Source organism: uncultured Dysosmobacter sp. (genome assembly GCF_947631165.1).
Classification (GTDB): Bacteria; Bacillota; Clostridia; order Oscillospirales; family Oscillospiraceae; genus Oscillibacter.
In genome coordinates this window covers 1-57,671 of sequence record NZ_CANRKH010000003.1, presented here as the reverse complement: position 1 = coordinate 57,671, position 57,671 = coordinate 1, and the positions used below count along the sequence as shown (strand labels likewise).

Here is a 57,671-nt window from a genome sequence, read left to right as displayed (position 1 = left end):
TGGTCTACAACGAGGGGGCCAAATTCTGGGTCAGCAATGTGGACGACTATGACTACAAGATCGAGTATCTGAAATTTGAGGAGGGCACGCCTTTCCCCGAGGAGATCCACCGAAACCCCCATGTGGCCTACAAGGTGGATGATCTGGAGAAGTACATCGCCGACGCTGACAGCGTGATCTGCGGCCCTATGGCCGCCAATGATAAGGGAGACCGGCTGGCTTTCGTCTGGAAGGACGGTGCGATCCTGGAGCTGTATCAGGAAGCATGATAGAAGGGAGTCCGTTTTTTGAGTTTTCAAAAAAACGGACTCCCTTGTTATGTTTCATCTCAGGACCGATTGGTGCAGGGTGGACAGCGGTTGTAAGGAACTTGCGTTGTGCGCTGCATGCCATAAAATATATTAAAATTATGTCCTACCATATCTTTCCCTGATTATCCTGTGATATAATATAAAAAATTATATATTACAGTGAAAGATATTATATGTTATTGCTGCGCACTCAGGGAAGGAGCTTATATGAAAGAGAAAACAAATAGCGGATGGATGAGCTGGCTGGCTGACCTCCCCAAGGTCACAGATACCGATAGCCGCCATGGCAGTTAACAAAGCGCTGCGGGCGGCGCTCAGCGCTCTGTCTTATCCGGACATCGACGTAAAAAAGACCTATCCCTTGGAACGAGAACTGAAAAGAATTGCCTCGTGGAGAATCAAAAAGCCGCATTTATACCACATTTGGGAGCACGAGGTGCCGTGTGGGGATCACAAGGTCCCCGTTCGTATCTTCACACCATCTGAGGACACACGGCACCTCGTGCTTCTGTTCTTCCATGGCGGCGGCTGGGCGACGGGGGATATCGACAGCTATGACGGCGTCTGTGCCGACATGGCGGCGCTGACAGGCCGGATGGTGATTTCAGTGGACTATCAGCTTGCGCCGGAGCATCCCTTTCCCGCGGGCCTGGAGGACTGTTACGCGGTTGCGCGGGAGATCTTTCTGCACGACAGCCTGCTGGGCACCAGGCCGGAGGAGATCGTTCTGATCGGGGACAGCGCCGGCGGCAATCTGGCGGCGGCAGTTTCTCTGATGGCCCGTGACCGGGGTGAGTTCCTTCCCGCCCGCCAGATCCTGCTCTATCCCGCTGTGGGGAACGACTATTCAGACGGCTCGCCGTTTCCCTCTATGCGGGAAAACGGGAGCGGATATCTGCTGACTGCCAAGCGCATTCGGGACTATATGGAGCTTTACCGTTCTTCAGAAGCGGATCTGGAAAATCCATATTTCGCGCCTCTGACCGTCAGGGATTTCTCCCGCCAGCCAGACACGCTGATCATCACAGCGGAGTACTGCCCTCTGCGGGATGAGGCGGAGTTCTACGGTGAGCTGCTGAGGGCAGCAGGGAACCGGGCTGAGATCGTCAGGATGCCTGACGCGCTGCATGGCTACTTTTCCCTGCCCGCCAGCTTCAAGCTGGTGAAGCAGACTTACGAGATCATCAACCGTTTTTTGAAGGACTGATTGTTTATGAAATACGCAGGCTTTCCCAGGTGGAGCCGCCTGGATAACGCGGCCAAAATTTTTCCATCCAACAGCAGCGCTAAGGACTCCAAGGTGTTTCGCTTTTTCTGCGAGCTGCGGGAGCCGGTGGACCCTCAAATTCTGCAATCCGCCCTGGATGAGACGGTCCGGCAGTTTCCCTTTTACTGCTCGGTAATGAAGCGGGGACTTTTCTGGAACTATCTGGAGGACAGCAGCCTGCGCCCTACGGTCAGCCTGGAAAACACACCGCCCTGCCTGTCCCTCTATTCCCCTGACCGCAAGGGCTTGCTGTTCCGCGTTTTTTACTTCGGCAGGCGGATCAATCTGGAAATTTACCATGTGCTGACCGACGGCACCGGGGCGGCGCAGTTTTTGTGTACACTGGTCCACCGCTATTTGTTGGAAAAGAACCCCAAAGATTTCTCCGATTCTCCGCCTAAGCTGACCTATACCGCGTCCCACTCCCAGCTCTGGGACGACAGCTTTCAGAAATATTATGAGAAGCCGCCCCTGCCGAAGCCTGCTCTGACGAGAAGCGCGTACCGCCTGCGGGGCGAACGGCTGCCGGAGAACCGCCTGTCCATTGTGGAGGGGCATATGCCGGTGGATGCGCTGCTGACTTGTTCCCGCGCCAGAGGTGTGACGGTGACGGAATTTTTGACAGCCGTGTTGATCTGCGCCATTCATGCGCAGATGCGCCTGCGGGACAAGGCCCGGCCTGTGGTGATTACGGTGCCGGTCAATCTGCGCAATTATTTTCCGTCAGAATCGGCCCGCAATTTCTTCACGACCATCAATGTCGGGTACGATTTCAGCCGCCGGCCGGACGACCTGGACGCTGTCACGGCCCATGTCCACCGGTGCTTCCGTGAAAATCTGACGGAAAAGCGGCTTCACGAACGGATCAACGCGCTGTGCTTTTTGGAGCACAACATTCCATTGCGGCTGGTCCCGCTGCTGCTGAAGGACTGGATATTGCGCACGGCGGCCCGGCTGGCTGACCGGCAGGCCACCGCTGCATTTTCCAACGTCGGCAAAGTCACCATGCCGGCGGAGATGGAGCGGTATATCCATTTGTTCGGCGCGTTTACCTCCCCTGACAAGATGCAGGCCAGCGTCTGCTCCTTCCAGAACCGCTATGTGGTCAGCTTTGCCGGGCCGTTCTGCAGCCACGATGTGGAGCGGGCCTTTTTCCGGAGCTTGGTCCAGATGGGGATCGATGTGGAGGTCGCGGCGAATTTGCCTTATGTGGAATAGGGAGGCGGCAGCGTGCGCTATTGTGAAAAATGCGGGGTCCATGTGATCGGGTCGCCGCCCTGCTGTCCCCTTTGCCAAGGTCCGTTGACCGGCGAGGCAGACGGGAATGGGAACGTATATCCGGATATCCCATTTGCCGGGAGGCCCCATCAGCTGCTGTTCCGCCTGCTTGCCCTGGGGACGGTGATCGCCATGGTCCTGTGTACTGCAGCCTTTCTCTGTCTGCCAGAGCACCGCGTGGCGGCTCTCTCCGGGATCGCCGGACTGGCCAGCGGCTGGCTCACAGTGGGGATCGCTTTCAAAAAACGGGGCAGGCCGCTGAAAGCAGTATTCTGGCAGGTCTGTGTGCTTTCCATCCTTGTACTGGCCTGGGATCATGGGATGGGGTGGCGGGGCTGGTCGCTGAATTATGTTCTGCCGGTTTTATATACCTGCACGATGCTGGCCATGGCTGTGATCGCCCGGCTTTTGCACCTCCGTCCTTCGGACTACCTGCTGTATCTGTTATTGAATATCCTGCTGGGGCTGATCCCGCTGGTCCTGCTGCTGTGCGGCCTCCTGCGGACCGTGTACCCCGCGGTGATCTGTGCCGCTGTCAGCGTGATATTTCTGGCGGTATTGATCCTGTTTGAAGGTCCCGCCCTGAAAGGTGAGCTGCTTCGAAGGCTGCATCTGTAAGCAGGGATGAAGCCGCCGCGGATGCGGCGCGGTCTGCCGCGCTCCGGCAGGGACAAATGACATACATTGTGAGATAGCAGCAAAATGCCATTGACAAAATCCGGAAACGTGATAGACTATTATATAGTTAGTATTAGCTAACCTCTGGCGAAAGGAGTGGAAAGCATGATTCAGATCACGATGAAAATTGAAGGCATGGCCTGCGGGATGTGCGAAAGCCACGTCAACGATGCGGTGCGGCGAGCGTTTCCAGTGAAAAAAGTGACCTCTTCCCATAAGAAGGGGGAGACCGTCATCATCAGCGAGGCGGCCATTGATGAAGCGGCCCTCCGGGCTGCCATCGACGCCACGGGCTACCATGTGCTGGACGTGAGGAGCGGGCTTTCTGAGAAAAAGGGGCTGCTTGGATTTGGAAGGCAGGCAAAATGAAGCGGGGCGTCATGCCCCGGCTGATGTGAGCGGCGTTCCGGGCTGGGGCGGGCGACTGCATCAGAGGAAATACCTGGGAGCCTGCATTTGAAACAGGGGGGGAAAATTCATATGGAAAACGATGCCTTCCGCGTGAAAACCGACGGCTTTCATGGGGAATTGTTTCGCCCTGCGCAGGACAACTATCCGGGAAAAGTGCTGATCTGCTTCGGAGGCAGCGACGGGAATTTTGGGCTGGCGAAACAGCTGGCCCGGATCTTCCAGACCTGCGGGCTGACCACGCTGGCTCTGGCCTATGTGATGGAGGAGGGATTGCCGGACCGGTTTTTCCATGTCCCTGTCGATACCCTGGAAGCGGCGGCGAAGCGGCTCCATGAGATGGGCTGTGAGAAGGTGGGATTGTGGGGCATCTCCAAGGGGGCGGAGCTGGCCCTCACCGCTGGAAGCCTCCTGCCGGGACTGGTCAACGCCGTGACGGCGGTGGCTCCCATGAGCACCGTGTGCCAGGGCTTTGAGATGAAAAAGGGCGTCGTTCTTCTGACGGGAAGCTCGTGGAGCTTCCATGGCCGGGAGCTGCCCTATACGCCCTTTGGACTCGAAAAGACCCCCTATGGCCGAATCATCTGGAAGAGCCTCAAGGCCCGGGAGGTGACCATGTTCGACCTGTATCTCCCCGTGGTGGAGCATCCCGCCCCGGAGGCAGCGATCAAAGTGGAAAACATCACTGGTCCTATTTTGCTGATCTCTTCCAAGCAGGATACCATGTGGCCCTCGGGACCTGCGGCGGAGAAGATCATGGAGCGGCTGCAGGCGCATGGTTTTGCCTACCCCTATCAGCATCTGTGCTACGACTGCGGCAGCCATCTGTTCGTCCCCATGGAGCTGCGGGCAGCGAAGTTTTTCCGGGGCGATCGGGGAAAGAACCGGGAACCGGGCCGAAAAGCCAGGATGGATTCCCTGGAAAAGACGCTGGCGTTTGTCAAAACGTGGTAGGGGGGAAGAATGATGTCCGAGATACGGGAAAATACCGTTCAGAAGACCCTCTGTATGCCCCTGTGGGGGCGGCTGCTGACGGCGAAGCGCTGCCCTGCTCTTTGTTTTGACTGACGCTGGTTTGCATGATGTCCATGATGGGCGGCAAAACGCCGGCTTCTTCATCTGCATCAACGGCGGCTTTTGGCTCCTGGTCCCGGGGCTAAACCCCGAAAGCCCCAAAGCACTCAGGTGGAATTCGACCATGTGACTTTCCGCTATCCCGGGGCTCAGCAGCCCGCCTTGTCCTCGACTACCAGTAAACGCGTCTGGCCTGCCGCTTTCCCCTATTATCTGCCATTGCCAATCTATCATGATCATGATAAAATCTCTGTTAACAAAAAAGATAGATCCTCTTGGCAGGGATTTTAACCCAGATAAGCTGTCCGCATCAAATCGCAAAGGAGCATTTATCATGAACTACAAAAAATGGCTTGCAGCCCTGCTGGCGGCCGTAATGTGCGCCGCCATCCTGACTGCGTGTTCCTCCACGCAGCCGGAGACCCCGGCCTCCGATGAAACCAACACGGACCAGCAGCTTCCGGATGAAACCGTCAGAGACCTGCAAAGCGAGTTCGTGGGGCCTTCTCTGGGAGAGTTCACGACCCAGGATGTCAATGGGAATGCGTATACCCAAGACATGTTCAAGGATTATGACCTGACGCTGGTCAATCTCTTCGCCACCTGGTGCACGCCCTGTGTCGCCGAGATGCCGGAGTTGGAGAAGCTGTACCAGCAGATGAAGGAACAGGGAGTGAATGTGGCAGGCTTTGTTTTGGATGTGCGCAATGAGAAGGGCGAGATCGTCCAGGAGGATCTGGAACGGGCGCAGGAGCTTGTGGAACAGACCGGCGTCACCTACCCTGTCCTGCTACCGGACGACACCTACCTGAACGGCCGTCTGACCGGGATCGAGGCGATCCCGGAGACCTTCTTTGTGGACAGGGACGGCAATGTGGTAGGCGGGACCTATGTCGGCAGCAGCGATCTGGAGGACTGGTTGGGGATCGTGGAACAGGAGCTGGCCGCGCTGAACGGTGACGCGTCATGAGGCGGCTGCTCTCTTCCCGCTGGACTGGAGCGGCGGCTGCCGCTCTGGGTCTGGCGATGATGGCCTATGGCGTCTGGCGCGGGGAACTGGCAGTGGTTTTCATGAAAGCCGTCAATATTTGCTTGGAGTGTATCGGAATTGGCTAGGAGGAAAACAAGTGAATGGCCCCGTCATGGGATTCAGGCTCTCTGGGCGCTGCTGACCAACAGCTATCTGGCCGGCTTTCCACGGGGAAAGATTTACAGGGGCAAATTGAAAAATCTCTGTGTACCAGGGATGAACTGTTACTCCTGTCCCGGTGCGCTTGGCTCCTGTCCCATCGGCTCCCTTCAGGCGGTCATCGGGAGCTGGAATTTCAAATTCGCCTTCTATGTGGCCGGATTCCTGGTCTTTGTCGGGGCGCTGATGGGCCGGTTCGTCTGCGGCTGGCTGTGTCCCTTCGGCCTGATCCAGGACCTCCTGCACAAGATCCCCTTTCCAAAGAAGATGAAGACCTTCCGCGGAGACAAGCTGCTGAGGAAATTGAAATACTTTATCCTTCTGCTCTTTGTGATCCTGCTCCCCATGTTCCTGGTGGACGTCATGGGGCAGGGGGCGCCCTATTTCTGCAAGCTGCTGTGTCCGGTGGGCGCGCTGGAAGGCGGTATCCCGCTGGTCCTGCTGAACAGATCCATGCACAGCGCCCTGGGCTGGCTGTATGCCTGGAAGAACGTGCTGCTCATTGTCACGATCCTTCTGTCCGTCATTATCTACCGTCCCTTCTGCAAATACATCTGTCCCCTGGGGGCTATCTATTCCGTATTCAATCCCATTTCTGTATTTCGCTACCGGGCCGACGAGAGCAAATGCACCCGCTGCGGAGCCTGCGCCCGGACGTGCAAGATGCAGGTGGACCCGGTCCAAAACGCGAACCATCCCGAGTGTATCCGTTGCGGTCAGTGCAAGAAAGTATGCCCGACCGGAGCAATCACCTCCGGATGTTTTCAAAAGAGCGCTCAAAAGAACCAAGGCGCGAAGGTCTGCGAACATGAAGAATGACGGCAAATTGAAGTGCGTACGACAATAAAATGATACAGTCAACGCGGGTGAAAAGAAGAAAGTACTCCTTTTCAACCGACGGACCGCTGGTCCGTCGATGCGCAAAGCGCATATGCGTTTCCCATGAAGTCAGGCACAGAGGACCGCATATGCGGCCATGCAATGCTGCCATTGCAGCATTGCATGGAAAAGATTCTTTTAGTGTCTTTTCAACTGTGCCGGCTATAGACGCGCGACATGCTGTGTGCTACAATAAAGACATCACAAAAAGCGGAGGTCCCTCATGGAAAATGTAATTGCGGAGCGCGTGAAACACGCAGCGCTGACAAAAGCACAGCTGAAAATTGCGGACTACTTCGCCCGTTATCCGGAGAAAGTAGGTATCAGTTCTTCCATGGAGGTCGCAAAGGAAATAGGGGTCAGCGACGCATCTATTACACGATTTGCAAGGGCGATCGGATATGATGGCTTTACGGATCTAAAGAACGACATCTATAATAGCCTAGCAATGCAGGCGACTGGAGGGATCGGCACACTTTCACTGACAGAGCGGTTCGATGCAAACAGAGCACAGTTTGCCAGCAGCAGTTCAAAAGCCGATTATTTGCGGCTCCTACGGTTCAATCTGGAGCGTACCTTCCAACAAAACAGTGACGAGCGATTTGATCATGCGGTTTCTATGCTGCTGGAGGCAAAGCACCGCTATGTTGTCGGTTTTCGCGGCTGCCTGGGCGTTGCCAGCCAGTGCGCATGGCTGATGCGGTTTTTGCTGGAGCATGTGATCTCCATTTCCGATGAAGGCCCCGGCGGTATCGGGACGCTGCAGGATATCGGCCCTGAGGATTGTATGCTGCTTTTCTCTCTCAGCCGCTATTATAAAAGCGACTTGCGGCTGATACGGTTGGCGCGGAAACGGGGCGCCAAGATCTGCCTCATTACAAACAGTGTATTGTCTCCTATAGCGGATTTAGCGGATGTCATGCTGCTTGCGGAGACAAAACACATGAGCTTTTTCAATTCTACCGCTGCCCTAAATCTGATCTCGGAGTATCTGATTACGAAATTGTCTCAGATAAGAAGTGATGAATATCATGAAAAGGCCAGCGAGCGGGATAAGTGGACAGAGGATCTCCGATTGTGAGAGGATTAACAATATTGCAAAAAGAGACAGGCAAAAGGCCTGTCTCTTTTTGCAATATTACCAAAAATAATGTCGTATTTATTTCAAACTGTCAATTGACAGTGTATTTACGACGTAGTATTATTTTTGTAAAGCTTACGACATGCGGGCGGATCATGAAGTATACGCTTCGAACAGTTGGCCGCTGTCCGCATTCCGTGAGAACGAGGGAAGGAACAGCCATGACAGTATATCTCAGCGAGTATATTTATCCTGAAGCAGAAAAAAAACTGCGGAAACACGCGAATGTAGTAGACAGCTTTGATCACATTGAGGAAATTGACGCCATCATACTGCGGAATATCCCTGTCACAGCTGAGATGATGGACAAAGCCAAGAAGCTCAAGGTCATTGCAAAGCACGGCGTCGGCTGCAATACCATTGATATCAAGGCTGCGAAGGAACGGGGCATCCAGGTGATCTATACGCCCACCGCAAATGCGGATTCCGTGGCGGAAATGACGGCAGGCCTGTTCCTGGCGATGCAGCGCCGCATCTGTGAGGCTGACGTTATGTGCCGGAACAGCGAGTTTACTACCATCGCGCCCAGAAATTTCCTGGGCACAGAGATCATGGGAAAGACCTTCGGTCAGATCGGCATGGGCAACATCGCCCAGCGCATCGCCCACATCATGAGCGCCGGTTTTGGCGTCAGAGTCCTGGGCTATGACCCCTTCATCTCCGCCGAGGAAGCGGCCAAGCGGGGCTTTGAAAAGGTGGAGACCCTGGAGGCACTGCTGGAGCAGTCCGATATGGTAAACATCAATGTGCCCCTGGTGAAGTCTACGGAGAATATGATTTCCGGAGAGCTGTTCGACCACTTTAAGCCAGGAGCGGTGTTTGTCAACGCGGCTCGTGGGGCGGTCATCAACGAGGATGATCTGTATGACGCACTGGTGTCCGGCAAGCTGAAGGCCGCCGCCTGCGACACGTTTATCCATGAGCCGCCCACGGCAGAAAACAAGCTGCTGTCCCTGAAGAATTTTATCGCCACGCCCCACCTTGGCGGCAATACGGAGGAGGCCCTCCGGAAAGCCGGCGCTGAGGTAGTGGAGGAGACGTTGAACGTTTTGGCTGGGAAAAAACCGGTCCACCCCGCATTTTGAAAAAGAAGGCATATAATAATGAGCGCCTCAAAATATAGAGCCTCATTTTGGACATAAATTAAAAATACGGGAAAAGAAAGGAAAGGGAGAAAACGAAATGAAACGGTCAAATCTTACTAAAAAAATGCAATTTCCAGATGGCATGCTGATTGTACTTGGGGTGATTGTTCTCTGTGTGATTATTACTTGGTTTATTCCGGCCGGTGAATATGCCCGAATCGAAAGTGCAACTGGTCGCCAAATTGTGGACCCGGACTCTTTCAAATTTATTGAAAGCTCTAAAATCAGTCTGCTTAGCATTCCTAGATTTATCGTAAATGCAACGATCGCCCAGGCTGAAATGATTTTCTTTTTGCTGACTATTGGTGGTTGCTATGAAATTGTTATGCACACAGGTGTTCTCCAAGCGATTATTTCAAGAATGACTAAGTGGAAAGTTCGAGATATGGCGTTTGTCCTGATCTTCACACTGGTATTTGCAATTATTGCCGCACCTGCTGGTGGAGTGGTGTCATTCATTGGTTTTGCACCTATCTTTGTGATGATTGCCCGGGCCATGGGATACGATGCTCTAGTAGGCGTGTCTTTAGTGTTGCTGGGAGGCGCTGTTGGTTGTGCCGCTGGGCCTATCACACCTTTTACTACCGGTGTGGCTCAAGAGATCGCAGAGCTTCCGTTGTACTCCGGCCTAGGGTATAGAGTAATTTGCCTGTTAGTGCTGTGGATCATTACGGCACTGTTTATTGTAAGATATGCTAGAAAGATACGGGAAGACCCTTCCAAGAGTCTGGTTTATGAGCTGGAGCAGGAGGAAAAAAATGCGGAGGTCCAGAACAATTACAGTGATAAAATTAGTCCCCGTCAAATCAGCATTCTGATCATTTTTATTTTGGGCTTATGTTTGATTATTTACGGCAGTTTGGAGTTGGGCTGGGGGAACCGGGTCCATATGCAGGTCTATCTGTATCTGACAGTCATTTTGGCTATCGTGGGTGGACTGAATCCTAATGAGACAGTGCGTGTTTTTATTAAGGGCGCTAAGGGTATGCTGGCTGCTGTTCTTGTGCTGGGCCTCTCCCGGGCCATAGGAATGATCCTAGATGAGGCGCATGTGCTGGACACGGTCATCTATGGATGTGCTTTAATGCTCAACAGCCTTCCCTCCTTGCTTCGGGGACCTGCATTGCTGATTGCTAATACCATTGTAAATATATTTATTGTCTCTGGCAGTGGTCAGGCGGCAGCTGTTATGCCTGTCTTTATCCCTGTGGCGGATCTGGTTGGTTTGACACGCCAGACCGCAGTACTGGCATTTAATTTTGGCGATGGATTTTCCAACTGGATTTTGCCGCATTCTGCACCATTGATGGGATTTATTGGCGCTACCAACATTTCTTATGGAAAGTGGTTTAAGTATTTTTGGAGACTGTTCATAATTTGGAATCTGATTGCGATGGTATTGCTGTTTATCGCGCAGGCCATAAATTACGGCCCATTTTAATTGAGCCTGAAGGAGAATGTGCCTATTATGACAAGAGAAGAGATTTTAGCGGCGGCACAGGCTATGGAGGCAGAGTGCATCGCGCTGCGTCGAGAATTTCACGAGTATCCAGAGCTGTCTGGGCAGGAGGACCGGACAATATCCCGCATTTGTCAAGAACTGCGAAGCGTTGGCATAGAACCTATTGAGGTGGAAGACGGTGGTGTCCTGGCAGTCATTCAGGGCAAAGCGCCAGGAAAAACCGTATTGCTCCGCGCGGACGTGGATGCTCTGCCGGTGCAGGAGGATACATGTAATCTGTTGAGGGAAAAGGTTTGCGTCAGCAAAATAGATGGTGTAGGCCATGTTTGCGGTCACGATTGTCACGCGGCCATGCTGGTCTGTGCGGGAAAAATATTGGCTACAAACCGGGATTTTTCAGGACGAGTGATACTGATGTTTGAGCGGGGCGAGGAAGGCGGTAGAAATCTCCGTTATTTGATTGATTACCTGCAAAAGAATCGGTGGGAAATTGACGGTGTATGGGGCATGCATCTCAATAGCGATATTCCAACTGGAAAATTTGCCATTCGAGATGGTATCCTGATGGCTGGCGGCTTGATGTATGATATTACACTGATTGGAAAGGGGGGGCATGGGTCTCGCCCTGATTGGGCAAATAATCCGATTGATTGTTTCAATACCATACAATCTGCGCTGAACACGATTCGGATGCGGGCAGTAGACCCTAACCTCGCGATCACCTTTTCCACTTGTAAAATATCCACCGCTCAACGATCTAATATAATTGGGGATACGTTGACCTTTGGCGGGACGGTCCGGTACTTTGATCTGGAAAACGCCTATCGGCCCTTCTCTTCTATGATGCGCCGCATGATCGACAATATTGCCGCCGCATTTGACTGTCAGGTGACATACAATCAGTTTGAGTGCATTGCTGTGCCGCTGATCAATAATAGTGACTGTTTTCACATTGCCCAAAATGTATTGACAGACCTGTTCGGTGCTGAGAATGTTGTCTCTGGGCCGTTGAAATTCGGATCGGAAACCTTTTCTTATGTGATGAATTTTTGGCCGGGAATGTATTTGAATCTGGGAATAAAGAACCCTGCCTTAGGAAGTGGATCAGGACATCACACAGCAAAGTTCGATGTGGATGAAGCTCAGTTCAAAACAGGCATAGCAGCCCATGTGGGATATTCGTTGGCGTTCCTTTCTCACCAGGGGCCAATTACTGGGTTCAAAAGTTATGATGGAAACATCTGGGACCTATTGAAAGAATAATTTTTAAGTGAAGAGGGACATGCATGAATCTGTTTGATAATACGCTCCGCGACGGCGGCAATGTGGTCGGCCACGGATTCAATGCTGAGCTGACGGTCAGCATCGTCAAGGGCCTGCTGGCTGCGGGCATCCAGGATATTGAGCTGGGCAACTGCAAGGGCCTGGGCGCTTATGACCAACTGGGGGCAACCAATGCCTGCAGCGACGAGGAGTATCTCCGGCTTTTGCAGCCATACCTGCCCCAGGGCCGCATCGGCATGTTCCAGCTGGCCAAATGCGCCAGGGAGGATAACATCAAAATGGCCGCCGATCAGGGCCTGAATTTCCTGCGCGTCGGTTCCAACGCCGGTGATGGCGCAGGCGCAGTAGAGACGATCAAAATGGTGAAGAAGGCCGGCCTGGTCTGCCGGTATTCTCTCATGAAGGCATATGTCCCCACGCCTGAAGAACTGGCCTCCGAGGCAAAAATGCTGGAGGACGCCGGTGTGGATAAGATCACCATCATGGACTCCGCCGGAACCATGTTCCCTGCGGATACCACCGCCTATGTCACCGCACTGAAAAACGCCGTTTCCATCCCTGTGGGCTTCCACGGCCACAGCAACCTGGGCCTGTCCCAGGCCAACGCCCTGGCCGCGGTGGCGGCCGGCGCCGACGAGATCGACTGTGGTTTGCTGGGTATGGCGCGCAGTGCCGGTAATTGCTCCACGGAACTTGCCGCGGCTACGCTGAAAAGAGAAGGCTACCTGCCGGAAGTGGACCTCTATCAGCTGCTGGCCTATCTGGACAATGAGCTGATCCCCGCTATGGAGGCCTATAACTATCATGTGGCGGTGAATCCCACCGATCTGATGCTGGGCCTGGCAGGCTGCCACTCCAATACGCTGCCCATGTTCAAAAAGGTGGCGGAGGAGGAGCAGGTATCCCTGCTGCGCCTGATCGCGGACGTTTCTGCCATTGACCGCAAGGCACCCACCGAGGAGCTGCTGCGCAAAGTCGCCGCAGCGCTGAAGTGAATGAGACGGCCGGCAGGTAAATGAACGGACGGAGATTTTCTCCCGGGCTGGTTGTCAGGCAGTTGATGGTAGAAAGCGTTCATAGATGAACCCGAGCTGTCTTTTGCATATGTAAGACTGCCCTGAAAATTACGCCGCAGGACAAAGAAACCAGCAAAAAACATCCGCTCTTGACCAGAGCGGATGTTTTTCATATGGGAGACGGCACAGCCGCGTGTCTCAAAACAGATCGCTGATGATCTGATCGGAGAGAAGTTCCAGAATATCGAGATCCCAGAGCATTTGAAGGATGGTATACCGGGCGCGTACCTCCTTGCCGTACAGCAGAGTGTTTTTCAGCATTGCCTGATCCACGCCGATCTGCCCGGGGAGACAGGGAGAGTCCAGCGACCGCAGCAGTTCCATGACCTCAGATGAGGCGGGCAGGGCGTCCAGCAGCTCTCGGATCTCATCCCAGTGGGCCTCCATGGCGTCAATACGGATCAGCCGGGCCTGCGTTTCGTTTTTCTGCGCCTTTGCTTCCATGGCGATAACGCCGTCAGCCGCCGGGCCATAGGCGGCGCGGATATGGGCCTCCCAGGCCTGGGTGTCATAGGTGCGGGCGGCGGCGCGGGCCGCGTCAAAATCTACATCGGCGGCTTTCAGCGCTTCCACCAGCTTCAGTACCAACACCGTGCCGACGCCTACCTGGGTCCCATGGGGGACCGGCTTCTGTCCGGCCTGCTCAAACATCATCTCCCAGTAATGGGACATATGGTGCTCACAGCCGGAGGCAGGACGAGAATTTCCATAGAGGCTCATGGCGACGCCGGTCAGGACCAGCCCCTCCATGATCTTGCCCAGCACCGCCGGATCGCGGTCCTTGGCTTTCCCCGCATCCTTCAGCACATCCTGAACACAGCGTTCGACCAACTCCACGATCCGTTCACAATAGTGCTCGCCGGTGATGAGCCGTGCCAGCTTCCAGTCGCACAGGCAGGTGAACTTGCCCAGAAGATCCCCCAGGCCCGCCGCGATCATACGATAGGGGGCGTTCTTGAGAATGTCCGTATCTCCGATGATCGCTGTCGGCGTTTGGGCGTCAAAGGTCGTTTTCAGATTATTGACGTTGAGGGCGGCGATGGACGAGGCGAAGCCATCCATGGGCGCCGCGGTGGCGACTGTGAAGAAAGGACGCTTTGTGCGGTGGCTGAAAAAGCGTGTCATGTCGTTGATGGCGCCGGTGCCGACGGCCACGACCAAATCGCAGTCCTCTGGCATATAGATCAGCAGCTCGCCCACGGTGGCCTCATCAAATCCGGTATGGGCCAGCTTTTGGATGGCTGCCTTGATATTTGCCGCGGACAGCAGCTCCATACACGCTTTTCCGGCAATATCGTAAGTGATGCTGTCACAGATCAGAAACAAGCTGTGAAAGCCCATCTGCTTTGCGAGCTTTGGCAGCTCCACCAGCGCGCCTTTGCCGATGCAGACTGCTTTCAGCGGCGCGTAGTGCTCTTTCCCGCAGGAGCAGGTGAAGTGTGTATCCAGATAATCCCCCAACGCATGGGGCGTTTCGTATAACTCCATAAGAACAGCCCTCTATCCAGCGATTTATGTTTTCTCAGTGCCCCAATCCTTGACCTGATTGACCATGTTGCTGCCCTTCGGCCTGCCGACGCCATGGACCTCAGCCGCCTCATACTGCCGCCACTGCTGCCAGTATTGCTGCCCGAAGATCGTTGCTTCATCATCCCAGGCATCCCGCAGTTCAAACAATCGCCTGCGCAGCCTTGCGGTGATCTCTTCATAACCCGCAATATCATAAAAATTATGGATCTCCCACGGGTCTGTTTCCAGGTCAAACAGCTGGGTCAGCTTCAGATCCTCCGTGCGGTACTCCACCAGCTTATAGCGGCTATCCATAACGCCGCGGATGCGGGACTGGAAGGCCAGATACAGCTCCGGCCGGGTCACGTAGTCCTTATCCTGGAACATGGGCGCAAAGCTGATGCCGTCTACTGATGAAGGGATCTCCATACCGCACAGGTCGCAGAGCGTTGGGAACAGATCCAGCAGATAGACATAGCGTTTGTCGATCTGATCCTTCGGGATTCCCGGACCGCACAGGACCAGTGGAACGCCGACACTGTGCTCGTAGATATTCTGCTTGCCCATCAGGCCGTGCTGGCCGACCGCCAGGCCGTTGTCGCCGGCAAGGACGATAATGGTGTTATCCAGCAGGCCTTTTGCTTCCAGAGCTTCCAGAATATGACCAATACACCAGTCAATATGGCTGATCATGGCATAGTAATCCGCGATGTGCTGCCGGATCGCCTCCGGGCGGCGGGGATATGCTTCCGTGTTTTCATCCCGGCCCTTGTTGGACCAGCCGCAGTTCACCACCGGCATCGCCATATAGTTGGGCGGCAGAGTGATTTTTTCGGGGTCATACATATGCTTGAACTGTTCCGGCATGGTGCGCGGGTCGTGAGGCGCAAGGAAGGAGAGATACAGGAAGAACGGCTGGTCACTGTCGTAAGCGTTGATGTAGTCGACAGCGGCGCCGGAAAACAGATCCGTGGAGTGGATCCCGGCGTTGATCTTCTCCGCCCGCACCTTTACCGGCGTGCTGTTGGCGGAAAAATCAGGGGTAAAGTGAATCTCCCGGCTGTAATCCCCGTCAGGCTTAAAGTCGTTCACCGGCACATTCCAGTGGTCCCACATACCGCCGAAGAAGATGTTCGCTCCGTTGTCAAAGCTCCGCGTGAAGCTCTCGACGCCGTTGTGCCACTTGCCGATCTCCATGGCATGATATCCGTTTTGCAGAAAACACTGTCCCATGGTGACGTCGCAGGGAGGAATATTGCGTCCGCTCTCCTCCAGATGGAACAGGGTCCTGCCGGAGTTTATCATAGCCCGGCTGGGCATACATACCGCTGAAGCCGTACCGCCGGGAATGTGCGCACGGGTAAACGAAGTCCCCATATGTACAAGGCGGTCCATATTGGGTGTCTGGATCTCCTCGTTTCCAAGGGCATGAATGGTGCCGCAGCGCTGATCGTCTGTCAGCAGAAATATAACATTAGGCCTTTTCAATGTGACGTTCCTTTCCCTGCGGGCTTGTCTGGGCACTGCCTGCAGATCATATAGTCTTCAAAAAATGTTTGTTTGAACGAAAGCGCAGCCGTGCGGCCAGCCATCCGCAGCGCTTCGATGGCCGCTCCGTATACCACCGGCATATCGGTGGTCAGCAACTTAGCCTGGGGAGGAGCTACTGCACGCAGCGCCTCCACATATTCTGGATTGGCGGAAAAGAGCCCACCGCCGAGGACCACAGTGAATTGATCCTCATAATATTTGGCCGCTGTGGACACCATTTCCGCAAGATGGTTGATGCCATGGGCGAATATTTTCTCACATACGGCGTCTCCCATGCGCCGTCCCTCAAAGACTGTATAAGCAAGAGATGCGATGAATGGACGCCCTCCGGCATAGATTTCCACGATGGATTCCTCCACCGGCTTGTGGAGGGTCCTATGCAGAAGCTCGTTTAGTACGGTCTTTTCTCCTCGGCCGTCTATGGCCCGCAGAGCCATATACACGGCCTCACAGCCCAGATCAAAGCCGCTGCCGCCAGTGTCGATCAGATATCCCCAGCCCCCAATATGGATGCAGGGTTTTCCTTCAGCCCGAACGAACAAGGATGACCCTGTTCCGGCCACCAGTCCGCAGCCGTCCTGGTGTCCCAGAACGCTAGAGATCACACTGTATGTATCGTCCCATATTTCCAGCTTTTCCACATCCAGTTGGGTGCGCAGCGCTTTGTAAAGCGCATGGCCGCAGTGGCAGTTGCCTGCGATGCCGCCGAATACAGCCGAAACTTTGCCCGGCACACAGCGGCGGACCCGGCCGATGGCCTGCAGCAGCAGATCCTTGGCTGCCTCACTGCCAATGTCCAGAGCATTGCAGCCTGTGGTGACGTCCCGGCATAGGATATGTCCGGCCTCATCAAATAGAAGAGTCTCTGTCTTTGTCCCTCCGCCGTCAATCGCAATAAAATATTCCAGGAGAACACACCTTCTTCCGAAAATTTCGGGCTGCAGAGCCTTTACCACCACTTGATGAGATCTGTGACCTCGTTGCGCAGCTTGATAAAGTCAGGGGCGGAGACTTTTCTGGGCCGGGGCAGATCATTGGTCAGTGACTGCTTGATTTTTGTCGGTTTATTGGTAAGAACGAGGATGCGGTCAGAAAGATAGACCGCCTCTTCAATGTTGTGGGTTATGAAGATGACCGTCGTGCCGGTCGTCTGCCACAGGTTGATCAGCTCGTCCTCCAGATGATACTTCAGCTGCAGGTCCAGCTGGCCGTAGGGCTCATCCATCAGCAGCAGCTCCGGCTCCACGGCAAAGGCGCGGGCAATGACGACCCGCTGGAGCATACTGGCAGAAAGCTGGCGGGGGTAGTAATTGGCGTATTTGCTTAGCCCCACGATGTTCATGACATGGTCCACGCGCTGTCGGGCGGTCTGCTTATCCACATGCTTGATGCGAAGGCCGTAGCTGATATTTTCTTCCACAGTGAGCCACTCCATAGTGGAGTACTCCTGGAAAATGTACGCAATATTCTGCTTCTTGGGGTCGATGGGCTGGCCGCCCAGGGTTATAGCGCCCCGGTCGATATCATAGAGCTTTGTAAGACTGTTGAGGAATGTAGTCTTGCCGCAGCCCGTGGGGCCGACGATGCACAAGAACTCATGCTTCTTGACGTCAAAGGAGATGTCATCAAGAACCAGCAGGTCTCCGAAACTTTTTGTCAGGTTTTTGACGCTGACCATGACTTCTTCAGACATTGCAGTTCTCCCCTTTTTTAAAGCGTGTTGTCCATATCGGCGGTGATCTGCTCGCGCAGGGCCAGAAATTCCGGCGACGTATAGTCCCGGGGCCGGGGCAGGTCCACCGTGTACTCCTTATGGACGGAGGTGGGACAGTTGTGAAGCAGGATGATGCGGTCAGCCAGATAAATGGCCTCTTCCGCGTTGTTGGTGACAAAGACCACGGTGCGCCTCGCCGTGTTGCTGATGCGTTCCACTTCCTCCTCCATGAGGTAGCGGGTCTGGGCGTCCAGATGGCCGAAGGGCTCGTCCATGCAGATCAGCTCCGGCTCGTTGGCATAGGCCCGGGCGATCCCCACGCGCTGCTGCATACCGCCGGAGAGCTTTACAGGGAACTGGTTTTCAAAGCCGTTCAGGCCGACCAGGTCGATGTATTTCTGCGCCCGCTCCCGGCGGATCTTCTTGGGAACTCCCTGCATCTTAGGACCGAATTCCACGTTTTGCATCACGGTATACCACATAAACAGGTTTGTGGTCTGATAGACCATACCGCGCTTGGGGGAGGGACCGGAGACCTTCTCACCGGAGACGACGATTTCGCCGCCGGTGGGACTTTCCAACCCGCTGATCAGGTTCAGGATCGTGGATTTACCGCATTGACCAGGGCCGAAAAGAACCACGAACTCGTTTTCGTAGACATTGAAATTCAGGTCGCTGACCACAAGATTGTCGCCGGCCATGGAATAGAATGTCTTGCTGACATGTTTGCACTCAATAACTGTTTTCCGCGTTTCACTCATTTTCCCCGAACCCTCCATCTGCAAAGTACGCGTTCCGCCCAGCGCATCAGCACTGCCAGGAGAAGTCCCACCACTGCGATAGCAATGATGCCCACAAAGATCTGCGTCATGTCGCCATTTTCCTGGCCGGCGGTGATCGTCCAGCCGATGCCCTCCGTAGAACTGACCATCTCGGCGGCCAGCACAGCCATCCAGCAGGTGGAAAGGCCGACCTGCATACCTGCGAAGATGTAGGGAACGCAAGAGGGGATGACTACGTGGAAAAATGCTTGGATCTCATTAGCGCCCAGCATGTAAGCCACGCCCAGCATATTTTCATCCACCTGCTTGGCGCCGGCGTATGTATTGACCACGATATTGACAAAGCCGGCCATAAAGATGATGAAAGTCTTAGCAGTCTCGCCGATGCCGAACCACACAATGGCCAGGGGGATCCACGCCACGCTGGGAATGGGGCGAACCAGCTCAAACAGCGGCTTGCAGACAGCCTCCACCATGCGGAAACGTCCCATAGCAATCCCCAGGACCACACCGCACACGGAGGCCAGGCTGAAGCCGATCACCACGCGGCGAAGGCTCACCGCCAGGTGCATGGGAAGCGTCAGCTCACGGCCAATGGCATTGGAAAAGGTATAGGCCATGCGCTGCAGCACCTCGAGAGGCGTGGGCAATAGCAGGCCCACGGATGTGAACTTTACGCCCAGCGTCCACAGGATCAGTATGGCCGCAATACCGATCAGGGAGAAAAAGAGGGAGTTTCCCATTTCCTTGAGCTTGATCTTCATTCGGCTTTCCCTCCCCGTACAAAGCGTTTTTCAACGACGTTGAAGATGGCGGTAATGACTATGTTGATCATGCCCAGGCTGAAAATGCCCACCAGGATCAGGTCAGAGCGCAGCAGGGACCGGCCGATGGAGATCAGATAACCAAGGCCGCTGGTGGAAGCCAGCAGTTCCGCCGCCACCAGGGCCATCCAGGAGGAGCCCATGGCGACCCGCAGCCCCGCAAAGATCATAGGCAGGGCCGATGGGATAGCGACTGTGAAGAGCATTTGCATATTGGATGCGCCAAAGGTCTGAGAGACCCAAAGATGGATCTGTTTGGTCTGGCGGATGCCGGAGTAGGAGTTCAGGATGCAGGGAATAACAGTGGAGAAAAAGATGAGCACGGCCTTAGCCTGCAGGGAGATGCCAAAGACCACGATCATCACGGGGATCAGAGCAATGGGAGGGATGGGCTTGAGCAGGTCGAACACAGGGCGGATGATTTTATCGACGACCTTGAACCAGCCCATGGCAATGCCCAGAGGCACACCGATCACCGCACCCAAAACATAACCGGACATGGCCACCTGCAAGCTGGAAATGAAGTGCTTGGGCAGCGTGGCCCCGTCGGGAGCTTTCGAATGGAATTTTGTGATAAAGGTCTCCAGCACCTTCACAGGGCTGGGCAGAGAATAGGCGGGGACCAGTTCAAAAACCGCGGTGGCAAGATACCAAACCAGCAGAAATACGCACACAGACAGCAGGGAGATGACCTGATACTTTCTTTTCTGCTTTTTGGCGGTGTTGAGCTTTTCAGTATTCATAGACAACATAGCCTTTCTGCCAGGGACGGACATTCTTCTGGAATGTCCGTCCCTGAAAATGCGCCAAAATACCGGGCTTATTTCAAAGCGGCCAGTGCGTCATCAAAAACATCGGCGGCAATATTGGCCTTCACGTTCTCAAGGCCGGTGGAGTCAATCAGATCGCGGGACTCAAACCAGGAGGCGTAAGAGGTTGCAAACTCACCCAGAGTGATGCCGGAGGCCACTTCAGACGTCAGGAAGGGCTTGCCCTGGATAGATGTACGGGCCTCGTCAGGAGTGAGGGTTTTGCCGCAGTTGGTATACCAGTTCACAACGGTTTCCACCGCCAGATCCTCATCAGCGGCCAGCGCGTCGCACGCCTGATAGAGCAGAGTGACGAACTTCACGACATCGTCATAGCGGTTTTCATAGGCGTCGGCGGTACAGACGGTGGACTCGAAAAGTTCGCCGCCGATGGAGCCCAGTGTGGCGATGATCTCGGTGTTCATCTCATCCATATCATAGTAGCAATAGGGCTCGGTAAGCACGGCGTAATCGCCCTCGCCGGCGACCCAGGAGGAATATACGTTGGCGATCTCCAGGTTCATGATCTCACATTCATCAGGGCTGACGCCAATGGATTCCAGCCAAAGATTCAGGGTATAGTGGCCGGTGGTGCCGATGCAGGTGAGCAGCGTTTTGCCGCGCACGCACTCCGCCATCTCCTCGGGAGTTTTGGCTTCTGTGAGGGGATCGCCTTTGCGGGCCACAACATAGTTGCCGTCAGTGCCGTCCACCTGATGGGCTACCAGCTTGCAGCCATAGTTGGCCAGCGCGTAGACGAAAGCGCCGCCGGTAACGGCGATGTCCCACTCGCCCATGGCCTCATTGATGGGAGCACCGCCATTGAATACCAGCCAGTCGATATCAAGGCCGGCAGCCTTGTCCAGTTCGTTGGCCTGGATGTATTCCACCATGGAGCTGCAGTAGAAGGACTGCACGGCGACTGTCAGGGGTTCAGAGGACTTAGCGGCCGGAGCGCCGTCAGCAGCTGGAGCGGGGGAAGCTTCCGGCTCCTTCTCCTTTGCGCCGCAGCCGGTCATCAAGCTGATTGCCATGGCCAGAGTCAACAAGAGAGCGATTGTCCTTTTCATTGTTTTCCCTACTTTCTTTTGATATTTATTAAACCAACCATCCGTTGGATTAATACACGGGAAATTGTTTTGCGCGCTTATGCCAAAAACGCGAGGCGTTCAAGCCTGTTTTTCCGCACGGCGCTTATTGCTTTTCCACAAGAATTCGTAAAAGGGGCCTTCCTTTTCTATGTGTTTTTTTAAGTTTATCATCAGTGCTTGCCCTTTGTAAAATACTATTATATAATATTAATCATAGGTAAATATATATGGTTTGACGATAGAAAAAGTTTCCCTGCAAGGAGGAAGCATTTATGACGCTGCGCCACATTGAGATTTTTGTTGCCGTCTGCCTGGAGGACTGCTCCATTACGCGGGCTGCCAACCGCCTTCATATCTCCCAGCCCACTGTCAGCGTAGCCATCCAGGAGATCGAGGCCCACTATGGACACAGGCTTTTCGATCGTTTCTCCAACCGGCTGTACATCACGCCCTTCGGCCGCACGATCTATGACCAGGCCCTTCGCCTGTTGAATCTCTATGACGATATGATCAACGTCCATCAGTCCAGCAAGGTGATCCGGGTAGGTACTGGCACGGCTATTGGCAAGTTGCTGATGCCATCCGTCGTCAAAAGCTTTTCCGACATGCATCCGGAGATCCAAATGAAGATCTGTGTCAGTGAATCGCCGCGTCTCTACCGTATGGCCATGGAGAACGAGTTGGATCTGGTGATCGCGGAAACCGTGGATGAGATCGTGGGCCTGTCCCACCGCATGATCCAGCAATATCCGATAGTTGGCGTTTGCCATAGGAGCAATCCGCTGGCGGGCCAAGCTGCTGTGACCGCGGAAGAACTGGCCCGGGAAAATCTGCTTCTCCGGGAAAAGGGGTCATCGACCCGGTATGCAGTGGATGTATTTTTTAAGAATCACAATCTGAATGTAAGTCCTATGTGGGAGAGCTTTTCAGTGCAGACCCTGCTGAACGCGGCCCGGGAGGGGATCGGCGTTGCCTTTCTCTCGCTGGACCATGTTTTGGCAAACCGGGACCCAGAGCTTGCGATCCTGAACATTCCCGGCCTGGACGGCTGCCGCTATGTGAATGTGTGTTTTCACAAGGACAAATTCTTTACGCCGGAGATGACCGAGTTCCTTCAGTTCTATGAAGCGCATACAAGACAGCTCCTGGAGGATGGCCTGCGGTTCTATAGCCGGCACAGTTGAAAAGGATCCAAAGGCTCCTTTTCCCCACAGCGCTGCTGACGAACGGCCTCGCCTCCTTTTATGGTTCTCAGGGATCGGTTTTTTTAAGCAGCTGAAAAAGGATCCCGCCTGAAATCACGGAAAGAACTGTCCATGATGCGAACATCGGCGAATATCCGAACCGATCAACGACTTGACCATACAAAAAGGAAGCCGCGCCGGCTCCCAGATATGCTGAAAAATCCATCAAGCCGCTGACGGACGCCATGTTTCCGCTCTGGGCATATCGGGTCGGATAAACAGAGAGGAACGACGTATTGGCAAGAGAAACGGCCGCATAAATGAGGCTCAGACAGAACATTGCGATCATAGGCGTGATCCCCCGCAGGCAGAGGACAGACGCGCACACAGCGCAGACGGCGAAGGCTCCCAGCGACACACGGTGCTCATGCTGTCCGCAGTGCCGGAAGAATAACGGATATGACGCGCGGCCGAGAAAGCCGATGATCGGGATCAACAGAATAAAATAGGAGGACTGTTCTAGGTCAATGGCGAAGGAATCCACGAAGAAAACCGCCATCCACAAGGTGACATTATCCTTTATAATGCCATGCGAGACTGCTGGAAGCAAAATAGTCCGCGTTTCCCGGCTCCGAAGGAGCTGGAAAATGCTTTCATGCATGTCTGCATTTTCCGAAAAAGGCACTTGGACCGGCCGCAGGGAGCATAGAGAGATTGCACCCAGCAGCAGGGTCAGCGCGCCGGGAAGGATAAAGGCCCACCGCAGGCCGCAATGCTCGATCAGGTACAGATTGATCAGGATCCCCAAAATATTTCCGGTGGCGACAGATGTGACCATGACGGAGTTCTTTTCCCGCGCTTCCTGCGGATCGTACAGTACTGAAATGGTGCAGAGGACAGAACTCCAAAGCATCGACTGTGCGAAGGCGTTTGCGCACCACAGCAGAAAAAGCCCGGCAAACGGCGGAAAAAAGCTGAAAAAGACGTTGCTGATCCCAGCGGCCAGAAGTCCGGCTGAGATCATGGACCACGGCTGCCGCCGGTCGCTGAGGATGCCGTTCAATAGGCGGCCAGCCGCGTAAACGACGGAAAAGGCGCCGCCCAGTATCCCATACTGCTGGGCAGACAGGATCTCCGCGCTTTTCAAGGCAGGAGAGGCTATTGAGAGATTCAAGCGGGCGATATAGATGGCAGTATAGGAGAGATAACAGAGCGCAAACAGAATTTTCCGCCTTTTTTTCATTGTGACGCCTTTCCGTAGCGGATCGTATCCACATATTCGTGAGTCAGCTTTGACCGTTGGACAGCCTCATCATAATCTTTGGCTGAGAGTGCGATCACGATCGAATCCATAACGCTGATATGCGCGATCCGCGCTGAGACCGCTTCCATAGGATATTGGATCTCGTCGGAATAGACGGCGATGGGAATGTCGCAATGCGAAACGATGGGACTGTTGGGATAGCTGGTCACGCAGGCGGTCACGGCGCCCTTCGCTTTTGCCAGCTGCAGAGATTCGATGGTGGGGATCGTACGGCCTGAGTGAGAGATTCCAATTGCCGCGTCTCCTGGCTCGATATTTAGAGTGGAAACCTTCATGGTGGGGACATCCGTGAGGCAAAAAGCATGCTGTCCGATCTGCATGAGACGGTATTGAAAATCCATTGCCAGGGCGGCGGATGTGCCGACAGCATAAATATATACATGGCGGGCGTGGTGGATCGCTTCCACGGCCCTTGTCACAGCCGCACGGTCGATTCGTTCCGCGGTGTCATGCAGGGTTTTTACATTTGCGGAAAACACCTTATCCAAAATGGAGCTAGGAGCGTCCTGAGCACTGATATAAGGTGAATAATTGAGCTGCATGTTTTTGGAGATATCTGCGGAAAGCGATATTTTCAGCGCGGGAAATCCGGAAAAGCCCAGGGATTTGCAGCAGCGCAGCACAGCGGAACTGGCCGTGCCGGTGCATTTTGCCAATTGCCGTACCGTCATATGGATGACCTCTTCACCGTACAGGGCAATATAGTCCGCAATGCGCTTTTCAACGGGTGTCAGCGCGTCGTACCGGGTCTGGATCTCAAATAAGCAAGAATGAAAATCCATGGCAGCCTCCCAATTTGAGATTGACAAGTCATTATCTCAAGCTATAATAGAATTAAATTCTAAGATTGATTTATCTAATGGAACAAAATTATAATAACAATGCTCCACAGGAAAGTCAATACCGTTTGGAGGCGGAAGCATGAATTTGGCAGTTGAAACGTATGTCCCCCGAAAATATTATGATGATGCGGCGGCCATGAAGATCATTCGGAATGCCGGGTTTGATGGGATCGATCTATCCTTCTATTGGGCTTCACCGGAGAATGATCTTTTGGGCGGCGATTATTTGCGGCGCGCCGAGACCCTCAAACAGCTTCTGCGGGAGAACGGGCTTCAGTGCCATCAGACCCATGCGCCCTTTGATTTTCACTATGGCGAAGCGATGGACCGTTCTAATCCGCACTACCTGGGGATCCTCCGTTCCATAGAATCTTCGGCTCTGCTGGGGGCGAAGCAGATCGTCATTCACGGAATAAAAGTTCCCGAGGGGGCAAGGTCGGAAGCGTCTCTCGCCTATAACTATCAATACTATAAAAGCTTTGAGCCCTGCTGCCGCAAATTCGGCATCCAGATCGGCGTGGAAAATCTGATCACCAGCGTTTTTCCGGAGCCGCAGTATCTGAACCGAATGCTGACCATGCTGGACTCCCCGGTTTACATCGCGTGCATTGACCTGGGCCATGCGCCCATCGCCGGTACAGCTCCCCAAGACTACCTTCGGGGCGTGCTTTCTGGAATGGTGCAGGGCCTGCATGTCCATGATAATCATGGAAAAACAGATGAGCATATGCTGCCGTACATTGGCACATTGGATTGGGACGCGATCACGAAAGCGCTGGCGGATATACAGTATGCCGGTGACTTTACGCTGGAGATCTATCGCTTTTTGGATCAGTTTGATCCAATGCTTTTGGAGCATGCGCTGGCTTTCGCGGCGAAGGTCGGACGCTCTTTGATCGAAAAGATCGAAAAAAATCCATAAATGGCGCGGCATGCATGCGCAGGATGAAGGCGGAAGCTTATTTTTATAAGCTTCCGCTTTTGATTTGTCTAAAGAGGGCTGTGTCAAGCTCGAAAAGCTCAGCTGCAATTAAAATTTTCTAGAAATGTTTAATAAACTGTTTAATTCCTCGAGCCGCTGGGACATCACGTTGAATTTTATAGATTCCTGCAAACAGCAAGCCCTGGCAAATCGAATTGAACTGTTTATTAAACTGTTTAATCCAAAAACCGAAAAATATTCAGATTCGTCGATTTTTACATCAAAAGGTGCCGGTTGACTTTCAAAAATGTGTGTGTTATATAAAAATTACTTCAATTTTATTGGAGAAATTAAGCGAGTGAGGAGAACATGAGATGAAGAAGTTATTTGCAATGATGCTGTCCATCGCGATGATGGTCACCGTGCTCGCCGGCTGCGGCGGAAAGACTGCGACGCCTGACGCACCGGCCGAGCCTTCTACACAGGACCAGCCCGCGGATGTGCAGGAACCGGCTGCTCCGGAAAACGATTTGGGTGGTTATCCCGATCACAACATTTCCTGGGTCGTTTGCATGAACGCCGGCGCCGGCACGGATCTGGCGGTCCGTAAACTGGTCGATATCGTCGATCTGGGCGCGAATGTGTCTGTCGAGAATATTGCGGGCGGCTCCCAGACGGTGGGATGCATCGATGCGCTGTCCCGTGACCCGGACGGCTATACCATCATCTCCATGGCAAACTCCGGCCTGATCACGCAGCCCATTATGAACCCGGACCTGGGCTACACCCTGGATGACTTCAAGATGATCGCGATGCTGACTCCTGAGTGCACGGCTACGATCTGCGTCTCCAACAGCTCCCCCATCCAGACCTGGGAGGACTGGGTCGCCTTCGTGCAGAGCAAGGAGGACTTTACTTACGCCATCTCCGGCGCCGGCGGCTACGGTCAGCTGGGCCTGATCAACGTCCTGCAGCAGCTGGACGCTCCCCAGGGGACCCTGGTGGGTTATGACGGCGGCGCCGGCGCCTATCAGGCTCTGATCAATGGCGAAACGGATTTCGCGATCCTGGACGACAACGCCGTTTATTCCCACTTCAATGAGGGCGAGTGCAAGGTCCTGGGCACGATCTATTCCTCCCGCTCTTATTACCTGCCCGATGTTCCCGCACTGAGCGAGTACGGCCTGGAGGACCTGGATGTCCTGGGCGGCTGGAAGTTCATCGCTGTTGACGCCGACACCCCTGACGCTGTGGTGGACTATCTGTCCGAAAGGATCATCGCCGCGCTGGAGACGGATGAGTACAATCAGGCTATGCAGGAGATGGGCTTTGGCGAGTTCAACGAAGTCCTGGCAGGCGACGACCTGACCAAGCTGATGGAAGACACCGTTGTCCTCTATACGCAGCTGCTGAAGGACGCCGGCTTAATGTAAGGCCCCCTTCACGCCGGTGAAAATCAGGCCGCGCTTAACGCGGCCTGATTTTCGGTCATATCGGTCAAATGGAAATGCGAGGTGTAACGATTGAAAACCAAAAATCCCAGACAAGATCTGTTTTTGATGCTGTTTTTCATGCTGCTGGCGATTGCACTCATTTTTTACATCATTCCGAATCAGATCAAGATCACATCCATCATGGAGGCGGAGACCTTCAGCCCGCGGTCTGTTCCCTATCTCGCATCCGGCGGTCTGCTGCTATTTTCCACCGTCGGCTTTTTGCAGAGCTTGGCCGCCTGCATCAAGCTGCGCGCGCCTGAAAAACAGGCGGCAAAAGCGAAAAGAACGAAGGAGGAGTGGACCGACCTGCTGTTCCCCTATTTCATCTTTGTCTTGATCTTTAGTTACTATCTGCTGTTCCGGTATTTTGGGATCGTTATCGCCTCTGTGGTCGTTCCGCCGGTCATGCTGTGGTGCCTGCGATGCAGAAAGTGGTATATGTATGCGATTTATTACGTTTTCTTTGCGATCATGTACCTCCTGTTTACAGCGGTGCTGGGCGTCCCCATTAAGTAAGGAGGTATCGTATGCTTTCCATTCTATCAGAGATCATCAATGCGCAGAATCTGCTGATGATGAACGTCGGCATTTTTGCGGGGATCATCATCGGTGCGATGCCGGGACTTTCTGTGACCTTTGCCGTCACGGTGCTCCTTACGCTGAGTGTGGGCCTGGAATCGATCCCTGGCATGTATCTGCTGCTGGGCGCTTATGTGGGCGGCACCTATGGCGGCTCCATCACGGCTATTTTGATCAATACTCCCGGCACGCCGAATGCCGCGGCGACCGTCCTGGACGGCTATCCGCTGGCCAAGCAGGGCCGGGCGGGCGACGCGCTGAAAGCCGCCCTGTATGGCTCCACCATTGGCGGACTGCTCAGCGCCGCTGCGTTGATATTCCTGGCTCCGCAGCTGGCAAAGATCGTGGAGGTCGTCGCGTCCCCGGAGTACTTCGCCATCTGCCTCTTCGGATTGGCGGCAACGATCAGCCTTTCCAAGGACAATATCATCAAGGGCCTGATCTCCGCCATGCTGGGCTTGCTGTTCTGCTGCGTGGGGCTTGACCCCGCTTTCGCCACGACCCGTATGATTTTTGGGAGCCGCAGCCTTGTGGCTGGATTCAACAGCGTGACCTGCATGCTGGGCTTGTTCGCGCTCAGTCAGGTCCTCTTTGAGTGTAATGCGGCCAGAAAGGCAGGCGACCATGCCGGCACCTGCGGGATCAAGCTGACCAAATCCACACTCAAGCTCCTGGACATGCTGAAATACTGGAAAACCATTCTCAAGTCCTCCATTTTCGGCATTATCATTGGCGCCATCCCGGGCACCGGCGGCACTGTCTCCGCCATGTTCTCCTACAACGAGGCCCGCAGAAGCTCCAAACACCCGGAGGAATTCGGCAAGGGCAGCCTGGAGGGCGTTTTAGCGCCGGAGACCGGCAACAACGCGGTCACTGGCGCCACTATGATCCCGATGCTGGTGCTTGGCATTCCAGGCGATGCCATCATGGCCATTATGCTGGGTGCACTCACCATGCAGGGGATCACGCCCGGAGCGAGCCTCTTTAAGGCCGGCAGCATTTGGGTCTACGCCATTATGGGCGGCTTGATCCTGATCAATCTTTTCATGCTGCTGCAGGGTTCCCTGTTCATTAAGCTGTTTGTCCACGTCTCCAGGATCCCGGAAAATATCCTCCTGCCCTGCATCGTGACCCTCTGCATGATGGGCGCGTTCGCCATCAACAACAATCTCTTCCAGAACATTGTGCTGGTCTGCTTCGCGCTGGCCGGATACCTGATGAAGAAATTTGACATTCCCTCCATTCCCTTCGTGATCGCATTGGTGCTGGGCAGCCTCTGTGAAACCAATCTTCGCCGCTCTCTGACGGTCTCTCATGGCGATCCCTTCGTTTTCTTCAAGCGCCCTATCAGCTGCGTGGTCCTGCTGGTTTCCATTGCGCTCCTGTTCTATCCGTTTATTGAAAAGGGCATTCGGATGCTCCGTGAAAAACGCGCAAAGGAGAATACGCCAAAATGAGATACAGCATCAGTGCATGCAGCTTTTATAAGTCTCTGCTTCGGAAGCTGCTGGAGATCCCGGAAGATTTCGGCGTTGAGATCTTCACCGAGTTCGGAAGCGATGATCTTTGGAACCGGTTCTTGTGTGAATTGAGCGCCCACGGATTTCATGGATTCAGCATCCACGCTCCCTTTGCGTTTGTGGATATCGCAGCAGACTGCGACGAAGAGAAGCTCTTTGACACGCTCAGGCGTCCGTTCGACCTGTATCACCGGTATCATGGCGAATTTTATGTGCTGCATCCATATGGACGTGTTCCCGGCAGCGCGCAGGAACAGGATGACTGCCGCAAACGGTCTTTGGACCGGCTTGCGAAATTTCACGAGATCTGCAAACAGAACGGCGTTCGGCTTGGCGCGGAAAACCTCTGCACAGGCGCCCCTCCGCTTTTCGATCAGGAACAGTTCCTACAGATCTTCAAAGAGATTCCAGACCTCAGCTGTGTCATTGACATTGGTCACGCTCTGGTGACAAAGCTGGACATTGCAGAGGTCCAGCGCCAGCTGGGAAGCCGCATCTGTGCGTACCATCTCCATAATAACAATGGTTTATCCGACCAGCACGAGCGGCTGCGCAGCGGTATCATGGATTGGAAGGCCTTTGCCGAGAATTACAAAAAATATACGCCGGAGGCCATCGGCGTACTGGAGTATTTGGCTTATACGGATATGAAGACCTATGTGGATGACCGTGCGTTTCTGGATGACCTGCTGAAACAAAGCTAGTTCGTTTCGACCCGACTGCAAAACTGAAAAAGCCGGCTGAACCGCGTTGGAGTGTTTCAGCCGGCTTTTTATGCGGGATCAACAGCCCAAACAAAAATATATAGAAGAAAAGGTGGAATTCCGACCCAAAAATTGTTATACTTTTAGTGTTCTCAGGGGACAAGGGACAGGATATGTACAATATAGATTCAGGGGGATGACGTCATGAAAAAATCGAAAGTTACGGCGAGAGATGTCGCGAAGGCGGCAGGCGTTTCCCCCGCAACAGTTTCCATGATCTTAAACAATTACTCACATGTCAGTTTTACGGAAGAGACCCGCGTTAAGGTGCTGGATACCTGTGAAAAGCTGGGATATCAAACCATCGGGAATCGGCGGCTGAGTTTTGCTTCCGGAAGGATCTTGTTGATTGTCTGTCCCTCTTTTGCAAATCCCCACTATATAAAGGAGATCAATGGAATTCAGCAGCGCTCCCAGGAATTGGGATATGAAACCGTTATTTTCTGCACGAACCGCAGTAAGGATAAAGAGGCGGTTTTGGTTCGCGTGTGCCGGGAATTGCAGGTGGCCGGAGTCATCCTGCTGTATCAGCCGGATAATGCTTCGGCATTTCGGCAGTTGAATATGGAAAATCAAATTGTCCAGCTCTATGATTGCGCCGGAAGTTCAGATGTCAGCATTATTCAGATGGATAACTTCAAAATTGGGCGGATGATCGCAAAGCATCTCATTGGCCTGGGACACGAGCATATTGCGTATGTGTCCTTCCCCATAACAAAGACGCAGCCATCCAGACAACGCCGGATCGACGGCATTAAAAGCTATATGCAGGAGATGTCGCTGCCTCCGGAGGAATGCTTGAAAATATGTACGGTGGAAACGCTGCCTGTTGAAACATGCGGAAATTTGGAGGGCTATGAGACCGGATATCTTCTGGGCAGCTATTTACTGGATCACAATGAACAGGTCACCGCATTTGCCGCCATCAATGATATGGTCGCATACGGCATTATGGACGCGGTCTATGCGCACGGCAAGAAAATCCCGCAGGACTATTCACTCTGCGGCTGTGACAATCTGCCGGATTCTGAGTATCAGAAGATCTCTTTAACGTCAGTAGAACTCTTTACGGAAGCAAAGGGGCAGGAGGCCGTAACGCTCCTGGCGCAAAAGATCGAAGCCCAGAGCCGCAATACGAGCAGCTTTGAGGGCCCGGTCCGGATAACCCGTATCGAGTACGCTCCAAAGCTGATCGTTCGAAAAAGCAGCGGAAAATGTGCACGTATCCTGAAAGGCTCATCTTGAAACACAGTGCTTCCGAATGCCCCGGCCAGTATAGCGGCTGTGCCTGTGGTCAAAATGTCTCCCGTCAATTGAAAAAGGCAGCACGGCTTTTTGATTCTTTCAGAAACCTTTTCAGTAAAGAAAATTCAATTTCCCCCCAAATGCTTGAGTCCAAAGATTGTTCGTTGAGGTCATGCCCTAAAAAAGGACGTTGCCGTTTTGGCAGCGTCCTTTCTATGATATTGGGAAGAATCCGCTTGCTCAGGCCTGCAGTGCCTTATTCCGGGTCAGTGCGGAGACAACGACAAGCAGAAGCACAGAGAACGGGAAGGCGACAAGCACTGTCGCAAGGCCAAAGGGCTGGCCGGCCATCTCCCAGCCGATGGTCAGGATCGTACCGCCTACCATGGATGCGATACCGCCCCACTTGGTCACTTTATTGGGGCACACAACACTGGCCAGCAGAGAGGGGGTGATCCCCGCGCCGACGATCGTGCTCGCCCAATACTGAATGGCCAGGATGCTGGGGAAGAAGTTCAGCAGGATCAAGGACGCTACGCCAAAGACCACAATACTGATTTTGGTCACTTTGACAATCTGAGCGTCCGAAGCATCCTTTTTGAAATGCGTGAAGATATCAGTACCTACATTGGTGGAGCCAGAGAGCAGATAGGAATTGGCGGTGGTGAGAATGAAGCCCGTGCAGGACGCCATCATCAAGCCGCCGATCACCCACGGACACACGGTGGAAAGAGCAATGAAGGACTGAGAAGCAATGATATTGCTGCCAAAATACAGACGTCCAATGTAAGACAGCACGGAGACGGAGGGCAGCACAATGATGGTGCCCAAGGCCCAGCCGATCATGCCGATCTGTACGTTTCTGTCGCCCTTGGCCGCAGCCATTCTCTGATACAGGTTCTGATCGCCCAGAGCCAGCAGGAAGCCGGGAGCATAGTTTGCCAGATAATCTTTTGCGGTCCATCCGGCGGTAAAGGTCAGGCCCTGAGGAGCCAGCTCGGCTGTACGGTCCAGGACCCATCCCCAGCCGCCGATATGGCTGAAGATGTAGATAAAGGCGCAAACGAGGCCGGCCAGCATGACGCAGACAGAGAAGGCGTCGATCTTCACCACAGAGCTCAGTCCGCCGGAAACCGTCGCAATGATGACCACAACACAGGCAATCAATGTCATCAGTTCAATGTCGAATCCTGTCGTAGCGTTCAGCACGATACCCATGGCGCGCAGTTGATAGGAAACAATGGAAAAGCTGGCCAGCGCGATCACTGCGGCGGACAGCACGCGGGCATTGGTCCCGTAGCTGTCCTCGATCAGCGCGGCGGTCGTCATCTTACCTCTCTTGCGCACCAGAGGTCCGATCGCGTAGAGAATGACAATGGCCAGAATGCTGCCGGACGCATAGCAAATGGAGGGGAAGAGGCCTGCGGTATACGCAATGGAATTGATGCTGCCGGCAACCGCGCCGCCGCCCATCCAGGACGCCATAAAAGTAGCCATCAAAACGAAAGAACTGAGGCCCTTTCCGGCAAGAGCAAAGTCTTTGATGCTCTTTCTGTTTTCTTTTTTCTTGGCCAGATATGCAAAGATAAACACCACGACAAAATATGCCGCGATCATGATCAGCATTTTAGGCTGAGGAACCATTTGCGCAAAAGTCATGTGGAAACTCCTCTCTTTTTCTCTTAAAGTTATTTTAGGCGTTCAGGATTTTAGTGATTTCCGCGACTCTTTCGTCGGGCACTGCGAGCTTATTGGTGCTTGCGACCCACAGAGAGTCAAATTTGACGCGGTCAACAATGGCTTTCAGTACCGCAACGCTTTCGTCCGAATCGTTGAAGTTCTGGCTGAGAAAGACTCGGAGCTTGAATTTGCCTTGATACTGCTGGCTGAATCTGATAATGCTTTCCGTCTGCTTGGCGGGGGTAAACTCCAATTCGGGAAGCGGACGGTGATACTTTTTGAATGCCTCGTCTTCCACGATCCCGAACGCCCCGACGACTTCCTCTGCCAGGTTGGCAACACGCATATGCTCGCCAATGCCAAGCAGGTAGCAGTTCGTGACCAGACGGACCGGCAGGCCCAGCGCATGGACACAGTTGATGATATCCTCCAGATGTACGTTGGTCAAAATATCCCCCTGGCCATAGATCTCCACCAGATCCGGCTTGTCCTCCGCGATTTTCTTCTTCAGGTCCTCCAAAGAGTCTTCGATAGGTCCGAAGTCGTGCCATTCGCCTTGGTACTTGGTCCGGCCGCGATTGCATACGATGCAGTCGAAAATACAGGCCTTTTCAGGCTGGATGTCCACACCAAGCACCTTGCGCCCATCATCGCCTACTTTGATGTAATCATCCATTTTATACTTCAGATAATTCATGTTTCAAACTCCTTTTTGTGAAGCTGCCGAATCAGGCGTGCAGGATCTTGGAGATCTCCTCCACACGCTCCTCGCTGACCTGGTACTTGGGCCAGGTGCCCACCCAGAGGGTCGTATACTTGATCTGGTCGATGACCTTCTTCAGCTCTGCGACCTGCTCATCGGAATCATTGTAGCCCTTGACCAACAGAGCGCGGAGGGTAAACTTGCCGTTATACTGGTGGCTGAAGCGGATCATGCTCTCAGTCTGCTTGGCAGCAGAGAACTCCAGCTCCGGAACGGGCCGGTGGATCTCATTGAAGGTGGCCTCGTCGGTAAAGCAGAAGCCCGCGACGACCTCTTCAAACTGGGTCGCCAGCTCGACATGGCCGTCGATGCCCAGCAGATAGCAGTTGGTGATCAGGCGGGCAGCCACACCATGGCCGTGGGCGCAGTCCAGGATGCCCTGCAGGATCGGGTTGGTCAGGGGATCGCCCTTGCCGCCGGTAACTTCCACGATATCGGGCTTTTCCTCCTCGATCCTCTTAGCCAGGCCCTTCAGGGATTCGCTGGGGTCACCGAAATCGTGCCACTCGCCCTGATACTTGGTCTGACCTGCGTTGCAGATCTTGCAATTGAAGATGCAGGCCTTTTCGGGGTTGATATTCACGGAGAGGACCTTGCGGCCATCAGGATCAACCTTAACATGTTCATACTGCTTGTACACGAAAAAATCCATATTTGTACCTCCACTAATTGTTTTTTGAGATCACCGTTTCAACACGCGCTTGTTCTCACACTGCGTAACGCTTCCTTTCCCCTTCCTGTATAGTAAACGGATTTCCTGCCCCGTGGTGCTGGTATGCCGGTTTTATAGGAGTTGCTGTCCGGCAGCTGCGTGTCCGGTAAAGGAAGGAGCCATTCCATATTGATATGTTGACATGTCAATATAGGGATAGAAAAAATCGCACACACTGTGCGATGCCACACCGCTTAATGGACTTTGTTTTTCAAAGCGGCAATGAGCGTGATCTCGAGGGCATACTTGGGTGCTGCCAGCTGCGCGCCCACACAGGTCCGTACCGGCTGCGTCCCGTTTTCAAACCATGCGTCCCAGACGGAGTTAAATTCCGCAAATCCGTTCATGTCTGCAAGGTATACGGTCGCCGACAGGATCAAACTTTTATCTGAGCCGTATTTTTCAAGTGTTTTTCCCAGATTGTCTAAGCACTCCTTCGCCTGTTCCGCTACCGTACCGCCTCCGCTGGCCACCTGACCGGACAGATACAGCGTGCCGTTGTAGACTACAGCCTCATGGAATCTGCCGTTGCTGTTGTAACGATCGATATTCATTGACATTCCCTCCTTCCCAGTACATGTTCTTTTATTAGTGTCTTCTGGTGTTCATTTTAATCTCGTATGATACGTTTGTCAAGAAAATTCGACATGTTGACATATCAAATTTTAAGCGATATACTTAGATAAAATAACCAAGCCCTCAGGACTTATCAATCATAAACGGAGCATGCTATGAGTGATTATGAACGCATTTTGCAGCTGATTCTCGACGTGGGCACCGCTATGATCCAAAGCGGGGCGGAAACACACCGGGTTGAGGACAGCTTATACCGCATGTGCGAGAGTTATGGTTTCGCCGGATGTAATGTATGGGTCATTCCCAGCAATATTCAGGCGACTGCAATAGTGCCGGACGGCAGCTGCATAACACAGATTCGCCATATCCGACGGAGCGGTATAGACTTCGGGCGCCTGGATGATCTCAACGCGCTCTCACGCCGCGTCTGTGCGGAGAGACCGGCTCCGGGCCCCTTTGCTGCCCAGCTTGCGGCAATCAGCAGTCCCCCTCAACATGCATGGATAAATTACTTGGCGGGAGCGTTGGCAGGCGGCGGGTTTGGCGTTTTTTTCAACTGCGATTTGGCTGATGCCGCCGCAGCGGTCTGCACGTCGCTCTTAGTCACCTTCCTGAGCCGGAGCATCAGCCGGAAAGAGGATAATCCTTTGGTCGCAAATTTTGCGATCTCGTTCCTTGCGGAAGTCTTTATCATCTTTTCCGTGCGATATGGCCTTGGACACCATGTAGGCTATGTGGCAGCAGGCGTCGTGATGCTGTTGATCAGCGCATTGGGCACCACCAACGGCGTACGGGATCTGGTCAGTTTGGACACCCTTTCCGGCGTATTAAACATCAGCTTGTCAATCACAGGCGCTATCGGCATCGCGCTGGGGATCGTCCTGCCTCTGCGCCTGTTTTTGGATCAGGGCGTCAACGAAATCATGATCTTAAATCCCCGCATAGAAGTCGGACTGCTCTCCTGCACGATAGGATGCTTAGGATTCTCCCTGTGGTTTCGCGTCAAAAGCCGGCATATCCTTTGGTGCACTTTGGGAGCCTTTTTAACATGGTCCGCATATTTGCTGTGCTTTTACTACGTCTCCAATAACTTTTGGGCAACTCTGACCGGATCGGTGGTCTGCGCTCTTTTTTCACAGATCATGGCACGGGCCCACAAGGCGCCTGCGACGGTTTTTCAAACGATCTCTGTTTTCCCGATCATCCCGGGCACCGCACTGTACTACGCTATGTACGGCGTTGTGATCGGGGATTTCTCCTTTGCCTGCGAAAAGGGACTCGCCCTGTTGCTGAGCTGCTTCGGGATCGTACTGGGATTTCTGTTGGCCCAGGTGCTGAGCTTCCTGATCTGGCCAACTTCCATAAGCGGAAATAAAAGTGCGGGAAACAGCTGAGAATTCAGGACGAGGAATGGAAATGTCCTGCCAGAAGTTGGCACCGTTTACGACATATCTGCCTTGACTTTACCTATGGTTCTTTGATATGATATAAAGAAATATGTTAAGGCAATGTGTATTGTTATGAGAGGCCGTCACGTAACACAAAAGAAGGCATGTGATGGGACAAGTTCAAAACAATCAGAGAACGAAGAGGTAGTACATGAGCATCCCAGTATATGTGAGGATTCAACAGTTTATCAAATCAAAAATTGCCTCCGGTGAATGGGCCGAGGATATGCGGATCCCAACAGACGCTGAATTCAGCAAGCAGTTTGGATGCAGCCGTATCACCGTAACGACCGCATTGCGGGAGCTGGTGCAGGATGGGATCATCTATCGCGTGCAAGGGAAAGGCACCTTTGTTTCCAAACAAACCACCGCACGTCAACTGTATAAAAGCTCTGAATTGACGCAGTTGGCTGTATCCATAGATGCCCTGTCGATCCCCGGTGAGCATAAGTGCATTGGCTGCCGTATAGAGCAGCCTTCTGAAGAAGTGATGCAGAAATTAGGCCTTCAAAACAACCAGATCGTGATCGTCATCGAGCGCATGAAATATGTTGACCAGAAGCCATATGCATTGGAGGAGATGTTCCTTTCGCATGATGCGTTTTCCTTTGTCTTGGACAACCATATGGAAAACGCAGGGCTTTCTGAAATCGCAAAGATCTGTGGGCGGATTGTCGGTCCATGCTATGCGACTTCATCCGCGGTACTTTGTGATGAAAAAAGGGCCGAACTCATGAATATCCCAGTCGGAGCCCCTATTTTGAGGTTTGGCCTTGATCTGCGTGACGACCAGGATATGCCTATGGCATACGAAGTCGTTTTCACAGCAGGCAGCACAAATGAAGTTTGTGCAAAGTGAGACACTGCAAACGCATATGTAATAGCTTAGAGTTTGTTTGGTAATGAGCCGCCGCAGGAGACCTGCGGCGGTTTATTGATATCTAGTTGGAATGCCAAATTTAGAAAAATTTCAAGATCCCAGTTGACATGTCAACCTGCATGTGATATTTTCATAATAAATGACATGTCAACATGTCTAATTTGCGGACGGCTTTATTGGAAACCCGTAAATTGGCTGTTTGACGAAGCGGCAGGGTTGGACAACATGATACAGCCAGAGGAGGCAAACGCGATGAACATAAAGAATGCTATTCAGGCGGTCGATACGCATACAGCCGGGATGTCGACCCGCGTTATCATCAGCGGCGTTCCGGCATTAAAGGGGACGACAATGATGGAAAAAAAGAATTACTTTTTGAGCCATTATGATCATCTGCGGAGTGCCTGTATGCTGGAACCCCGAGGGCATGAAAACATGTTTGGGGCGCTGATCACAGAGCCCTGCGACCCCACCTGCGATTACGGCATGCTGTTTATGGACGCTGAGGGCTGTCTGAACATGTGCGGGCATGGGACCATCGGCGTGTCCACGGCGCTGGTGGAGCTGGGCATGGTCCCTGTTATGGAGCCCATTACGAACATTAGACTGGAAGCCCCCGCAGGGCCCGTGGATGTCACAGTCAAGGTGGAAAATGGCCGTGCTGTGGAGGTTTCCTTCCGCAATGTACCGGCATTTCTGTATCGAGAGAAGGCTGTCGTCACGGTGCCGCAGCTGGGCCGCGTGACGGTCGATATCTCGTTTGGAGGAAGCTTCTTTGCGCTGGTGCACAAGGAAGAGCTGGGGATCGAGGAGATCTCTGCCGATCGTCTCTCGGTAATTGTGCCCAGAGCACTGGAGCTGCGTAAATGCGTCAATGAACAGATGGTAGTGCGTCATCCGGAAGTTCCGATCGAAGGCGTCGATCTCGTTGAAATATACGGACCGCCCAAGGCGTCGGACGCAGATGTTCAAAATGTGGTCGTGTTTGGACATGGAGAGGTCGACCGTTCTCCCTGCGGAACAGGCACATGCGCAAAGATCGCGGCCCTTGTGAAAGAGGGAAAACTGGAACTGGGGAAGGAGTTTGTTCATGAAAGTATCCTCGGCACCAAATTCCGGGCCCGAGCGCTGCGCAATGTGAAGGTCAATGAGTTTGACGCCATCATTCCAGAGATCACAGGAAGCGCTTATGTCACAGGATTCAACACACTTTTTCTTGACGAACAGGATCCTTTTAAGGCCGGCTTTGTTCTTTGAGTCTGACAAAAAAGGAACTGAACCGCCTGGGAAGAAAATTCTCAACAGTGCACACCCTCAGTGGACGGAGACTGGTCATAACAGGGGTGCAGTGTTGCTCCCAAATGTTCTTTGCGTTCTTTTCAGATACTTAAAATAATTGCTGCATACAAACATTGGAGGTGTTTTCATGGATCCGACTTCTGGAAGCCAGGCCATCCAGCTGAAAAAAGAACTGAGTGCCGAGACATTTATTTTCCCATTGCTGTTCGTGGCCTTTTTCGCAATGCTAGCGGGGCAAATGGGCCTTGCAAATACGATCAATACGATGATGAACACAGCGTATCAGCTGCTGATGGATACAGTCCTCTATCTGACCGCAATCTGCGTACTGATGGGCGCGATCTCCGCTCTCCTTTCTGAGTTCGGATTCGTGTCTCTCGTCAATAAGCTCCTGCAGCCGCTTATGAGGCCAATTTATGGACTGCCGGGAGCGGCAGCTCTGGGAATCGTTACGACCTTTCTCTCAGACAATCCCGCAATCCTCGCTCTTGCGGAGGACCAGTACTTCCGCGACCGGTTCAAGCGCTATCAGTTTCCCGCGCTATGCAATATGGGAACCGCTTTTGGCATGGGACTGATCGTATGCACCTATATGCTGAGTCTTTCCTCCACGATGGGGGAATCTCTGGGTCTGGCCGTCATTGTGGGCCTTGCGGGGGCGGTGATCGGCAGCATTGTCAGTACGCGCTTGATGATGCGTCATACGAAAAAGATCTTTGGGCCGGACGCTCCGGCGCTGTCTAATGCGGCAGAGGGGATGTCGATCCCACCAGATATGCGGCCTGTCCGGCAGGGCAGTGCCGCGGGCCGGTTTATGGATGCCCTCCTGGAGGGCGGACATAGCGGCGTGAAAATGGGTATGAGCATCATTCCTGGTGTACTGATCATCTGCACAGTCGTCATGATGCTGATCAATGGCCCGTCTGTGGACGGTACATACACCGGCAGCGCCTATGAAGGCATTCGGCTCATCCCGATGATCGCCGAGAAGCTGGATTTTATTTTGAACCCGCTGTTCGGATTTTCTTCACCTGAGGCAATCGCCGTTCCGGTTACTGCCCTGGGCGCTGCAGGCGCATCCCTGGGCCTGGTCGCCACGCTGGCAGGCCAGGGACTGGTGAGTGGAGGCGATATTGCAGTGTTCACAGCTATGTGCATGTGCTTTAGCGGCTACCTTAGCACCCATGCCTCCATGATGGACAGCCTGCATTGCAAAGAACTGATCGGCAAAGCCATTATCAGTCATACCATCGGTGGTCTGTGCGCCGGCATCGCGGCACACTGGTTGTTCGTGTTGGTACAGTTTTTCGCCTGAAAAGTAAGATAACAGGTAGGCGAACTGCACTCCGGAATTCGCCCTGCGCTGCTGGGGGCATTGCCGCCTGTACGCGCTCCAATCAGCGGATTAAGGAAGTCAAGATATTTTGACCTTGGAATGATCTGAAGGAGGGCATCAATATGTTTGATGTAACAGGGAAAGTCGTTATCGTTACTGGCGGAAATAAAGGAATTGGCGAAGGAATCGCAAAAACCTTTGCAAAAGCCGGAGCCAAAGTCGTGGTTTGGGCACGAAATGAGGCAGACAATAAGCGAGTCTGTGATGAGATCATGGCAGCAGGCGGCGAGTGTGCTGCGTTTTCCTGCGATATCAGTGATGAGGAGCAGGTGAATGCTGCTGTTCAGAAGACCCTTGATACATATAACGGAAGGATCGATGTGCTGGTCCACAGCGCAGGCATCATGATGCAGGGTGATACAAAAAAGGTGCCGGCGGAGTCTGTCAGCGGCTTTCGGAAAGTGGTCGAGGTCAATCTGATAGGCGCATATCTTTGCGCTGCGGCAGTATTTCCCATTATGCGCAAGCAGCGGTTCGGGAGGATCATTTATATTGCTTCCGCAATTCATCAGCGTATGGCTGCCGGACGTGTTCCTTCCTATACAGCCTCTAAAACAGGGGAGATTGGATTGGTACGGCATTTAGCGATGGAAGGCGGCGAGTTTGGCATTACCGTGAATGCGATTTGTCCAGGAAGCACGCTGACGCCGATGCTGCAGGCAATGATAACATCTCCCGAGCAGCTTGCGTGGCGCAAAGGCCAGATCCCCACTGCCCGCTTGGCCACACCGGAAGATCATGCGTATCTTGCAATTTTCCTGGCATCAAAAGAAGCGGCCCAAATCAATGGACAAGCCATCAATGTTGACGGCGGTCAAACGCTGCCATGGGTTGACAGAGATACCTACTTCCAGGATGTTGAGGATCGTTAAGTGCCGGGGAAAATGACCGGATGACCTGCTTCGGGTTTGTGTTGCTATTATTAGAAGTCAGCTGAAATACGCCTGGGAGAAAAGCATTCATGAGCGGCGCAGAAGCAATAAGCGCTTGGATCTTCTTAATTTAGTCTACTTTTCCCTTCTTTATAATAAGGCATCCCCCTGATTGGGGGATGCCTTATTTCTTCTATTATGGACATTAACTTTCCTGCGGTGGCAGCTGACATTCATCAGAACTCATTGGCGCAATGATGCGGCGCAGTCAGAAATCGATGCCCTCTTTGCCTGCAGATTGTATTCTCTGCGATGGATGCATTTCCCGCCTCCGTGGGGCGTATCATGGACACGCGAAGCTACTTTCACGGGAAAGTCCTTCAAAGCCCTCATGCGGCAGAAGGACATTTATAAAGAAGATATCGGCGAAAAAGCGATGCAAGCACCGGTGTTCGGCGGTTAAAAACACTGCCCGTCAGGCGGTCTACTGCCGCTGATGCCGAAGACTGCGGGAGAAGTGGACTAGGTCCGTGGACATCCCGGAACATCCTGCCGCCCAACAAGAATAACGGCTCCTATCTCTGCCATACAAAGCTGGCCTCTCAGACGGGATGGCTTTGTAAGATTTCTTTGAGAAACTCTACAAACTGGACGGCCTCACAGCTCAAAGTGTTCCCTTTTGGATAGATCAAATACATTCTTGAAACATATCCGGGAATTGGAATATAAACCAGATGGTAAGGGGAAAGCAAATCATCCGATTCTGAAGTACCGATCCCAAACGCGTTGGTGCTGCTGATCAAGCGAAATTTCCAATCGGAGTTGTCTACATAAATGCGTTTCCGCGGATTGATGGCGCTGATCGGGAAATAGCTGGGGTGACTCAGATCAATAGGATGGATCACATTATTATCCTGATTATAGCGGCTGATATAGGGGTAGTCCTGCAGTTTGGTGAAATCGAACGGCTCCCCGGCCCTGTATCCCTCCAAGGCCGGATGCTCCTTACGGATCTTGACGTTGAGCGTCTGTTCGGTCAAAAACTCCTGCTCAAGTCCCGCTTTTGCAATGCAGTCCCGTTCCACAGCGTCGATGGTATCGGGAATGGAAATGATTCCGATTTCACTTTGATGCATCGCGACCGAAGTGATGCAGTCCGACAAAAGCCCCGTATTCATCAAAAAAGAGATACTCTTGTCCTTTTCATAAAGCTGGCAAAGTTTTTGGAAGGCCATGTAACAGTAATTCATATGCATGCTTACACAGGTAAATGTATGTTGGAGGTTACTTCTTTTAATTTTTTCAATGTTGTTACACTGCTCCTGAATCATATTGGCACATTTCAAAAACTGCTCTCCCTGCTCCGTTAACTTGCTCCCGTTGGCCGAACGGGCAAATACCTCAAAGCCCAATTCATCTTCCAGCGATTTGATTGTTCGGCTCAAATTGGAAGTGGAGGTAAACATGGCGTGTGCTGCTTTAGAAATGGATTTGGTTTGCGCACACGCAATGACATATTGAATTTGTAATAAAGTCATAAATAAAACCCTTTCTGCAAGTGATGAAACAGTACAACAACAATTTTTTGACATAAATATATACCATCTATACAGCCCATGTCAAAAGGATTTGAACAAAATAGCAACTCTGCTTTCGTTTTTTGACGACTAGCAAGCAGATGGGTCCCATGCTAAACTAAAAAATATTTATAAGCAAAATATTTTGCATGACGGCGTATTCTCCCACCATACGGCGTACCGTATGGACTGACCAACTTATTCCCCTTTTCTGTGCAGAATGACGCGGCCTGTAGTTTCCAAACAGTTCCGCCGCAGGGGATTCATATCAAGGAAGGAGGATAGGGAAAAGAAGAAGGCCGGCAGCAGAATGCGGCCCGCGTTATGTCGGCACTGCATTGGATCTCATCATTATAAAAAACAAAAGGAGGATCAGATCATGGCTTCTAAATTTGACTGGCAGGATGTCATCAGAGGCTTTAAAACTATCCTTAGCCGGAATGCGCTGCTGATTATGGCTTTTTATATCCTAAATCAGTACTCCACTTATTTTAAAAACGGGTTCAGAAGTTTGCTTGTCCTAGAAGATGTCGGTTTACCTGCAACGGTACTGGGACTGATGATCTCTATGTTTCTTGCTGTGGGGATGTTTACACGTTCCCCGTCAGGAAGCATATGCGATAAACGGCAGGATAAACTGAAAACGATCCTGATCATAGTGGGCGTTCTCAAAGCGTTCAGCTGCCTGCTGTACATCATTCTTAAAAACGAAATCGGTATGTGGATCTGCTTCTTCTTTGATGCGATTGTATGGTCCTTTACTACCGTTGCCGCCCCTGCGGTTCTGGCAAAGTCCGTGGATAAAAAGGCTATGGGAAGCGCCTATGCAATGTTTATGGGATTACAGATGGTCGCAGTGGCATCAGCACGCCCGCTTGGAGCGAAACTCTTTGGTATGATGGGCGCTGTGCCGCCAACTTTGATTGCCGCCGGCATCCAGCTCCTTGCTGTTTTGTGTGTGCTGTTTATGGACGGTGAAAAACTGGCGCAGGGCTTTTCTGCGGAAGAACAGGCGCCCACACTAGAGAAATCGGTGGATCAAAAGGCAATCGCGAGGCGGAATACAATTATGGGGATTTGCCTTGTAGCCCTGCCAATCTCCATTGCAAACGGCCTGCAAATGGTCTCCTATCAGATGGATTCCGGCTACGGTCCTGCGTATGCCAATGTTATTGGCTTAGATTACACGGTGGCAGCGTCCATCGGCGGTTCCATCACCGGCGTGGTCGGAATCATAGTTGGCTTCTTATGTGACTTCATGAATCCCTATATTCCTCTGCTGATCTCCTTCCTCGGACAAGCCATCGCCCCCTTTATGATTGGCAGCGCAACGACACAGTCCGCTTATAGCCTGGCGCTTCTGGTGTTCTTCTGTACAAAGTTTTACGAAATTCCTGTTCGCATTGTGGCTATGAAAAGCGTTTCCATGCACGAGCAGGGGGCAGCACAGGGAACGGTTTTGCTGGTCATGGATTTGTTTTCCATTATTTGTTCGACACTGTGCGGAGCAATGATTGACCAGTTTGGATACCGGCAGGCGTGGATCAACACTGGCATCATTGGGGTCGCGGCCCTTGTCGTGCTGGTTGTCATTGCGATGCTAGACAAAAAGAAGCGCGGAAAGAAAGCAGTCCAGATAATGTGATAGCAGCCAGGGGACCTGTTTGCAAATGAAAGGAAAGGACGCATAATAAAGATGAGTAAAGAACAGCTGTATCAGATTATTGAAGAAAATAAAAAAGATTTTGAAGAGATCAGCGATGCCGTTTGGGAATATGCGGAGCTTTGCTTTGAAGAAGTAAAATCCTCAAAATTACAGATGGAATATATGGAAAAGCAGGGCTTTCGCATTACAACACCCATTGCCGGGATGAAAACGGCATTCATGGCGGAATTTGGCTCTGGAAAGCCGGTTTTAGCCATGCTGGGTGAAAATGATGCGCTGGCCAATCAAAGTCAGGTAGCAGACCTTCCGCAGCAAAAGGCTTTAGTAGAAGGCGGGGCGGGCCATGCCTGCGGCCATAATCTCCACGGCACAGGCGCGATCGAAGGTGTCTGCGCTCTGAAGCGCTATATGGAACTGAACCATATTCCTGGCACGCTGCGCTATTATGCCTGCCCAGCGGAGGAAGGCGGCGGCGGCAAGGTCATTATGTGTGCGGCCGGGACCTTCCAGGATGTCGATGCCTGCGTTTCTTGGCATCCTTTTGCTAAATTTTCAGTGACGCGAAACCATCTTGCATTGATTCAGTTTGATTTGACCTTCCACGGCACGGCGTCTCATGCTTCCGGCTCCCCCTGGAATGGCCGGAGTGCGTTAGATGCACTGGAACTGACCAATGTGGGTATTCAATTTCTGCGGGAACATATCACGACTGACAGCCGGATCCACTATGCTATTTTAGACGCCGGCGGTACTGCACCGAATGTGGTCCAGCATACGGCAAAAGGGCGCTACTGTGTGCGTGCGTCAGATGTGGACTATGTAGAGGAATTATATCAGCGGGTACTTCGGATTGCACAGGGCGCAGCGATGATGACGGACTGTCAATTAGATGACCCGGATATTATGATTGCGTTGAAAAACAAAATCGGGAATGAGACGCTTGAGCAATTGCTAGTCGATAACATTACCGCATTGCTTCCTCTCTCTTATACTGAAGAAGAGCTGGCTTATGCACGGGAATTCCAGAAATATGGCACTATGCCTGACGCTCCGACACCTATTGACTTTAATTTTTACGATGAACGGCAAAATCCCGGAACAGGCTCGAGTGACTGCTCGGATGTCAGCCATGTCATTCCTCTGGCACAGCTGTATTCCTGCTGCGCTCCCATCGGGGCAATTAACCATGGCTGGACAACAACCGCAGTGGGTAAATCCTCAATTGCAAAGCGTGGTATGCATGTTTCGGCAAAGGCACTTGCGGGGACACTGTTGGATCTGTACCAAAATCCAGAACTGCTGGCGAAGGTGCGCAAAGATTTTCAAGCAGCAGGCGGAGGGAAACCCTACCATACTCTGCTGCCTCTGGATCGGGTACCCAAATAAATAAATTGCGGGCGGCGTCTTTGTGGGAATAGCAGCGCCGCAAGTCCTTGGGACGGGCAGAAAGGCGAGCTTTTTGGCTCTTTCCGGACACCCGTCCCATTGGGACTATCTATGACTAAAGATAGATAGAAGGTGAATGGAATTTGGACTATTTGGAAATTGCGAATTCTCCATCGATGTGGCTTGTATGCGCCCCTATTGTGGTGCTTGTCCTTGCTATCGTCATGGTTTTCTACAAAAAGACGATGCAGATCGCGGAGAAAGCAGGCATCAGCCGGGAGGATTGCAGAAAAGCATTCCGCACAGGGATCATTTCGGCGATTGGGCCTTCCGTGGCGGCGTTTGTCGTGATGCTGGGACTGATGACCGCTGTTGGCGCACCCATGTCATGGATGCGTCTTTCCGTTATTGGTAATGCCAATGCGGAGCTGCTCCATGCCGGCCTTGGCGCAGATGCGATCGGTCAGACAATCGGCAGTAAAAATTATGATATCAACGGTTACGCAGCGTCTGTTTGGGGCATGAGCATCATGAGCATCAGTTGGCTCATCGTTTTGATCTTTGCACCTAAGGCAACACAGATCCAAAACAAATTTGCTCAAAAAGACAGCCATCTCCTGGCACTGGTCAGCATATCCAGCATGACAGGTATTATGTCCTATTTGACTATGCAGAATGTAACTGCCGGCTGGGATATGGCGGTAGCTGCTGCCGCTGCGGCAGCAAGTATGCTGCTTTTGGGCAAAACATCCTCCAAATTGCCGTGGTTAAAGGAATACCATTTGGGAATTGCGATGCTTTTGGGAATGATAGCCGGCTCGGTCACTTCCCAGATGTTCGGATAGGAGAACCGCAATGGAAAACAAACAATCCTCAAAAATCCTCAATAACCCTCTGCCCCCTGAGGTCTATGTCAACGAATACCATAAGCCGTCAATACGTATCGGCACGGTGTTTTATCTGGTGGCATTTGTTTTGTCTTTTCTGCCAGCAGTTACGCTCTGGGCTGTTTATGACACCATTCCTTCGTTTTCGCAGATCGTGTCTGTTGCTGCTGCAATCATTTCGGCATCCATTGCCTGGTGGATCGTAGAACCGATCTCTTATTTCACAGTGCTGGGTACTGCAGGGACATATATGTCCTTCTTGGTCGGCAGCATGAACACTCGCATCCCCTGCGCCATTGCGGCGCAGAGTGTTACCGACTCGGAGCCTGGCAGTCAGCGCGGGGAAATCATGGCGACGCTTGGTATTGCCGGGTCTGTAGTGACGTCGGTGGTATTTGTATCGTTGGGAGCAGTCTGCGGATCGTTTTTACTCGGCAATCTGCCAGAGACAATCACAGCTTCCTTTCAATATGTTCCTGCAGCAATGTACGCGACTATGTTTGCAGGCACTATTGGTAAACGGCCAGACCTGATAGGCTTTGGTGTGATCACTGCATTGCTGCTTCTGAAATTCGGCGTGTTGGTGATCCCTGGCTCTTTGCTGCTGTTGACCAATGTGGTCCTCTGCGTACTTTTTGGGCTTTTTCTATATCAGCAATTTCACCGCATTTAAGTAAAAACTCTCCCTGTCTGGGTCAGAATACCCGGATTAGGGGGAGTTTTTGATTCTTGGCCATTCTTACAAATAAGCAGGAAGGCCTTCAATAAAATGTGCTATTAGAAGTCAAGCCTAAAAAGCGGATTAGCGAAAGATTGCGGATCGTGCAAAACAAGGACAGCAAAACTGGCCTGCTGCTTATGATGCCCTCCGGCGGCTTGTTTTTTGGCAAGTCCTTTTCTCAAGTCCAGATCCCTGTATTTTCAAAAATTTTGTGATTTGAATTGTAGGATTAGATTGCTCAATGTTCCTTTAAGTGTTTTACTAGTTGTGCTTTATCAGCATTTGATAGGAAAGCTCCTCGAATAGCATTGTAGTCCATCTGCAGGAAATCTTCATCCGTCAGCGGAAAAAACCGCATAAGAGCCTGATGTTCTTTGGCAAGGCTGGTAGAAGATACCGTAAGATTGTCTGTATTGACCGTGACTGCCAATCCGTGCCGGTAGAACGATAGTATTGGATGTGCCGCTGGCATTGATACAGCTCTCGTTTGCAAATTACTGGTAAAGCAGCATTCCAAAATCGTTCCTCGCTCTGCCAGAAGCTCCATGCAAGTTGGATCCTGAACCGCCGCTACGCCATGCCCAATACGCTGGGCTCCAAACTCCACAGCTTTCAAAATGTTATCTACACTACCGCACTCTCCGGCATGGATTGTAAATGGCAAACCCGCTTCTTTGGCTTTCCCGAAAAGAGCTTTGTATGCTTCCAGGGGGACCGCACCTTCTGGCCCGGCGAGATCCAAACCTGCCACACCATTTCCGTGATAGTGCAGAGCGGTTTGCAGGGTTTCTTGATTGTGTTCATCTCCCACAATCATACACAACAAGAGGCCAATCTTGATGGATGGAAATTCTTTCATTGCATGATGGACTCCCCGGATAACGCTCTCTACCACATTACTTTGTGTCAGTCCAAGCTCACAATGAAAAGCTGGTGCAAAACGTATTTCTGCATAAATCAATCCTTCCAAAGCCAATCGTTTGACTAAATCATATGCAGATAGTTCCAGAGCATCAGCATATTGCAGGATCCGCTTGGGCAAAGAGAACCGTTCTAAATAGTCAGTCAAGCTTTTGCATGAAGGGGATACAGAAAGGGCTGCGTGCAGGTCAGCAGGAATAGACTGACCGCATCTTTTTAAATACGTCTGGACAAACGGAATAGACAAAGATCCATCTAGGTGCAGGTGAAGATCGATCATTCCTTGGTACATAATGCCTCTCCTTCTCTGCCAGCTCATCCAACATTTCTGTACTGCATGCCAAATTGGGCCTTGTGCGCATTGCGGCTGCATCTTCATAGAAACAGTACCAGCAGCACATATCGCAGAGACTGGATGTTGGTTTGATGAGCGCGATCTGATTCATAGTGGAAGCCTTTTCTTCGGGGCAATTTCAGCACTGATATCTAAAAAATCAATTTTCTGCACAGATGGCGATAACAGCTTCCACCAGACGGAGAAATTCCTGTTTCACTTGGTTAGCTGTCTCCACCACTTCCGCGTGATCGAGTGGACGGTCCAGAAGGCCCGCCGCCATGTTAGTAATACAGGAAACGCCCACTACCTGCATTCCGGTGTGACGGGCCACAATGGCCTCTGGAACCGTGGACATGCCAACAGCATCGGCACCTAGAGCACGAAACATCCGAACTTCTGCCGGCGTTTCATAACTGGGACCGCTGGTCATGGCGTAGATGCCTTCCCGCAGATCAATGCCCATTTCAGCAGCCTGAGCACGGATCTTTTTCCGCAGTTCCCTGGTGTAAACATCACCCATATCCGGAAAACGGGGCCCAAACACATCCAGATTGGGCCCAATCAGAGGATTGGCGCCAGAAAAATTGATGTGATCAGAAATCAGCATCAACGTGCCCTCTCTGAAACTGGTGTTGATGCCGCCGCTGGCATTGGTCAGCAGAACAGTCTTGACACCCAGAAGCTTCATAACCCGGATGGGGATGGTGATTTCCTGCTGCGTACCGCCCTCGTAGTAGTGGACACGGCCCCGCAGCGCCATGACAGGCACACCGTTATACCGGCCAATCACCACCATTCCGCTGTGGCCTTCCACAGTGGGTACGGGAAAACCAGGGACCTCAGAAAAGGGGATGGAGACAGCATGGTCCAATCCAACACAGAAATCTCCCAGGCCGCTGCCCAATACCAGGCCAAGTTCAGGCACCAGATCTGTCTTTCTGCGGATATAATCTGCAGCATCCCGGATTCGCAATTCGATAGGATTCATAATCATACTCCTCATTTAGCAATGTTGTGAAAGAAAAAACGACGGGCAGGCTGTTTCTCAAGACCTATCCGCCGTTTTACAATGTTTTATGAGAAACAGTTAATTCCCCTGCTGCCGGGCACGCCCCAACAGATCGTCCACGTCCTGATCTGACATATTCCCAAATGCCGTCAGAGATTCTCGAATATGCAGGTCTGCCAAATGTACCGTTGGTTCCTTGGCAATTGCCTGCAAAATTTCATCCTCAAGCGGTGTATGTGCGGGTGCGCCCGGCTCCTGTACCATAAAGGAAGGGAAGCAGCATTCCCGATAGTTGTGGATCTCATAAGGCGGGAATTGTGTGAATTTCCCATCCGTTACGCACTCCGCCAGGCCCCAACGGTTTTCGTACTCCAAGAGCTGTTTTTCCATCTGCCGCTTGACGCGGAGAATCTCTTCGGATGGATGATCCCACAGCAGATTCGTCTGTTCCTCCGAGTCTGACGCAAGGTCAAAGAGCTGGTCATGGTCACCATAAGCGTGCACAAACTTATATCGTTGGCCGATCAGACAGCACCAGCGCTTGCTGCCGCGCTGATGCTCCACATATTGGACGCTCCGATCCTTCCTCGGTTTTTTTGCCAGCAGAGACTCGCCCGGCAGCGTGATGGGGCCAGGGTAGGCCGTTCCCGCAGCATCCAGGAATGTCGGAAGAATATCGTTCAGATCCGCAAAGCCTTCCATTTTCGAACCAGCGGCAATATGCCTGGGCCATCGAAGGATCATCGGGATGCGGCAGGATGCGTCATAAGGCAGGAACTTCTGATAAGTGTCCAGGTCTCCCAGCATTTCGCCATGGTCAGATACAAATACCACCAGTGTGTTTTCCCGCAAGCCTTCCTCATCCAGCGTTTTCAAGATCCGGCCCACATTGTAATCCATGAAGGATACCGCGCAGGCGTAGAGTTCCCGCATCCGATTGATATTGGTCTCATCTGGCAAATCCGCGATACACTGGTTCTCTGTGGCCAGCTTGGAAAGCGGCGTTTTGGACGATGTGTGCGGTGGAATGCATCCATCGTAAAGGTGTGCCCAATTTTCCGGAACGTCAAAAGGGGGATGTGGATGAATAAAGCCGGCCCAGAGCAGGAACGGTTTCGTGCGTGTAGCACGGCTTTTCAGATAGCGAATGGAGCGGTCGGCGACCCAGGAGGAGCTGTGCAGTTCCTCCGGCAAGAGAGACTGCTGAGGCTGCATATACAGCACATTGCGAACTCCGTGGATACTGCCAAGCTGCTCATAACCCTGATCCCGCAGAAATTGCGCGTATTCGTCCTCTGCAATGTCATAGACGACCTCGTCGCAGTTTTCAAACAGGTCAAAACCAGTGGCTCGACGCTCGGGCTGGAAGTGCATTTTACCGATGGCAGCAGTGGCATAGCCGCAGTCTGAAAGGATTTGTGCGAAGGTAGGCAGATCCCAGGGGCAAGCCTTTGCGTCAGGGCCGAAATAGTTGTCATCAAACCCGTGATATCGGGCAGGCAGTCCAGTGATCAGATTGTACCGAGCTGGAATGCAGACGGGATTGGGAGAATAGGCCCGCTCACATAGACAGCCGTCGGCAGCCAGCGCATCCAGAGCGGGTGTTTTCATGAATCCATCCGGCGCATAGGCATGTACATAGTCCCATCGAAGCTGATCCGCCGTGATCAGCAGAATATTGGGGGCATCAGCACGTCTTGGATGCAAGGCAATCTCCTCCATTCGCGTTCAATTCCAGCCGCCATGCTCTCAGGTCTTCCTGGAGCATTTTTTCCATATCCGCAGTGCTCTCACTTCCGGCCAGATTTTCTGTCTCCTGCGGGTCGTGCAGCATATCGAACAGCAGATATATCTCTTCCCGCTGATTGAATACCGCCTTATATCCCCGGCTGAGAAGCATTGTTTCTCCAAAGATCTGGGAGACAATATATCTCTTTGCGGAATTGCTGCCTTTCATCAGGGGAATCAAAGAGCGGGCATGACCATATTCCACTGGTGTTCCCAGCAGTTCACACAGTGTCGGGCCAAGATCCATCAGTTCCACCGGCGTGTCCACAGCCTGTGCGGTTTTTCCAGGAAGAGAGATGAGCATCGGTACACGGACAGAGGTCTCAAAAAACGTCTGCTTGAACAGCAATCCGTAGTCACCGTTTTCCTCACCATGGTCGGCAGTAAAGACAATAATAGTGTTGTCCAGCATATTCCGGCGCTCCAGGCAGTCAAATATCCGCCCGATCTGCTCATCGATCAGCGTCACATGGCCATAATAGCTTCTCCGCAAAGCCTGAATATCCGTATCCGTCATATTGTGCAGGTCCTCTGTCAGGCCAGGATCATATTTCCCGTTGAGCAGTTCGTCATATACACCTCTGGGTCGTTCGGCAGCTACCGTATGCGGCGCCTCCAAGGGCGCCGGAGGCTTCAGATCCCGGTAGCGCTCTACATACTCAGCAGGAGTGTCCCAAGGGTCATGAGGGCCGCCGAAGCTGACAGTAGAAAACCAGGGCTTATCACAGGGGACCTTTTCAAGATATTCCAGCGCCCGGTCAGCGATATACACATCCGCATAGTCCTTGGTGGGCAGTGGAGTAGGATGACTGTCATAGACATGGCCTTCCTGATACCTGCGGTGCATATCTTCCCGGTAACATTCCAGAAGCCCCCGCTCCTTTAGGTAGTCATAATAGCTGGATCTCTTCGTGGCATAAGTCCGGGGACCAGGCAGCTCATCTACAATCTGATAGCCGTAACTCTGTACCTGCCATGCCAAATCACGCAGATCCGGTGAGAATTTGTGGAGATGCACTTTTCCGAACACAGCAGTTTCATATCCGGCATCCCGGATGCGCTGCATCCAAGTCTGTGATGCCGGGGTCAGTCCCGCGGCATAATTATCCATTGTCTTCAACTCTTCCGGATAAAGTCCGGTGGCAAGAGAAGCACGGGCGGGCATGCAGAGAGGCGAGTTGGTATAGCAGTTAGAAAAGCATATGGCTCCGCTGGCCAGACGGTCGAGATTCGGCGTCTGCATAAAAGAACTCATATAACCAAAAGCGTCATACGCAAACTGGTCTGCCATCAGGAATAAAAGATTATATTTCACGGCGCCTGATCCTCCTTCGCAGGATTTATTTTGCACCCGCACGATTCATGAACTTTGCACCTACCAGCATCACAATGGTGAGGATAATCAGCACAATACAGATAGGCCGGGTTACAAAGATAGACAAATCGTTGTTAGACATGATCAATGCTTTCCGGAAATTGCTTTCAATCGTGGGCCCCAGAATAAAGCCCAGAATAAAGGGAACCGTCGGAACATTCAGCTTAGACAGGAAATAAGCCGCGATACCTACGATCACTGTTACCATTACGTCAAACCAGGAAGTGCTGTTGCTGTATGCGCCGACCAGACAGATCACAAACAGAACGGTGATCAGTGCGGCCTCCGGCACCCTAGTTATGTGAATAAACCCCTTAGACAAAAATCTAACCACAAGAAGCAGGATGATATTGGTCACGATAAAGCCGATCATAATGGCGTACATCGTTGCCCCATTATCCCGGAACAGGAAGGGACCCGGAGCCAGTCCGTGCATCATGAACGCCCCCAACATGGCAGATGCCCCGCCGCTGCCAGGAATGCCCAAGGTCAGGAGAGGAATCAAAGAAGTTCCGGTCACAGCGTTATTGGCCGCCTCCGGAGCCACAACGCCTTCCAGAATACCGGTTCCCAGCAGATCCCGCTTTTTGGAAAAGGTTTTCTCAATGTTGTAGCTGATAAAGGCCGCAATGGCAGCTCCCGCAGCCGGAATAGCGCCGATAATAGAACCCACGATCGTGCCGCGGCAGATCGCGCCGCTGCAATCCTTGTAATCCTTCAGACTCAGCTTTTCCTTGCTGAGTACAACGGCCTGCCCCTTTTCTTTGGAGTTCTCGGGATGTTTGTGTTCAAATCCTATAAAAATACGATTCAGAGCAAAGAAACTCAAAATGATGGGTGTCAAATTGAAGCCGGAGTATAGACGCAGACTGCCAAAGGTGAAGCGCTGAACACCGCTCTGCGCATCCATCCCCACCATGGACAGGAAAATGCCCAAAAGCCCTGCTACAATACCCATGATCAAGTTGCCGCTGTTCAGGCCCGCAATGACAGAGATGCCGAAAATGCCCAGCACAAAGTATTCTGGTGGGGCAAAATTCAGCGTCCAGTCTGCAATCACCGGGGCTAAAAACATCAGCAGGACTGCACTGACGGTGCCGCCTACACAGGAAGCAAAAACTGCCATAGAAAGAGCCTTATAGCTCTCTCCTTTTAATGCCAGCGGGTATCCGTCCCGCACGGTAGCGGCCGCCTCTGGCGCGCCAGGAGTACCAATCAGGATCGCACTGATGGAGCCTCCGAAACAACCGCCCGCAAAGCAGCTGAACAATGTCACGATGCCGGTGGCTGGATCAAGGGCAAAGGTGAAGGGGAGGAGGATCGCGATCGCCATGACGCCAGTGAACCCAGGAATAGCGCCAAACAGCAAACCAACGATATTTCCAAAGAACATACCGATGATGGTCTGCACATTAAAAACTAAGGGAAGGACTTCCAAAATCTGTTCCATGCAGCATCCTCCTTAAAAGCGGATTTTCATAACAAACCGCATCAGCGTGAACAGCAATATGCCCGTGATAATGACTGCGGCATAATAGCGCCAGTCTTTCGACCGCAGCACCGCCAGGAACAACAACGCACAAATAACAGCCGCCGCCACGATATTGATGAATTTAGCGCAGAGTACAGCGGCCACCGCCAGCACCATAGCCAGAATGACCTGCGCATAATCCGAAAACTGTATGGTGATTGTTTTCCCTTTCTGCACACCGATGGCCAGCAGGATCAGCTGAAGAACGCAGAGCACTGCCATGGCGCCGCACATGAGCCGCGGAAACGCCCGGGGACCGATATCGGTGGCGGAAGCCGCATCTTCAATGCAGTAGGGAATGGCAAACCATAGAACGATGGAAAGGAGCAGGAACAGGACAGCCGAGACAGCCGTCGTATTGATCGTTTTTTTCATTTCTAATCGACGGTTCCTTTCATTCTGCATACCCTCAATGGACAGAGGGTATAAAAGGGCCAGAAGCCGCGAAGGATCTCCGGGACTTCTGGCCCTGTCTTACAGGTGTTTTAGACCGTTTCCCGAACAGATTGCAACTGTCCGATCTGGACTCTGAGAATACGAGGTTTTAATCCAACGTGAAAGTCGTCTTTGCCATAGTGGTGAATTCATCCAGATAAGCAGTGATCTCATCAGAGGTTATGCCGGTGGGCTGGAAGCCGATCTGCTCACTTTCAGCAATGAAATCAGGATTGGCATAGACTTCATTGATGGCATCGTGCAGTTTTTCTACGATGGCGGCATCGGTGCCCTTGCGGATAGAGTAGTAATAGAAACCAGTGTAAGTAATGTCGATACCCTTATCCTTGGCGCAGGGAACGCCGGCGGAAAAAGCATCATCATCCGTGTAAGTATCGTCGCCAAACCAGAGGATAGGCACGATATCACCATTTTTCACATAGTCTGCTGCGTCTTTGAATGACGAGACACTGACATCCACCGTTCCAGCCATCAGGTTGGCCAGACCCTCAGAGGTATTGTTCTGGGTTATTGTATCGGATGCAATATCCATTTGATCCAGCAGGCTCTTCTGCAAAATGTACAGGGAAGTACCGGCGCCGCCGCTGCCGAACACAACGCGGCTGCTCTTGCCATATTCCTGCAGATCCTCAAAAGTCTCAATTCCTGTCTTTTTGGGATTAGCAAATAAGCAGAAATTTGTAATATTGTGGTCGATGATGGGAACATACTCATCCACAGAATACTGTACCTGAGAGACCAACGGGGTCACGGTCATCAGCCAACCGTCTGTCAGCAGGATAGTGGAAGTATTGGCCTCCTCACTCAGGTATTCCGTCGTACCCAGCTGTCCGCCAGCGCCGGCGGTGTTCTCCACCACTACGTTGACGCCCAGCACATCGGCCAGATACTTGGCAGTCGTTCGGACCTGAACGTCCAGGGCACCGCCGGTCTTGAAAGGAACCATGATGCGGAGCTCGCCGCTTTCGGGATAATCCAGCTTTTCGTCCTGTGCCGTAGTTGTATCACTCTCACCAGGGGACGTTTCCGCTTCTTTAGAACCGCAGGCAGTCAGAGTGAAAATCATGCTCATTGCGAGCAGCACCGAGAGAATTTTTTTCATGTGTTTTCCTCCTTGCTTTTTACATCATTCACATTTTTCTTCTTTTTCCTATCTATTTATGTTATAGTAAACATATCACAAAAAAATTTGAGTTATCGTGACAAATGTCCGATTCCTATGAAAAATTGCAAAATTGTACCTTTTGCCGAAAAATGATGCTGTAAATTGTGATAATTGCAATTTTCCGCGGTACAGTTTGCAGAGGAGGCCTCCTATGACGATTCAGGATGCAATGATCAAATATCCATGGCTCCACGAGATCCTTCGTGAATTGCCCGATGAAATGATCTCCCAAGTCAAGGTGCGCCGCTTTAAGCCAAATGATACAATGATTAAAGATTGCTGCAACAATCATTACACATTCATTATTTTGGATGGCATTTGCTATACGCACCAGACTTCCGAAACAGGAGATCAATTCACGCTCCGCAAGGCAACTGCCGGTGATGTGGTCGGTTTTTTCGGAATCTATCCAAATAAAGCGGATTTTGACGCCGCAATCTATGCAAAAACAACTCTGGAGGCGGCGATTCTTCCAAACTCTCTTGTGACACAATGCTTTGGCACTTACCCTGCATTTTCTGCCAATATCTCCCGCTGTGTCATTGAACGACTCCACGCTCTTGTCAACCTGCTTTCCGTGTGTACCAACAGTCCGTCCCATCTTGCCATCATCACATATTTAGAGTACAACTACATATTTTACGCCAAATCGTATCCAAAATCTTATTCGGGACCTATTGAAATATTGGAGAGCAGGCAGAACATTGCTGATTTTCTCGGCATTGACATAAGGAGTGTCTATCGTCTGCTGAAAAAGCTGACGGATGACGGATTAGTCTCTATTTCCAATCGAAAACTCTATATTGACAGGCAGCAATACGAAGCACTTCACCAGGTCCGTTACCGTTGGTCGGTATAGTCGCAGTTTCCGATTCATTATACAAATATTTTTAATGCGGGGAATTTCGGACCTGTCCCTGGCTTTTCAGACAACGGACGCGCAGTCACTTCCATAGCAACCGCCCACAGGCAAAAGTACTCCGGACACTTGCAGCGGTGATGAGAGGACACTGCAACTATTGCGGTGCAAGCGGAAACACGAAAGGTATTAGAACCCTCCATCTATATCTGATTACGACAACATCTGATTACGACAACATGCCAAATGTTCAAGCAATGCAGCCAAAAGAGCAAACTCACATGGGAAAAGTTCAGCTGAACATGGCGAGCTGCGTTGCTCCACCCAAGATATGTGTTAATTTATGGGGACCAAAGACTATTTAAAGCGCCGTATGGCTTAATAGGGCACGTAGTTCTGTGAGGGGCGAAGGCAGAAATGCCATTTTGTCTACTCGACAAATAATCGGCGGATGTACTCTTGTGAATACGGCTTCTAACAGTGGGAAAGCGAGTGCCATGACTGAGCATATCTTCCATAGCCCGGAAGGTGCTGCTTATCAGCCCAACAACTGGGCAAACCGGGTATTCAAGCCCTTTATAAAAGAGCTTCATAAGCTGCACCCGGAAGTTCCTGAGCTATCTCCGCATGAATTGAGACACACCAGAGCTACACTGTGGATCGCTCAGGGGATGGACCCGTATATGGTAGCTCGTTTGCTCGGACACAGCGATTTGAAGATGCTGACGAAAATTTATGACCATACCAGCATAGAGACACTGCGAAAATCCCTGCTCTCCGCAAAAGCAAGGAAGAGCAAGGGCAAGGAAACCGCTCCATAATCGAGGCGGTTTCTTTTTTGTGAGGGGGAGAACTAACCTCAAAATTAACCTTAAAAATTGGAAAGATGTCGTATTTTTGTCGTGTTTTCTAAATTATGGAAACCACACAGACAAAAGAAAATCCCTCAAAGCCTTGCGGCTCTAAGGGAATTTTCTGGTGGACGATACAGGACTCGAACCTGTGACCCCCTGCACGTC

54 protein-coding genes (1 of these 54 running past the window's edge) are annotated in these 57,671 nt (G+C 52.3%); 32 read left to right on the top strand and 22 right to left on the bottom strand.

The window, feature by feature from the left end; genetic code table 11:
- The 14 genes from Q0Z69_RS02415 to Q0Z69_RS02350 form a co-directional block, all read left to right on the top strand.
- Positions 1 to 269 carry the 3' portion of a hypothetical protein gene (locus tag Q0Z69_RS02415; RefSeq protein ID WP_298029541.1) on the top strand. Its footprint begins 55 nt before the window's first position, so the window shows 269 of its 324 coding nt (coding positions 56–324); its start codon lies off the left edge, out of view; the stop codon is at positions 267 to 269.
- 325 nt (positions 270 to 594) lie between these two features.
- Positions 595 to 1,518 carry an alpha/beta hydrolase gene (locus tag Q0Z69_RS02410; protein ID WP_298029539.1) on the top strand — a complete coding sequence of 308 codons (924 nt, stop codon included), beginning with the start codon at positions 595 to 597 and terminating at the stop codon, positions 1,516 to 1,518.
- A gap of 6 nt (positions 1,519 to 1,524) precedes the next feature.
- Positions 1,525 to 2,796 carry a hypothetical protein gene (locus Q0Z69_RS02405; RefSeq protein ID WP_298029537.1) on the top strand — a complete coding sequence of 424 codons (1,272 nt, stop codon included), beginning with the start codon at positions 1,525 to 1,527 and terminating at the stop codon, positions 2,794 to 2,796.
- A gap of 12 nt (positions 2,797 to 2,808) precedes the next feature.
- Positions 2,809 to 3,474, top strand: coding sequence for a DUF6320 domain-containing protein (locus tag Q0Z69_RS02400; RefSeq protein WP_298029535.1), 666 nt, complete (start codon positions 2,809 to 2,811; stop codon positions 3,472 to 3,474).
- Positions 3,475 to 3,639: 165 nt separating this feature from the next.
- The gene (locus Q0Z69_RS02395; protein WP_298029533.1) at positions 3,640 to 3,903 is read left to right on the top strand and encodes a heavy-metal-associated domain-containing protein; all 264 of its coding nucleotides are present in this window, start codon (positions 3,640 to 3,642) and stop codon (positions 3,901 to 3,903) included.
- A 111-nt stretch (positions 3,904 to 4,014) separates the two neighbouring features.
- Entirely contained in the window at positions 4,015 to 4,896 is an 882-nt protein-coding gene (locus Q0Z69_RS02390) for an acyl-CoA thioester hydrolase/BAAT C-terminal domain-containing protein (protein WP_298029530.1), read from the top strand.
- Positions 4,897 to 5,350: 454 nt separating this feature from the next.
- A complete protein-coding gene (locus Q0Z69_RS02385) occupies positions 5,351 to 5,986 on the top strand; it encodes a TlpA disulfide reductase family protein (RefSeq protein WP_298029527.1) in 636 nt (211 codons plus the stop codon).
- Positions 5,983 to 6,132: a CD1871A family CXXC motif-containing protein gene (locus Q0Z69_RS02380; RefSeq protein WP_298029525.1), complete on the top strand. Its 150-nt coding sequence runs from the start codon at positions 5,983 to 5,985 to the stop codon at positions 6,130 to 6,132. Before Q0Z69_RS02385 ends, Q0Z69_RS02380 begins: the two co-directional genes overlap by 4 nt.
- Entirely contained in the window at positions 6,125 to 7,024 is a 900-nt protein-coding gene (locus Q0Z69_RS02375) for a 4Fe-4S binding protein (protein ID WP_298029523.1), read from the top strand. Before Q0Z69_RS02380 ends, Q0Z69_RS02375 begins: the two co-directional genes overlap by 8 nt.
- Positions 7,025 to 7,307: 283 nt before the next feature.
- Entirely contained in the window at positions 7,308 to 8,165 is an 858-nt protein-coding gene (locus Q0Z69_RS02370; RefSeq protein WP_298029521.1) for a MurR/RpiR family transcriptional regulator, read from the top strand.
- A gap of 221 nt (positions 8,166 to 8,386) precedes the next feature.
- On the top strand, positions 8,387 to 9,310 hold the full coding sequence (locus tag Q0Z69_RS02365; RefSeq protein WP_298029519.1) for a hydroxyacid dehydrogenase: 924 nt from the start codon (positions 8,387 to 8,389) through the stop codon (positions 9,308 to 9,310).
- Positions 9,311 to 9,407: 97 nt separating this feature from the next.
- Positions 9,408 to 10,811, top strand: a complete 1,404-nt coding sequence (locus Q0Z69_RS02360) for a YfcC family protein (RefSeq protein ID WP_298029517.1) — start codon at positions 9,408 to 9,410, stop codon at positions 10,809 to 10,811.
- Positions 10,812 to 10,838: 27 nt separating this feature from the next.
- Positions 10,839 to 12,095, top strand: coding sequence for a M20 family metallopeptidase (locus tag Q0Z69_RS02355; protein WP_298029515.1), 1,257 nt, complete (start codon positions 10,839 to 10,841; stop codon positions 12,093 to 12,095).
- A 23-nt stretch (positions 12,096 to 12,118) separates the two neighbouring features.
- A complete protein-coding gene (locus Q0Z69_RS02350) occupies positions 12,119 to 13,111 on the top strand; it encodes a 4-hydroxy-2-oxovalerate aldolase (RefSeq protein ID WP_298029513.1) in 993 nt (330 codons plus the stop codon).
- Positions 13,112 to 13,330: 219 nt separating this feature from the next.
- Here Q0Z69_RS02350 and Q0Z69_RS02345 read toward each other — a convergent pair whose 3' ends face one another.
- The 8 genes from Q0Z69_RS02345 to Q0Z69_RS02310 all read right to left on the bottom strand — a co-directional run bounded on the left by Q0Z69_RS02345 (position 13,331) and on the right by Q0Z69_RS02310 (position 21,451).
- Positions 13,331 to 14,680, bottom strand: coding sequence for a sn-glycerol-1-phosphate dehydrogenase (locus Q0Z69_RS02345; protein WP_298029511.1), 1,350 nt, complete (start codon positions 14,678 to 14,680; stop codon positions 13,331 to 13,333).
- A gap of 24 nt (positions 14,681 to 14,704) precedes the next feature.
- A complete protein-coding gene (locus Q0Z69_RS02340; protein WP_298029509.1) occupies positions 14,705 to 16,189 on the bottom strand; it encodes a sulfatase-like hydrolase/transferase in 1,485 nt (494 codons plus the stop codon).
- Positions 16,186 to 17,211 (bottom strand): N-acetylglucosamine kinase, encoded by a 1,026-nt coding sequence (locus Q0Z69_RS02335; protein ID WP_298029507.1) that lies wholly within the window; start codon positions 17,209 to 17,211, stop codon positions 16,186 to 16,188. The genes Q0Z69_RS02340 and Q0Z69_RS02335 overlap by 4 nt, the downstream gene beginning before the upstream one ends.
- On the bottom strand, positions 17,202 to 17,945 hold the full coding sequence (locus Q0Z69_RS02330) for an ABC transporter ATP-binding protein (protein WP_298029505.1): 744 nt from the start codon (positions 17,943 to 17,945) through the stop codon (positions 17,202 to 17,204). Before Q0Z69_RS02330 ends, Q0Z69_RS02335 begins: the two co-directional genes overlap by 10 nt.
- Positions 17,946 to 17,962: 17 nt before the next feature.
- Positions 17,963 to 18,727 (bottom strand): ABC transporter ATP-binding protein, encoded by a 765-nt coding sequence (locus tag Q0Z69_RS02325; RefSeq protein WP_298029503.1) that lies wholly within the window; start codon positions 18,725 to 18,727, stop codon positions 17,963 to 17,965.
- Positions 18,724 to 19,512, bottom strand: a complete 789-nt coding sequence (locus tag Q0Z69_RS02320) for an ABC transporter permease (RefSeq protein ID WP_298029501.1) — start codon at positions 19,510 to 19,512, stop codon at positions 18,724 to 18,726. Before Q0Z69_RS02320 ends, Q0Z69_RS02325 begins: the two co-directional genes overlap by 4 nt.
- Positions 19,509 to 20,315, bottom strand: a complete 807-nt coding sequence (locus Q0Z69_RS02315; protein WP_298029499.1) for an ABC transporter permease — start codon at positions 20,313 to 20,315, stop codon at positions 19,509 to 19,511. The genes Q0Z69_RS02320 and Q0Z69_RS02315 overlap by 4 nt, the downstream gene beginning before the upstream one ends.
- Before the next feature lie 77 nt (positions 20,316 to 20,392).
- Positions 20,393 to 21,451 (bottom strand): ABC transporter substrate-binding protein, encoded by a 1,059-nt coding sequence (locus tag Q0Z69_RS02310; RefSeq protein WP_298029497.1) that lies wholly within the window; start codon positions 21,449 to 21,451, stop codon positions 20,393 to 20,395.
- 293 nt (positions 21,452 to 21,744) lie between these two features.
- Between Q0Z69_RS02310 and Q0Z69_RS02305 the strand changes: the two genes are divergently transcribed.
- Complete coding sequence (locus Q0Z69_RS02305) at positions 21,745 to 22,656, top strand: LysR family transcriptional regulator (RefSeq protein ID WP_298029495.1); 912 nt, start codon at positions 21,745 to 21,747, stop codon at positions 22,654 to 22,656.
- Positions 22,657 to 22,723: 67 nt separating this feature from the next.
- Here the strand turns inward: Q0Z69_RS02305 and Q0Z69_RS02300 are convergent, their stop codons facing one another.
- Complete coding sequence (locus Q0Z69_RS02300; RefSeq protein WP_298029493.1) at positions 22,724 to 23,899, bottom strand: MFS transporter; 1,176 nt, start codon at positions 23,897 to 23,899, stop codon at positions 22,724 to 22,726.
- Positions 23,896 to 24,762, bottom strand: a complete 867-nt coding sequence (locus Q0Z69_RS02295) for a MurR/RpiR family transcriptional regulator (protein WP_298029492.1) — start codon at positions 24,760 to 24,762, stop codon at positions 23,896 to 23,898. Before Q0Z69_RS02295 ends, Q0Z69_RS02300 begins: the two co-directional genes overlap by 4 nt.
- Before the next feature lie 139 nt (positions 24,763 to 24,901).
- Between Q0Z69_RS02295 and Q0Z69_RS02290 the strand changes: the two genes are divergently transcribed.
- From Q0Z69_RS02290 to Q0Z69_RS02265, 6 genes are all read left to right on the top strand, one after another.
- A complete protein-coding gene (locus Q0Z69_RS02290) occupies positions 24,902 to 25,744 on the top strand; it encodes a sugar phosphate isomerase/epimerase (RefSeq protein WP_298029489.1) in 843 nt (280 codons plus the stop codon).
- 374 nt (positions 25,745 to 26,118) lie between these two features.
- The gene (locus Q0Z69_RS02285) at positions 26,119 to 27,177 is read left to right on the top strand and encodes a tripartite tricarboxylate transporter substrate binding protein (protein WP_298029486.1); all 1,059 of its coding nucleotides are present in this window, start codon (positions 26,119 to 26,121) and stop codon (positions 27,175 to 27,177) included.
- Between the two features lie 90 nt (positions 27,178 to 27,267).
- The gene (locus tag Q0Z69_RS02280) at positions 27,268 to 27,756 is read left to right on the top strand and encodes a tripartite tricarboxylate transporter TctB family protein (RefSeq protein WP_298029484.1); all 489 of its coding nucleotides are present in this window, start codon (positions 27,268 to 27,270) and stop codon (positions 27,754 to 27,756) included.
- 11 nt (positions 27,757 to 27,767) lie between these two features.
- Positions 27,768 to 29,276, top strand: a complete 1,509-nt coding sequence (locus tag Q0Z69_RS02275; RefSeq protein WP_298029482.1) for a tripartite tricarboxylate transporter permease — start codon at positions 27,768 to 27,770, stop codon at positions 29,274 to 29,276.
- On the top strand, positions 29,273 to 30,043 hold the full coding sequence (locus tag Q0Z69_RS02270) for a sugar phosphate isomerase/epimerase (RefSeq protein ID WP_298029480.1): 771 nt from the start codon (positions 29,273 to 29,275) through the stop codon (positions 30,041 to 30,043). Before Q0Z69_RS02275 ends, Q0Z69_RS02270 begins: the two co-directional genes overlap by 4 nt.
- Positions 30,044 to 30,247: 204 nt before the next feature.
- The gene (locus Q0Z69_RS02265) at positions 30,248 to 31,348 is read left to right on the top strand and encodes a LacI family DNA-binding transcriptional regulator (protein WP_298029478.1); all 1,101 of its coding nucleotides are present in this window, start codon (positions 30,248 to 30,250) and stop codon (positions 31,346 to 31,348) included.
- Positions 31,349 to 31,588: 240 nt separating this feature from the next.
- Here Q0Z69_RS02265 and Q0Z69_RS02260 read toward each other — a convergent pair whose 3' ends face one another.
- The 4 genes from Q0Z69_RS02260 to Q0Z69_RS02245 form a co-directional block, all read right to left on the bottom strand.
- Positions 31,589 to 33,007 (bottom strand): sodium:solute symporter, encoded by a 1,419-nt coding sequence (locus Q0Z69_RS02260; RefSeq protein ID WP_298029477.1) that lies wholly within the window; start codon positions 33,005 to 33,007, stop codon positions 31,589 to 31,591.
- A gap of 34 nt (positions 33,008 to 33,041) precedes the next feature.
- Positions 33,042 to 33,725: a hypothetical protein gene (locus tag Q0Z69_RS02255; RefSeq protein WP_298029475.1), complete on the bottom strand. Its 684-nt coding sequence runs from the start codon at positions 33,723 to 33,725 to the stop codon at positions 33,042 to 33,044.
- 31 nt (positions 33,726 to 33,756) lie between these two features.
- Positions 33,757 to 34,443, bottom strand: a complete 687-nt coding sequence (locus Q0Z69_RS02250; RefSeq protein WP_298029472.1) for a hypothetical protein — start codon at positions 34,441 to 34,443, stop codon at positions 33,757 to 33,759.
- A gap of 254 nt (positions 34,444 to 34,697) precedes the next feature.
- On the bottom strand, positions 34,698 to 35,057 hold the full coding sequence (locus tag Q0Z69_RS02245) for a RidA family protein (RefSeq protein WP_298029470.1): 360 nt from the start codon (positions 35,055 to 35,057) through the stop codon (positions 34,698 to 34,700).
- 177 nt (positions 35,058 to 35,234) lie between these two features.
- On the opposite strand from Q0Z69_RS02245, the gene Q0Z69_RS02240 reads away from it, so the two are divergent.
- From Q0Z69_RS02240 to Q0Z69_RS02220, 5 genes are all read left to right on the top strand, one after another.
- Positions 35,235 to 36,473, top strand: coding sequence for a threonine/serine exporter ThrE family protein (locus tag Q0Z69_RS02240; protein WP_298029468.1), 1,239 nt, complete (start codon positions 35,235 to 35,237; stop codon positions 36,471 to 36,473).
- A gap of 205 nt (positions 36,474 to 36,678) precedes the next feature.
- Positions 36,679 to 37,386 carry a GntR family transcriptional regulator gene (locus tag Q0Z69_RS02235; protein WP_298029466.1) on the top strand — a complete coding sequence of 236 codons (708 nt, stop codon included), beginning with the start codon at positions 36,679 to 36,681 and terminating at the stop codon, positions 37,384 to 37,386.
- Positions 37,387 to 37,659: 273 nt separating this feature from the next.
- Entirely contained in the window at positions 37,660 to 38,664 is a 1,005-nt protein-coding gene (locus Q0Z69_RS02230) for a proline racemase family protein (protein WP_298029463.1), read from the top strand.
- 169 nt (positions 38,665 to 38,833) lie between these two features.
- Positions 38,834 to 40,021 carry a nucleoside recognition domain-containing protein gene (locus tag Q0Z69_RS02225; RefSeq protein ID WP_298029461.1) on the top strand — a complete coding sequence of 396 codons (1,188 nt, stop codon included), beginning with the start codon at positions 38,834 to 38,836 and terminating at the stop codon, positions 40,019 to 40,021.
- Positions 40,022 to 40,164: 143 nt separating this feature from the next.
- Positions 40,165 to 40,974: an SDR family NAD(P)-dependent oxidoreductase gene (locus Q0Z69_RS02220; RefSeq protein WP_298029459.1), complete on the top strand. Its 810-nt coding sequence runs from the start codon at positions 40,165 to 40,167 to the stop codon at positions 40,972 to 40,974.
- A gap of 602 nt (positions 40,975 to 41,576) precedes the next feature.
- Here Q0Z69_RS02220 and Q0Z69_RS02215 read toward each other — a convergent pair.
- A complete protein-coding gene (locus Q0Z69_RS02215; RefSeq protein ID WP_298029457.1) occupies positions 41,577 to 42,512 on the bottom strand; it encodes a LysR family transcriptional regulator in 936 nt (311 codons plus the stop codon).
- Positions 42,513 to 42,771: 259 nt separating this feature from the next.
- On the opposite strand from Q0Z69_RS02215, the gene Q0Z69_RS02210 reads away from it, so the two are divergent.
- The 4 genes from Q0Z69_RS02210 (at position 42,772) to Q0Z69_RS02195 (ending at position 47,163) form a co-directional block, all read left to right on the top strand.
- Positions 42,772 to 44,196: an MFS transporter gene (locus Q0Z69_RS02210; protein ID WP_367272203.1), complete on the top strand. Its 1,425-nt coding sequence runs from the start codon at positions 42,772 to 42,774 to the stop codon at positions 44,194 to 44,196.
- A 51-nt stretch (positions 44,197 to 44,247) separates the two neighbouring features.
- Positions 44,248 to 45,603, top strand: coding sequence for an amidohydrolase (locus Q0Z69_RS02205; RefSeq protein WP_298029452.1), 1,356 nt, complete (start codon positions 44,248 to 44,250; stop codon positions 45,601 to 45,603).
- Positions 45,604 to 45,746: 143 nt separating this feature from the next.
- Positions 45,747 to 46,448, top strand: a complete 702-nt coding sequence (locus tag Q0Z69_RS02200; RefSeq protein ID WP_298029450.1) for a DUF5058 family protein — start codon at positions 45,747 to 45,749, stop codon at positions 46,446 to 46,448.
- Positions 46,449 to 46,458: 10 nt separating this feature from the next.
- Positions 46,459 to 47,163: a hypothetical protein gene (locus Q0Z69_RS02195; RefSeq protein WP_298029447.1), complete on the top strand. Its 705-nt coding sequence runs from the start codon at positions 46,459 to 46,461 to the stop codon at positions 47,161 to 47,163.
- Positions 47,164 to 47,449: 286 nt separating this feature from the next.
- On the opposite strand, the gene add is transcribed toward Q0Z69_RS02195, so the two are convergent.
- The 7 genes from add to Q0Z69_RS02160 all read right to left on the bottom strand — a co-directional run bounded on the left by add (position 47,450) and on the right by Q0Z69_RS02160 (position 55,730).
- Positions 47,450 to 48,424 (bottom strand): adenosine deaminase, encoded by a 975-nt coding sequence (add, locus tag Q0Z69_RS02190; protein WP_298029445.1) that lies wholly within the window; start codon positions 48,422 to 48,424, stop codon positions 47,450 to 47,452.
- Between the two features lie 202 nt (positions 48,425 to 48,626).
- Positions 48,627 to 49,457, bottom strand: a complete 831-nt coding sequence (locus Q0Z69_RS02185; protein WP_298029443.1) for a purine-nucleoside phosphorylase — start codon at positions 49,455 to 49,457, stop codon at positions 48,627 to 48,629.
- A gap of 99 nt (positions 49,458 to 49,556) precedes the next feature.
- Positions 49,557 to 51,185, bottom strand: a complete 1,629-nt coding sequence (locus Q0Z69_RS02180; protein ID WP_298029442.1) for a sulfatase — start codon at positions 51,183 to 51,185, stop codon at positions 49,557 to 49,559.
- Positions 51,166 to 52,581, bottom strand: coding sequence for a sulfatase (locus tag Q0Z69_RS02175; RefSeq protein WP_298029440.1), 1,416 nt, complete (start codon positions 52,579 to 52,581; stop codon positions 51,166 to 51,168). Before Q0Z69_RS02175 ends, Q0Z69_RS02180 begins: the two co-directional genes overlap by 20 nt.
- A gap of 25 nt (positions 52,582 to 52,606) precedes the next feature.
- Positions 52,607 to 54,091 (bottom strand): tripartite tricarboxylate transporter permease, encoded by a 1,485-nt coding sequence (locus tag Q0Z69_RS02170; protein WP_298029438.1) that lies wholly within the window; start codon positions 54,089 to 54,091, stop codon positions 52,607 to 52,609.
- A gap of 12 nt (positions 54,092 to 54,103) precedes the next feature.
- Positions 54,104 to 54,547: a tripartite tricarboxylate transporter TctB family protein gene (locus tag Q0Z69_RS02165; protein WP_298029436.1), complete on the bottom strand. Its 444-nt coding sequence runs from the start codon at positions 54,545 to 54,547 to the stop codon at positions 54,104 to 54,106.
- Positions 54,548 to 54,716: 169 nt separating this feature from the next.
- Positions 54,717 to 55,730 (bottom strand): tripartite tricarboxylate transporter substrate binding protein, encoded by a 1,014-nt coding sequence (locus tag Q0Z69_RS02160; protein ID WP_298029434.1) that lies wholly within the window; start codon positions 55,728 to 55,730, stop codon positions 54,717 to 54,719.
- A gap of 214 nt (positions 55,731 to 55,944) precedes the next feature.
- Here Q0Z69_RS02160 and Q0Z69_RS02155 point away from each other — a divergent pair, with 214 nt between their 5' ends.
- Positions 55,945 to 56,652: a Crp/Fnr family transcriptional regulator gene (locus Q0Z69_RS02155; RefSeq protein ID WP_298029433.1), complete on the top strand. Its 708-nt coding sequence runs from the start codon at positions 55,945 to 55,947 to the stop codon at positions 56,650 to 56,652.
- A 497-nt stretch (positions 56,653 to 57,149) separates the two neighbouring features.
- A complete protein-coding gene (locus Q0Z69_RS02150) occupies positions 57,150 to 57,473 on the top strand; it encodes a tyrosine-type recombinase/integrase (protein ID WP_298029431.1) in 324 nt (107 codons plus the stop codon).
- Positions 57,474 to 57,671 lie beyond the last annotated feature (198 nt).

Coding starts and splice junctions, on each gene's coding strand:
- Q0Z69_RS02410 (WP_298029539.1), top strand. CDS start 595: ATGGCAGTTAACAAAGCGCTGCGGGCGGCGCTCAGCGCTCTGTCTTAT.
- Q0Z69_RS02405 (WP_298029537.1), top strand. CDS start 1,525: ATGAAATACGCAGGCTTTCCCAGGTGGAGCCGCCTGGATAACGCGGCC.
- Q0Z69_RS02395 (WP_298029533.1), top strand. CDS start 3,640: ATGATTCAGATCACGATGAAAATTGAAGGCATGGCCTGCGGGATGTGC.
- Q0Z69_RS02390 (WP_298029530.1), top strand. CDS start 4,015: ATGGAAAACGATGCCTTCCGCGTGAAAACCGACGGCTTTCATGGGGAA.
- Q0Z69_RS02385 (WP_298029527.1), top strand. CDS start 5,351: ATGAACTACAAAAAATGGCTTGCAGCCCTGCTGGCGGCCGTAATGTGC.
- Q0Z69_RS02380 (WP_298029525.1), top strand. CDS start 5,983: ATGAGGCGGCTGCTCTCTTCCCGCTGGACTGGAGCGGCGGCTGCCGCT.
- Q0Z69_RS02370 (WP_298029521.1), top strand. CDS start 7,308: ATGGAAAATGTAATTGCGGAGCGCGTGAAACACGCAGCGCTGACAAAA.
- Q0Z69_RS02365 (WP_298029519.1), top strand. CDS start 8,387: ATGACAGTATATCTCAGCGAGTATATTTATCCTGAAGCAGAAAAAAAA.
- Q0Z69_RS02360 (WP_298029517.1), top strand. CDS start 9,408: ATGAAACGGTCAAATCTTACTAAAAAAATGCAATTTCCAGATGGCATG.
- Q0Z69_RS02355 (WP_298029515.1), top strand. CDS start 10,839: ATGACAAGAGAAGAGATTTTAGCGGCGGCACAGGCTATGGAGGCAGAG.
- Q0Z69_RS02350 (WP_298029513.1), top strand. CDS start 12,119: ATGAATCTGTTTGATAATACGCTCCGCGACGGCGGCAATGTGGTCGGC.
- Q0Z69_RS02345 (WP_298029511.1), bottom strand. CDS start 14,680: ATGGAGTTATACGAAACGCCCCATGCGTTGGGGGATTATCTGGATACA.
- Q0Z69_RS02330 (WP_298029505.1), bottom strand. CDS start 17,945: ATGTCTGAAGAAGTCATGGTCAGCGTCAAAAACCTGACAAAAAGTTTC.
- Q0Z69_RS02325 (WP_298029503.1), bottom strand. CDS start 18,727: ATGAGTGAAACGCGGAAAACAGTTATTGAGTGCAAACATGTCAGCAAG.
- Q0Z69_RS02320 (WP_298029501.1), bottom strand. CDS start 19,512: ATGAAGATCAAGCTCAAGGAAATGGGAAACTCCCTCTTTTTCTCCCTG.
- Q0Z69_RS02315 (WP_298029499.1), bottom strand. CDS start 20,315: ATGAATACTGAAAAGCTCAACACCGCCAAAAAGCAGAAAAGAAAGTAT.
- Q0Z69_RS02310 (WP_298029497.1), bottom strand. CDS start 21,451: ATGAAAAGGACAATCGCTCTCTTGTTGACTCTGGCCATGGCAATCAGC.
- Q0Z69_RS02305 (WP_298029495.1), top strand. CDS start 21,745: ATGACGCTGCGCCACATTGAGATTTTTGTTGCCGTCTGCCTGGAGGAC.
- Q0Z69_RS02300 (WP_298029493.1), bottom strand. CDS start 23,899: ATGAAAAAAAGGCGGAAAATTCTGTTTGCGCTCTGTTATCTCTCCTAT.
- Q0Z69_RS02295 (WP_298029492.1), bottom strand. CDS start 24,762: ATGGATTTTCATTCTTGCTTATTTGAGATCCAGACCCGGTACGACGCG.
- Q0Z69_RS02290 (WP_298029489.1), top strand. CDS start 24,902: ATGAATTTGGCAGTTGAAACGTATGTCCCCCGAAAATATTATGATGAT.
- Q0Z69_RS02285 (WP_298029486.1), top strand. CDS start 26,119: ATGAAGAAGTTATTTGCAATGATGCTGTCCATCGCGATGATGGTCACC.
- Q0Z69_RS02275 (WP_298029482.1), top strand. CDS start 27,768: ATGCTTTCCATTCTATCAGAGATCATCAATGCGCAGAATCTGCTGATG.
- Q0Z69_RS02270 (WP_298029480.1), top strand. CDS start 29,273: ATGAGATACAGCATCAGTGCATGCAGCTTTTATAAGTCTCTGCTTCGG.
- Q0Z69_RS02265 (WP_298029478.1), top strand. CDS start 30,248: ATGAAAAAATCGAAAGTTACGGCGAGAGATGTCGCGAAGGCGGCAGGC.
- Q0Z69_RS02260 (WP_298029477.1), bottom strand. CDS start 33,007: ATGACTTTTGCGCAAATGGTTCCTCAGCCTAAAATGCTGATCATGATC.
- Q0Z69_RS02255 (WP_298029475.1), bottom strand. CDS start 33,725: ATGAATTATCTGAAGTATAAAATGGATGATTACATCAAAGTAGGCGAT.
- Q0Z69_RS02250 (WP_298029472.1), bottom strand. CDS start 34,443: ATGGATTTTTTCGTGTACAAGCAGTATGAACATGTTAAGGTTGATCCT.
- Q0Z69_RS02245 (WP_298029470.1), bottom strand. CDS start 35,057: ATGAATATCGATCGTTACAACAGCAACGGCAGATTCCATGAGGCTGTA.
- Q0Z69_RS02240 (WP_298029468.1), top strand. CDS start 35,235: ATGAGTGATTATGAACGCATTTTGCAGCTGATTCTCGACGTGGGCACC.
- Q0Z69_RS02235 (WP_298029466.1), top strand. CDS start 36,679: ATGAGCATCCCAGTATATGTGAGGATTCAACAGTTTATCAAATCAAAA.
- Q0Z69_RS02230 (WP_298029463.1), top strand. CDS start 37,660: ATGAACATAAAGAATGCTATTCAGGCGGTCGATACGCATACAGCCGGG.
- Q0Z69_RS02225 (WP_298029461.1), top strand. CDS start 38,834: ATGGATCCGACTTCTGGAAGCCAGGCCATCCAGCTGAAAAAAGAACTG.
- Q0Z69_RS02220 (WP_298029459.1), top strand. CDS start 40,165: ATGTTTGATGTAACAGGGAAAGTCGTTATCGTTACTGGCGGAAATAAA.
- Q0Z69_RS02215 (WP_298029457.1), bottom strand. CDS start 42,512: ATGACTTTATTACAAATTCAATATGTCATTGCGTGTGCGCAAACCAAA.
- Q0Z69_RS02210 (WP_367272203.1), top strand. CDS start 42,772: ATGACGCGGCCTGTAGTTTCCAAACAGTTCCGCCGCAGGGGATTCATA.
- Q0Z69_RS02205 (WP_298029452.1), top strand. CDS start 44,248: ATGAGTAAAGAACAGCTGTATCAGATTATTGAAGAAAATAAAAAAGAT.
- Q0Z69_RS02195 (WP_298029447.1), top strand. CDS start 46,459: ATGGAAAACAAACAATCCTCAAAAATCCTCAATAACCCTCTGCCCCCT.
- add (WP_298029445.1), bottom strand. CDS start 48,424: ATGTACCAAGGAATGATCGATCTTCACCTGCACCTAGATGGATCTTTG.
- Q0Z69_RS02185 (WP_298029443.1), bottom strand. CDS start 49,457: ATGAATCCTATCGAATTGCGAATCCGGGATGCTGCAGATTATATCCGC.
- Q0Z69_RS02170 (WP_298029438.1), bottom strand. CDS start 54,091: ATGGAACAGATTTTGGAAGTCCTTCCCTTAGTTTTTAATGTGCAGACC.
- Q0Z69_RS02165 (WP_298029436.1), bottom strand. CDS start 54,547: ATGAAAAAAACGATCAATACGACGGCTGTCTCGGCTGTCCTGTTCCTG.
- Q0Z69_RS02160 (WP_298029434.1), bottom strand. CDS start 55,730: ATGAAAAAAATTCTCTCGGTGCTGCTCGCAATGAGCATGATTTTCACT.
- Q0Z69_RS02155 (WP_298029433.1), top strand. CDS start 55,945: ATGACGATTCAGGATGCAATGATCAAATATCCATGGCTCCACGAGATC.
- Q0Z69_RS02150 (WP_298029431.1), top strand. CDS start 57,150: ATGACTGAGCATATCTTCCATAGCCCGGAAGGTGCTGCTTATCAGCCC.